General features: G+C 70.7%; 45 protein-coding genes, 1 tRNA gene, 1 rRNA gene and 1 pseudogene (1 of these 48 running past the window's edge). 14 read left to right on the top strand and 34 right to left on the bottom strand.

The features are described 5' to 3' along the window. On the top strand, nucleotides 1-76 hold the end of the coding sequence (locus ACO0E0_RS06035) for a GmrSD restriction endonuclease domain-containing protein (RefSeq protein WP_422870500.1). It extends 2,000 nt beyond the left edge of the window; the window shows 76 of its 2,076 coding nt (coding positions 2,001-2,076); its start codon lies beyond the left edge, outside the window; it ends in the stop codon at nucleotides 74-76. Between the two features lie 63 nt (nucleotides 77-139). Further along, the gene (locus ACO0E0_RS06030; RefSeq protein WP_422870499.1) at nucleotides 140-1,345 is read left to right on the top strand and encodes a GTPase; all 1,206 of its coding nucleotides are present in this window, start codon (nucleotides 140-142) and stop codon (nucleotides 1,343-1,345) included. Here ACO0E0_RS06030 and ACO0E0_RS06025 read toward each other — a convergent pair. Then, nucleotides 1,282-1,581 carry a hypothetical protein gene (locus ACO0E0_RS06025; RefSeq protein WP_422870498.1) on the bottom strand — a complete coding sequence of 100 codons (300 nt, stop codon included), beginning with the start codon at nucleotides 1,579-1,581 and terminating at the stop codon, nucleotides 1,282-1,284. The two genes, ACO0E0_RS06030 and ACO0E0_RS06025, sit on opposite strands and share 64 nt — an antisense overlap. A 397-nt stretch (nucleotides 1,582-1,978) precedes the next feature. Here ACO0E0_RS06025 and ACO0E0_RS06020 point away from each other — a divergent pair, with 397 nt between their 5' ends. Both ACO0E0_RS06020 and ACO0E0_RS06015 read left to right on the top strand, forming a co-directional pair. Next, nucleotides 1,979-4,075 (top strand): UvrD-helicase domain-containing protein, encoded by a 2,097-nt coding sequence (locus ACO0E0_RS06020; RefSeq protein ID WP_422870497.1) that lies wholly within the window; start codon nucleotides 1,979-1,981, stop codon nucleotides 4,073-4,075. Between the two features lie 97 nt (nucleotides 4,076-4,172). Next, nucleotides 4,173-4,694 (top strand): very short patch repair endonuclease, encoded by a 522-nt coding sequence (locus tag ACO0E0_RS06015; protein WP_422870496.1) that lies wholly within the window; start codon nucleotides 4,173-4,175, stop codon nucleotides 4,692-4,694. Between the two features lie 5 nt (nucleotides 4,695-4,699). Here the strand turns inward: ACO0E0_RS06015 and ACO0E0_RS06010 are convergent, their stop codons facing one another. Together ACO0E0_RS06010 and ACO0E0_RS06005 are read right to left on the bottom strand one after the other, a co-directional pair. Continuing rightward, nucleotides 4,700-5,428, bottom strand: a complete 729-nt coding sequence (locus ACO0E0_RS06010; protein WP_422870495.1) for an ABC transporter permease — start codon at nucleotides 5,426-5,428, stop codon at nucleotides 4,700-4,702. Further along, on the bottom strand, nucleotides 5,425-6,150 hold the full coding sequence (locus tag ACO0E0_RS06005; RefSeq protein WP_422870494.1) for an ABC transporter ATP-binding protein: 726 nt from the start codon (nucleotides 6,148-6,150) through the stop codon (nucleotides 5,425-5,427). Before ACO0E0_RS06005 ends, ACO0E0_RS06010 begins: the two co-directional genes overlap by 4 nt. 430 nt (nucleotides 6,151-6,580) lie before the next feature. Between ACO0E0_RS06005 and ACO0E0_RS06000 the strand changes: the two genes are divergently transcribed. Next, on the top strand, nucleotides 6,581-9,925 hold the full coding sequence (locus ACO0E0_RS06000; RefSeq protein WP_422870493.1) for a GH92 family glycosyl hydrolase: 3,345 nt from the start codon (nucleotides 6,581-6,583) through the stop codon (nucleotides 9,923-9,925). A gap of 98 nt (nucleotides 9,926-10,023) precedes the next feature. Here ACO0E0_RS06000 and ACO0E0_RS05995 read toward each other — a convergent pair whose 3' ends face one another. Then, entirely contained in the window at nucleotides 10,024-15,750 is a 5,727-nt protein-coding gene (locus ACO0E0_RS05995; RefSeq protein WP_422870492.1) for an Ig-like domain-containing protein, read from the bottom strand. Between the two features lie 276 nt (nucleotides 15,751-16,026). Continuing rightward, complete coding sequence (locus tag ACO0E0_RS05990) at nucleotides 16,027-16,899, bottom strand: C40 family peptidase (protein ID WP_422870491.1); 873 nt, start codon at nucleotides 16,897-16,899, stop codon at nucleotides 16,027-16,029. Between the two features lie 266 nt (nucleotides 16,900-17,165). Here ACO0E0_RS05990 and ACO0E0_RS05985 point away from each other — a divergent pair, with 266 nt between their 5' ends. Continuing rightward, a complete protein-coding gene (locus ACO0E0_RS05985; RefSeq protein ID WP_422870490.1) occupies nucleotides 17,166-18,866 on the top strand; it encodes a ParB/Srx family N-terminal domain-containing protein in 1,701 nt (566 codons plus the stop codon). 80 nt (nucleotides 18,867-18,946) lie between these two features. Here ACO0E0_RS05985 and ACO0E0_RS05980 read toward each other — a convergent pair whose 3' ends face one another. The 4 genes from ACO0E0_RS05980 to ACO0E0_RS05965 all read right to left on the bottom strand — a co-directional run bounded on the left by ACO0E0_RS05980 (nucleotide 18,947) and on the right by ACO0E0_RS05965 (nucleotide 24,126). Further along, entirely contained in the window at nucleotides 18,947-20,749 is a 1,803-nt protein-coding gene (locus tag ACO0E0_RS05980; protein ID WP_422870489.1) for a glycoside hydrolase family 35 protein, read from the bottom strand. Nucleotides 20,750-20,826: 77 nt separating this feature from the next. Beyond that, nucleotides 20,827-22,155, bottom strand: coding sequence for an ABC transporter substrate-binding protein (locus tag ACO0E0_RS05975; RefSeq protein WP_422870488.1), 1,329 nt, complete (start codon nucleotides 22,153-22,155; stop codon nucleotides 20,827-20,829). A 67-nt stretch (nucleotides 22,156-22,222) separates the two neighbouring features. Then, complete coding sequence (locus ACO0E0_RS05970) at nucleotides 22,223-23,200, bottom strand: carbohydrate ABC transporter permease (RefSeq protein WP_422870487.1); 978 nt, start codon at nucleotides 23,198-23,200, stop codon at nucleotides 22,223-22,225. After that, the gene (locus ACO0E0_RS05965; protein ID WP_422870486.1) at nucleotides 23,197-24,126 is read right to left on the bottom strand and encodes a carbohydrate ABC transporter permease; all 930 of its coding nucleotides are present in this window, start codon (nucleotides 24,124-24,126) and stop codon (nucleotides 23,197-23,199) included. Before ACO0E0_RS05965 ends, ACO0E0_RS05970 begins: the two co-directional genes overlap by 4 nt. Nucleotides 24,127-24,284: 158 nt before the next feature. Between ACO0E0_RS05965 and ACO0E0_RS05960 the strand changes: the two genes are divergently transcribed. After that, nucleotides 24,285-25,310: a LacI family DNA-binding transcriptional regulator gene (locus tag ACO0E0_RS05960; RefSeq protein WP_422870485.1), complete on the top strand. Its 1,026-nt coding sequence runs from the start codon at nucleotides 24,285-24,287 to the stop codon at nucleotides 25,308-25,310. A 1-nt stretch (nucleotide 25,311) separates the two neighbouring features. On the opposite strand, the gene ACO0E0_RS05955 is transcribed toward ACO0E0_RS05960, so the two are convergent. Next, entirely contained in the window at nucleotides 25,312-26,046 is a 735-nt protein-coding gene (locus tag ACO0E0_RS05955; RefSeq protein ID WP_422870484.1) for an SDR family oxidoreductase, read from the bottom strand. A gap of 92 nt (nucleotides 26,047-26,138) precedes the next feature. On the opposite strand from ACO0E0_RS05955, the gene ACO0E0_RS05950 reads away from it, so the two are divergent. Further along, nucleotides 26,139-27,023: a LysR family transcriptional regulator gene (locus tag ACO0E0_RS05950; protein WP_422870483.1), complete on the top strand. Its 885-nt coding sequence runs from the start codon at nucleotides 26,139-26,141 to the stop codon at nucleotides 27,021-27,023. A 13-nt stretch (nucleotides 27,024-27,036) separates the two neighbouring features. Here the strand turns inward: ACO0E0_RS05950 and ACO0E0_RS05945 are convergent, their stop codons facing one another. Next, a complete protein-coding gene (locus ACO0E0_RS05945) occupies nucleotides 27,037-28,029 on the bottom strand; it encodes an amidohydrolase family protein (protein ID WP_422870482.1) in 993 nt (330 codons plus the stop codon). Nucleotides 28,030-28,066: 37 nt separating this feature from the next. After that, complete coding sequence (locus tag ACO0E0_RS05940; protein WP_422870481.1) at nucleotides 28,067-28,858, bottom strand: NAD-dependent epimerase/dehydratase family protein; 792 nt, start codon at nucleotides 28,856-28,858, stop codon at nucleotides 28,067-28,069. Nucleotides 28,859-29,058: 200 nt separating this feature from the next. Between ACO0E0_RS05940 and ACO0E0_RS05935 the strand changes: the two genes are divergently transcribed. Further along, on the top strand, nucleotides 29,059-29,511 hold the full coding sequence (locus ACO0E0_RS05935; protein WP_422870480.1) for an anthrone oxygenase family protein: 453 nt from the start codon (nucleotides 29,059-29,061) through the stop codon (nucleotides 29,509-29,511). Nucleotides 29,512-29,678: 167 nt separating this feature from the next. Here ACO0E0_RS05935 and ACO0E0_RS05930 read toward each other — a convergent pair. Continuing rightward, nucleotides 29,679-29,752, bottom strand: a tRNA-Pro gene (locus ACO0E0_RS05930). 534 nt (nucleotides 29,753-30,286) lie between these two features. On the opposite strand from ACO0E0_RS05930, the gene ACO0E0_RS05925 reads away from it, so the two are divergent. After that, a complete protein-coding gene (locus ACO0E0_RS05925; RefSeq protein ID WP_422870479.1) occupies nucleotides 30,287-31,750 on the top strand; it encodes a hypothetical protein in 1,464 nt (487 codons plus the stop codon). 123 nt (nucleotides 31,751-31,873) lie between these two features. Continuing rightward, nucleotides 31,874-34,045, top strand: a complete 2,172-nt coding sequence (locus tag ACO0E0_RS05920; RefSeq protein WP_422870478.1) for a RecQ family ATP-dependent DNA helicase — start codon at nucleotides 31,874-31,876, stop codon at nucleotides 34,043-34,045. 131 nt (nucleotides 34,046-34,176) lie between these two features. Here the strand turns inward: ACO0E0_RS05920 and ACO0E0_RS05915 are convergent, their stop codons facing one another. The 6 genes from ACO0E0_RS05915 to ACO0E0_RS05890 form a co-directional block, all read right to left on the bottom strand. Continuing rightward, a complete protein-coding gene (locus ACO0E0_RS05915; protein WP_422870477.1) occupies nucleotides 34,177-34,740 on the bottom strand; it encodes a hypothetical protein in 564 nt (187 codons plus the stop codon). A gap of 62 nt (nucleotides 34,741-34,802) precedes the next feature. Next, nucleotides 34,803-35,654, bottom strand: a complete 852-nt coding sequence (locus tag ACO0E0_RS05910) for a hypothetical protein (protein ID WP_422870476.1) — start codon at nucleotides 35,652-35,654, stop codon at nucleotides 34,803-34,805. 85 nt (nucleotides 35,655-35,739) lie between these two features. Then, on the bottom strand, nucleotides 35,740-37,284 hold the full coding sequence (gene der, locus ACO0E0_RS05905; protein ID WP_422870475.1) for a ribosome biogenesis GTPase Der: 1,545 nt from the start codon (nucleotides 37,282-37,284) through the stop codon (nucleotides 35,740-35,742). 8 nt (nucleotides 37,285-37,292) lie between these two features. Then, nucleotides 37,293-38,006, bottom strand: coding sequence for a (d)CMP kinase (cmk, locus tag ACO0E0_RS05900; RefSeq protein ID WP_422870886.1), 714 nt, complete (start codon nucleotides 38,004-38,006; stop codon nucleotides 37,293-37,295). A gap of 215 nt (nucleotides 38,007-38,221) precedes the next feature. Next, nucleotides 38,222-39,343, bottom strand: coding sequence for a prephenate dehydrogenase (locus tag ACO0E0_RS05895; RefSeq protein ID WP_422870474.1), 1,122 nt, complete (start codon nucleotides 39,341-39,343; stop codon nucleotides 38,222-38,224). A 153-nt stretch (nucleotides 39,344-39,496) separates the two neighbouring features. Further along, the gene (locus tag ACO0E0_RS05890; RefSeq protein WP_422870473.1) at nucleotides 39,497-40,069 is read right to left on the bottom strand and encodes a TetR/AcrR family transcriptional regulator; all 573 of its coding nucleotides are present in this window, start codon (nucleotides 40,067-40,069) and stop codon (nucleotides 39,497-39,499) included. Between ACO0E0_RS05890 and ACO0E0_RS05885 the strand changes: the two are divergent. Together ACO0E0_RS05885 and ACO0E0_RS05880 are read left to right on the top strand one after the other, a co-directional pair. After that, nucleotides 39,954-40,757 (top strand): annotated as a pseudogene (locus ACO0E0_RS05885) (FAD-dependent oxidoreductase); the annotation flags it as partial. The gene ACO0E0_RS05890 and the pseudogene ACO0E0_RS05885 overlap by 116 nt on opposite strands. A gap of 26 nt (nucleotides 40,758-40,783) precedes the next feature. Then, complete coding sequence (locus ACO0E0_RS05880; protein ID WP_422870472.1) at nucleotides 40,784-41,425, top strand: FAD-dependent oxidoreductase; 642 nt, start codon at nucleotides 40,784-40,786, stop codon at nucleotides 41,423-41,425. Nucleotides 41,426-41,437: 12 nt separating this feature from the next. Here the strand turns inward: ACO0E0_RS05880 and ACO0E0_RS05875 are convergent, their stop codons facing one another. Further along, a complete protein-coding gene (locus tag ACO0E0_RS05875) occupies nucleotides 41,438-42,400 on the bottom strand; it encodes a pseudouridine synthase (protein ID WP_422870471.1) in 963 nt (320 codons plus the stop codon). On the opposite strand from ACO0E0_RS05875, the gene ACO0E0_RS05870 reads away from it, so the two are divergent. Continuing rightward, nucleotides 42,368-43,456: a hypothetical protein gene (locus tag ACO0E0_RS05870; RefSeq protein ID WP_422870470.1), complete on the top strand. Its 1,089-nt coding sequence runs from the start codon at nucleotides 42,368-42,370 to the stop codon at nucleotides 43,454-43,456. The two genes, ACO0E0_RS05875 and ACO0E0_RS05870, sit on opposite strands and share 33 nt — an antisense overlap. Here ACO0E0_RS05870 and scpB read toward each other — a convergent pair. From scpB to rrf, 14 genes are all read right to left on the bottom strand, one after another. Continuing rightward, nucleotides 43,401-44,072 (bottom strand): SMC-Scp complex subunit ScpB, encoded by a 672-nt coding sequence (scpB, locus tag ACO0E0_RS05865; RefSeq protein WP_422870885.1) that lies wholly within the window; start codon nucleotides 44,070-44,072, stop codon nucleotides 43,401-43,403. The two genes, ACO0E0_RS05870 and scpB, sit on opposite strands and share 56 nt — an antisense overlap. 124 nt (nucleotides 44,073-44,196) lie before the next feature. After that, nucleotides 44,197-45,018 (bottom strand): segregation and condensation protein A, encoded by an 822-nt coding sequence (locus tag ACO0E0_RS05860; RefSeq protein WP_422870469.1) that lies wholly within the window; start codon nucleotides 45,016-45,018, stop codon nucleotides 44,197-44,199. Further along, entirely contained in the window at nucleotides 45,002-45,892 is an 891-nt protein-coding gene (locus ACO0E0_RS05855) for a ParA family protein (RefSeq protein ID WP_422870884.1), read from the bottom strand. Before ACO0E0_RS05855 ends, ACO0E0_RS05860 begins: the two co-directional genes overlap by 17 nt. 61 nt (nucleotides 45,893-45,953) lie before the next feature. Continuing rightward, nucleotides 45,954-46,964: a site-specific tyrosine recombinase XerD gene (xerD, locus tag ACO0E0_RS05850; RefSeq protein ID WP_422870468.1), complete on the bottom strand. Its 1,011-nt coding sequence runs from the start codon at nucleotides 46,962-46,964 to the stop codon at nucleotides 45,954-45,956. 4 nt (nucleotides 46,965-46,968) lie between these two features. After that, the gene (locus ACO0E0_RS05845; RefSeq protein ID WP_422870467.1) at nucleotides 46,969-47,463 is read right to left on the bottom strand and encodes a hypothetical protein; all 495 of its coding nucleotides are present in this window, start codon (nucleotides 47,461-47,463) and stop codon (nucleotides 46,969-46,971) included. 60 nt (nucleotides 47,464-47,523) lie between these two features. Further along, nucleotides 47,524-48,090: an NUDIX domain-containing protein gene (locus tag ACO0E0_RS05840; RefSeq protein WP_422870466.1), complete on the bottom strand. Its 567-nt coding sequence runs from the start codon at nucleotides 48,088-48,090 to the stop codon at nucleotides 47,524-47,526. A gap of 75 nt (nucleotides 48,091-48,165) precedes the next feature. Then, the gene (locus tag ACO0E0_RS05835) at nucleotides 48,166-49,818 is read right to left on the bottom strand and encodes a CTP synthase (protein WP_422870883.1); all 1,653 of its coding nucleotides are present in this window, start codon (nucleotides 49,816-49,818) and stop codon (nucleotides 48,166-48,168) included. A gap of 181 nt (nucleotides 49,819-49,999) precedes the next feature. Continuing rightward, nucleotides 50,000-51,745, bottom strand: coding sequence for a DNA repair protein RecN (gene recN / locus ACO0E0_RS05830; protein WP_422870465.1), 1,746 nt, complete (start codon nucleotides 51,743-51,745; stop codon nucleotides 50,000-50,002). After that, on the bottom strand, nucleotides 51,742-52,665 hold the full coding sequence (locus tag ACO0E0_RS05825; protein ID WP_422870464.1) for an NAD kinase: 924 nt from the start codon (nucleotides 52,663-52,665) through the stop codon (nucleotides 51,742-51,744). Before ACO0E0_RS05825 ends, recN begins: the two co-directional genes overlap by 4 nt. After that, a complete protein-coding gene (locus tag ACO0E0_RS05820; protein WP_422870463.1) occupies nucleotides 52,665-53,531 on the bottom strand; it encodes a TlyA family RNA methyltransferase in 867 nt (288 codons plus the stop codon). Before ACO0E0_RS05820 ends, ACO0E0_RS05825 begins: the two co-directional genes overlap by 1 nt. Beyond that, nucleotides 53,524-53,688, bottom strand: a complete 165-nt coding sequence (locus tag ACO0E0_RS05815; RefSeq protein WP_422870462.1) for a hypothetical protein — start codon at nucleotides 53,686-53,688, stop codon at nucleotides 53,524-53,526. Before ACO0E0_RS05815 ends, ACO0E0_RS05820 begins: the two co-directional genes overlap by 8 nt. 10 nt (nucleotides 53,689-53,698) lie before the next feature. After that, on the bottom strand, nucleotides 53,699-54,721 hold the full coding sequence (locus ACO0E0_RS05810; protein ID WP_422870461.1) for an HAD-IIA family hydrolase: 1,023 nt from the start codon (nucleotides 54,719-54,721) through the stop codon (nucleotides 53,699-53,701). Nucleotide 54,722: 1 nt separating this feature from the next. Further along, entirely contained in the window at nucleotides 54,723-56,093 is a 1,371-nt protein-coding gene (locus ACO0E0_RS05805; protein ID WP_422870460.1) for a tetratricopeptide repeat protein, read from the bottom strand. Nucleotides 56,094-57,335: 1,242 nt separating this feature from the next. Then, nucleotides 57,336-57,452, bottom strand: a 5S ribosomal RNA gene (gene rrf, locus ACO0E0_RS05800). Nucleotides 57,453-57,671 lie beyond the last annotated feature (219 nt).

Raw genomic sequence — 57,671 nt, 5'->3', positions numbered from 1 at the left:
CGACGGCCGCAGGCTTGACGATCTTTGGCGTCTGCACGAGGGGCGTAGAACACTAGAGTCCGTCACCCACCACTAGATTCGCAATACACCGAAACTCCGGTCACGACCCCGCTGGCTCGATAGGACAGGACACACATTCATGCCCCCAAAGTCCTCAGACGATACCGAAAACGAGCGAGCGGTCGGTAGTCAACCCTTCCTGAAAGCAAATGCGAAGGCAAAGGATCGGTACGGACGCTTCAACCTCGCCGTCGTCGGCGGTACCGGTGTAGGGAAATCTTCCCTCGTCAATGCGATATTCGGCCGCGATATTGCGAAAGTCGGCAAAGGACTCCCAGTCACCGAGGGCGTCCACTACTACTCCGATGACGCGCTCGGGGTATGGGACTTCGAGGGATTCGAGATCGGCTCATCGAAGTCGCCGTCAGGCTTGTTGCGCGACCACCTTGATATTGTTGCCAGCAAGCCCACCAAGGAGCAGATCTCCGTAGTGTGGTTCTGCGTGAATTCAACCGCGGACCGTCTCACCCACGCGGACATCGAGATGATCCGTGAGCTGGACACCACTGGCCTCCCAGTCGTACTCGTACTCACGAAGGTCGACTGGGACAGAACGATTACTGGCGAGTTCAAGGCGCCGGAAGGTGTGCAGGAGTTCCAGGCGTGGCTTGAGGCGCCGACCGACGCGAACGGGCGAGAGGTTGATCTGCCCGTGAGGAGTGTCGTACTCACGTCCGTTGTCGGGAAGCACGGGAAGGGTGCGGGCCACGGGCTCGGTGATCTGCTTGTCGAGACGCTCGCACTCTCCCCCGATGACACCAAGGATGCATTTCGTGTCGCTCAGCGACTCAATCTTCCGTGGAAACGCCAGATGGCCCGACCTGTCATCGCTGCGTCTGCATCTGCGGCGGCGGCTGCGGCGGCGGTCCCGATCCCAGTAGCGGATGCGCTCACGCTCGCACCCATTCAGCTCACGATGATGGGCCGTATCGCCGCGATCTACGATCTTGATTTCAAGACGATGATGTCGGTTTCCACTGTGGCTCAGCTCAGCGCGCAGCTCGCCGGACGCGCGTTGGCGCGCAGCTTCATAAAGCTCCTCCCGGGCGCGGGCACCGCGATCAGCGCATCCGTTGCCGCAGCGCTCACGGCTGCGGCCGGGGAAGGATGGGTCCGGCTGTGCGAGGGCGTCCATACGGGCAAGGTCGACATCTCGAGAATCGACGACACATGGAAGGACTACAGCCCGACGCTCGTGAACGTCCTGCGCAACCTGATCGCTCAGCGTGCGTCGAAGGTTGAACCCGCCGTTGACCCCGACGCTGGTTCGTCGATGCGGTCGTAAGCGTCCTGCATCAGCTCCGTCACGTCCACGCCAACGCGCAACACGTCACGAACCGCCACCGAGGAGGAATTCGTGTGCTCCACTCTGCGCCCGATGCCGATGGTCTCGTCGCGACTCAATTCGCGCGCCCAGATCAAGTCATAGGTCGCGGCGTCGAAGAGCAGGAAGACCGCTTCATCGAACTCCCATGATCGAAACGCTGAGAATACTTGTGTTCGCTTGTCGAGCAGATCCACAACTCTCGCCTTCACTCGAACGCGGTGCTCATTCGGTCGTCTCAGGTCGTAACTTTTCTCCGAATTCGGCGCGAGCTCGCTCCCGTAGCACACAGCGCACATGACTCCGCCAGGTCCCCGAGCGGCAAATTGCGAGTCCGAACGAGCCCGCGGCGCCGGAGTTCGTCGAGCACTCCAACATATGAAGCGAGCAGCTGGCGGACAGTGAGCTCTGAGGGATCGAACGGTGGCTCCATTGCTGACATGCGCTCAGCCTATGCAGGGGCATCGCGGTCGCGATCAATAGCGACGACCTGATCCCCCAGAACGGGTGCTCGCACCAGGCCCGGCGTCACCACGAGGGTGGTTCAAGACTAGACGCCCGAAGGAGACGCCCGGCCGAGGGGGACCACACACGATGACGATCGCCGGCGACTCAGCACGAGTGGAAGCCCGCCGCCAACGAGGCCGGGCCCGCGAACTCCGCCTCCAGGCCGATGAAGCGGACGCCCGCGCCGGCCGCTTCGAGATTGCCCACCGCACCGAGGGCGAGACCGCGAAGATCCTCGCCCCACTCGCCGGCATCGGGTACCACCTCCTCGCCGACCGCCGCTGGCCCGGCAGCCGCACCGCCCAGGTCGACATGGTCGTCGTCGGCCGCGCCGGTGTGTTCATCGTCGACACGAAGGCCTGGCGCGAGGTCGCGGTCCACGGCGACCGCATCACCCGCGGCCAAGAGGACGTGACCGACGACGTCGCCCGCCTCGCTGACCTCGCCTACAGCGCCGAGTCAGCCCTTGCGGACATCGGGCTCCCGCCGGGCGAGGTGCACGCCGTCGTCGCCCTCGCCGGGCAGAAGAAGATGCACGCGCGAGTGGCCTCCGTCGACGTGGTCGGGGTGCACGACCTCATCGGGCACATCACGAAGCCGGGCGCACGACTCTCGGTAGCGCGCGTCGAGGAAGTCGTCAAAGCGGTCATGACGCACTTCCCGGTGATCGGCGACGGCCCGCTCCCACCGGCGCAGATCGTGGTGCCCGCGGCGATCCTCCCCCGCGACACGGAGACGACGCTGTTCACGCCCGAGCTCGAGGCGCAGCTCACCGCGGGTGTCCTCGACGCCCCAATCGAGGACTGGATGGCCTTCCTCGACCCGGCGCAGGCAAAGCTCGTCCGCCGCAGCTTCAACGGCCCGGCACGCATCCGCGGCGCCGCCGGCACCGGCAAGACCGTCGTCGGCCTCCACCGCGCCGCCTACCTCGCCCGCGCGACCGGCGGCCGCGTCCTCTTCGCCACCTACATCAGCACCCTCCCGAAGGTGCTCGGGTCGCTCTTCGAGCGCCTCGCACCCGACATGGCCGGCCGCGTCGAGTTCACCAGCGTCCACGCGCTGGCGTGTCGGGTGCTCAACGAGCGTGGGATCCCGTTCCGCATTCCCGGACGGGAGGCCCAGCTTGCGTTCGACGACGCGTGGAACGCGATCCGGGCCTCCAGTCCGCTGCGCTCCGAGCGCTTCACGCGCCGGTACTGGGAAGACGAGATCAAGCACGTCATCAAGGGGCGCGGTCTGACGCGGTTCGACCAGTACGCGGACCTGGCGCGCGTCGGGCGGAAGTACGCGCTCCCGGTGGAGGCGCGGCAGGCAGTGTGGGACCTGTACGAGGCGTACTCGCGCGGGCTTCGAGAGCGGCGCGTGACGGACTGGGAGGACATGGTCCTGCTCGCACGCGATGCCGTGGCCGAGGTGCCGCTCGACGGCTTCCACGCGGTGATCGTCGACGAGGCTCAGGACCTGTCGTGTGCGATGGTGTCACTTCTGCACTCGATCGTCGGTGACCGGCCGGACGGGCTGACCCTGATCGGTGACGGGCAGCAGACGATCTACCCGGGCGGCTACACGCTCGGCGAGGTCGGCATCAGCCTCGCCGGACGCGGTGTCGTCCTCGACGTGAATCACCGGAACACGGCCGAGATCCTCGACTTCGCGAAGGGCATGGTCGCCGAGGACCAGTTCGTCGACATCGAGGGGGTCGACGGCGTCGGGGACACCGTCGCCGACATCACGAGGTCCGGGCCGGCACCGGTCATCTGCCGGAGCAGGTGGAAGTCGGAGCACGACGTGGCCATGCTCGCCCGGCTGACCGAGGTCCTTCGGTTGGTCGGGGTCGGCCACGGCGACGTCGGGATCCTGACCGCGACGAACCCGCAGGCAGCAAAGGTCGCGGAAGCGCTGGCGAAGGCTGGTGTCCCTGTCGTCACGCTCGAGAACTACAGGGGCAGGACGGTCGATGCGGTGAAGGTCGGCACGATCAAGCGCGCGAGGGGCCTCGAGTTCAAGCAGGTGTTGCTCGCACACGTCCCGTGCAAGCTGCTCGACACGGTGCCAGGCGATCCCTCAGAGGTCGAACGGGAGCGCAGGGAGCTCGACCGTCGGGAGCTCTACGTCGGGATGACCCGGGCGCGGGACGGGTTGTGGGTCGGTGTGACGGGCGGTGCGAAGGGCGGATCGACGTAGCCGTGCAGGACACAGGCCCGCGCGGCTCCAGACCGAACTCTCCACAGCCGCGCCGTCCTCGCCGGTGAGTCCTCGTCCGCCCGGCTACCGTCGCCGCATGCAGCTTTGGGACGCCGACGAGGCCCGCCGGGAGCACATGGCGCGCTTCCGACGGCGCGACACCGCGCCCGAGCTCGCACTCCGCCGTGTACTGCACGCGCGAGGACGGCGGTTCTTCGTCGACCGGAGGGTGAGCAGCCGGAACCGCTCCCGCGCGGACATCGTGTTCCCGCGAGCACGGATCGCCGTGTTCGTCGACGGGTGCTTCTGGCACTGGTGCGAGGAGCACGCGCACCTGCCGAAGGCGAACGCCGCGTTGTGGCAGGCCAAGCTCCTCGCGAACCGACAGCGTGACGCGCGCCACGACGACGAGCTCCGCCGGGACGGCTGGAAGGTCATCCGCATCTGGGAGCACGAGCATCCCGAGGCTGCCGCCGACAGGGTCGAACGCGAACTCGAGCGGTGGCGATGGATCGCGGGGAGCCGGGAGCGCGACCAAGCCGCCTGGTGGTCTGCTCCCTCGGGTCGCTCGTCGGAGGAGGACGATCCCGGTGCAGCCGCCTGGTCACGATCCGGCTGAAGCAGCTACCGCTCCCGGCTGACCCGCTCAGCGCGCCTCAGTGAGACCACTGCAACGGCGACGCCGAAGCACGTCCAGAGCACCGTGGCTCCTGCGACGAGCCAACTCGCCTCGCGGAGCACCCCGACCTGGTAGGTGAGCGGGTTCACGGCCGCCACCCACCGGAGCCACCCGTCATCGATCGGGTAGAACAGGGGCGCCGCCAGGATGACCGGCAGGGTGGTCACGGTCACCAGCAGGTCGCGTGTCGAGTACGAGTCGACCCGGCCGCCGACCGAGGCGCCGAGGCCGCACCAGCCGACGACGAGCAGCAACCCGAGCCCGGCCTCGGCGAACAGGGTGTGCGCCTCGGGGACCGCATCGCCGAAAGCGGCAAACGCGCATGCGACGAGCACGACGAACTGGCCGAGGAACACACTGCAGGCGAACACGACGACACTCGCGACGTACCCGAGCACCGAACCGCCCTGGAGCGTGTAGATCGCGAACACGCCCCACTTCCGGTCGTTCGCGACGTCACTCATGCTCGCCGTCGCTGCACGGAACGCGAGCAGACACACCATCCCGGTGAGGACGAAGAGTCCGTACTGGCCAGTTGTCCGTTCGAGGGAGCTTCGGAGGCCGGTCGCGAGGAACAGGAGGTACGCGACCGGTTCGATGAAGCGTCCGAGGTACGACGACCGCCAGTTCCAGAGCGAGGCGAAGTGGTACTTCACGAGGATGAGTGGCCTCACCGTGAGGCCTCCTGGCGGATCTGGGCGTAGGCGTCCCACAGGTCATCGGTGGGTGAGGGCGCGCGCGCGAGGAAATCGGCGACCGGGAGGTCGGCGAGGAGACGACCGTCGGCCATCGCGATGACACGCGTGCAGTGACTGCTGAACCGGGACGTCTCGTGGGTGCTGATCAACGCAGATGCGCCCGCCCGCCGGCGCCTGTCGAGCAGGTCGAAGACGACACCGATCCCCTCCGGGTCGAGACCCGTGGTGGGCTCGTCCAGGATCATCAGCGTGGGCTCGCCTGCCATCGCCCGACCGATCTGCGTCCTGCGGAGTTCACCGCCAGACAGCGTCTCGGCGGTCCGGTCGAGATGGCTCGCGAGGCCCAGGGCATCTCCGATGTCCTGCACCGCGTCACGTGCTTCTCGGCGTCGGTCCGGACGTCGCAGTTCAAGACCCAACGCCATGTTCTGGCGGACGGTCAATGACCAATCGACGATCTCCCGCTGTGGGCACCACCCGATGTCAGCCCGATCGATGGACACGGCGATACGCCCCGAGGTGGGACGACCCAGTCCGCCGATCAGGTCGAACAGCGAGGACTTGCCCGCCCCGTTGTGGCCGACGACGGCGATGATCTCTCCTGCGTGCACCTGGAGGCTGACGTTGTCAACGGCGGGCGCTTCCCGGCGGGGGTACCGGCGCACGAGGTCGGTCGCGACGATCATCGGGTCGTTCATGGTTCTCCTCGTCCAAGGGATCATCGACGGCGACGTCGCGACGTGGCGATCACCGTACCGGCGTGGCGTATCAGACACAAATACTGCGTGTCCGGCACTCGAGCTGGGTCTGCTGCCGGCGCCGCGGCGGCCATGACCGACGGAGGCGGCCACATCTGCGCACGACGGGGACGCGACCGACCTGCGGGACCGCAACGTTCGGTGTGACCCGGCCCGCGCCTCCCGTCCGGATCTGAACAGCCCCACAGATCCCGGTCCGCCGTTCGGCGGACCACCCCCTGTTCGAGGGGTACGAATTCGTCCATTCGCTTTACTTGTCCGATCCACAGGGCCAACATCGCCATCGTCCAGTTGAGAGCGACGTCACTGCGATCCGAGACCCGATCAGACCGTGGCGAGCGCCGCTGGTTCGTTCGGAAGGAACACTTCATTGTCGAAGTTCCATCGCCCACCAGGGATCCTCCTCGGGATCTCGGTCGCGGCCCTCGCCGCCGCCGGCATCATGCCGGCGACCGCCGCCAACGCGGCCACCTCCCCCACCTACGTCTCCGACCCCGCGAGCCACGTCGACCCGATCATCGGGACGTCCGGCGCCGTCGACGACTTCCCCGGGACCGACGTGCCGTTCGGCATGGTCCAGTGGAGCCCCGACACCCCGAGTCGCCCCGCGGGCGGCGGCTACGAGTACAACGACAAGTCGATCACCGGGTTCAGCCTCACCCACATCTCGGGCCCGGGCTGCGCGGCGTCGGGTGACATCCCGATCCTGCCGACCTCGGGTGCGATCGGCGCCGACCCCGGCAACGCGACGACCCCGCTCGACCACAGCCAGGAGACAGCACAGGCGGGCTACTACAAGGTCACGTCGGGCGGCATCACGAGCGAGCTCACGAGCACGCAGCGCACCGGTTCCGGGAGCTTCACGTTCCCGAAGAACCAGCAGGCGAACCTCCTGCTGAAGCTGTCCGACAGTGCGGCCGGGTCGTCGAACACCCGGTTCCAGGTGGTCGGCCCGAAGGAGATCACCGGCTCGGTGACGAGCGGGAACTTCTGCGGTGCGGACGACACGTACACGCTGTACTTCGACATGGTGTTCGACCACACCATCACCGGGTACGGCACCTACCAGGACTCGTCGGTGCAGGCGAACGCCAAGCAGTCCGACGTGACGCGGAACATCGCGCCGAGGACGGCGGAGCCGGGTACCCGGCAGGCGACCTCGTCGAACGGTGTCCGCCGCACGAGCCCGGACGTCACCGGCAAGACGCCGGCGGCCTCGACCCCGGGTGCGCGGTCCGCGGTGCCGAACGCGCAGTCCAAGGTCGCCGACCCGCCCGTGGTGGGCAGCGACGGCGCGTACGTCAGCTTCGACACGAGCACGAACGCGGCGGTGCAGACGAACGTCGGCATCTCGTACGTGAGCACGGCGAACGCCAAGTCGAACCGGACGACGGAGAACCCGACGTTCGCGTTCCACAAGGTGCACACGGCCGCCACGGCGGCGTGGAACTCCACCCTGTCGAAGATCCAGGTCGGCGGCGGTGACACGTCGGCGCAGAAGACCTTCTACACGGCGCTCTACCACGCACTGCTGCACCCGAACGTGTTCAGCGACGCGAACGGGCAGTACGCCGGGTTCGACGGGCAGGTGCACTCCGCCGCGAAGGGGCACGTCGAGTACGCGAACTACTCGGGCTGGGACATCTACCGCAGCCAGGTGCAGCTCGCCGCGATGGTCGCACCGCAGCAGACGAGCGACTCGATCCGGTCGATGTTGAACCAGTACGACCAGACGGGCCAGCTCCCGAAGTGGGCGCTGAACAACGGTGAGTCGTACGTCATGGTCGGCGACCCGGCGGACCCGATCATCGCGGACGCGTACGCGTTCGGTGCGCGGGACTTCGACACCAGCGCGGCCCTCGCCGCCATGGAGCGCGAGGCGAACCAGCCGAACAACGTCCGTCCGGCGCTCTCGGCGTACGAGAACGACGGCTACATCCCGCTCGACGGCACCTACGGCTGCTGCAACTTCTACGGCGCCGTGTCGACGCAGCAGGAGTACAACACGGCCGACCACGCGATCGCCTCGTTCGCGACGGCACTCGGGGACACCAGCACCGCGAACACCTTCGCGGCGCGGGCGAACAACTGGCAGAACGTGTTCAACCCGGCGACGGGGTACATGCAGCCGAAGGACTCCGACGGGGTCTTCTCGGCCGGGTTCAGCCCGACGTCGTCCCAGGGCTTCGTCGAGGGCTCGAGCGCGCAGTACACGCCGATGGAGCCGTTCGACATCAAGGGCCTGATCGCCGCCGACGGTGGGAACGCCGCCTGGAACGCCAAGCTCGACGCCCTGACCGCGAAGATCAAGGACCCGACGGCTGCGAACGCGGACTTCGGGAACGAGCCGAGCATCGAGATCCCGTGGGAGTACGACTACACCGGCGCTCCGTGGCAGACGCAGCAGACGGTCCGCTCCATCCAGCAGCAGATCTTCACGAACCAGCCCGCCGGCATCGCGGGGAACGACGACCTCGGCACGATGAGCGCCTGGTACGTCTGGTCGGCGCTCGGGTTCTACCCCGAGACGCCCGGGACGACGGACCTGGCGCTCGGGAGCCCGGTCTTCGCGAACACCGCGATCCACCTGCCGTCGGGCAAGGTCCTGACGACGAGTGCGCCGAACGCGGCGGTCGGGAACCCGTACGTGCAGGGCATGACGTCGAACGGCGCATCCTGGTCGCACGCGTACGTCCAGGAGGGACTGATCACGGGCGGCGGCAACCTCACGTTCACGCTCGGGTCGACACCGGACAAGCAGTTCGCGGCGGCCGCCGCGGACGCGCCGCCGTCGGACTCGAACGGGCTCGCGAGCGCGCTCGGGTACACCGACCAGAGCGTCGTCGTGGCGGCGCCCGGCAGTCCGGCGACGGTCAAGCTCGGTGTGCGGGACCTCTCCGGCAAGCGCCAGTCGGTCTCGTGGTCGGCCGGGTCCGCATCCGCGGGCACGTCCGCCGGACCCGCTTCCGGCACGCTCGTCGTGCCGGCCGGCGGGACGAGCGCGACCTCGGTCGCGATCACGGCACCGACGACCGAGGGGCGGTACGAACAGACGTTCACGTTCCGCGACGCCGCCGGCCGGTCCCTGCCGAGCGTGACCGTCGAGGTCGACGTCGCGAAGCCGGGTGAGCTGTGGCCGTTCTACAACAACACCGGCATCAGCTCGGACGGTCAGTCGACGTCCGCGACCTTCGACGGGGAGGGCTGGTCGTACTCGGCCCAGGCCCTCGCGGCCGCCGGGGTGCAGCCGGGGACGACGATCACGTCGAACGGTCTGGCGTACGTGTTCCCGGACACGAAGCCCGGTGAGCCCGACAACATCCAGACCGGCGGACAGACGATCCCGCTGACGGGGACGGCGGGTGCCACGCGCATCGGCATCCTCGGCAGCGCGACGAACGGCGACCCGGACTCGGTGGGCGACTTCACGGTCACCTACACGGACGGGACGACGTCGACGGTGTCGCTCGGCTTCAGCGACTGGACCCTGAACGCCGGGTCGTCGAAGCCGACCGCGACGGAGAAGGTCGTCGCGGACACGCCCTACCGGGACACGTCGAGCGGTGGCCGTGACACGGTCGACGCCTACCTGTTCTCGACGGACGCGGCGCTGACGGCGGGCAAGACCGTCGCGAGCGTCACGCTGCCGAGCATGACGTCGGCCGGACCGATCCACGTGTTCGCGTTCGCGGTGGGGACACCCGCCGCGGGCTGACGAGCGGCGCCGGGTCTCCCGACACACGACATCGGCCGCTCCTCACAGGGGGAACCCTGCGAGGAGCGGCCGATCCGTCGTCCTCCCGACCGGACGGATCAGCTCCGTCGCGGCCCCGGTTCCGGCTCTCCGTCGTTCCGGCGACGCCGGAGCACGACCCCGAGCCCGATCACACCGAGTGCCACGAACGCCAGCCAGAGGAGCGACACCCCGCCGGTGAAGGCGAGCACTCCGCCGACGTGCGCTGCCGCGGTCGGGTAGGTGACGGTGATCGTCGCGGACACCGTCATCCCGGCGCCGTCGGTGACCCGGTAGTCGATGGAGGCGGCCCCGGTGAACCCGGTGACCGGCACGAAGCGGACCTTGCCGTCGACGACCGTCCACGTGCCCTGCCCGGGGACGGTCACGCTCGTCGCGATCCCGCCGCCGTTCGGGTCGACCAGGACGATCGATCCCGGCAGGAACAGCGACTGCTGCGTCGGCACGTCGTTCGCGAGCACGTCGATGGTGGCCGGCTGACCGAACACCCCGTCGACCGAGTCGTCCGCCGCGGTCGCGGCCGCTGCCACGACGAGGTTCACGGTGGCCGTGGTGGTCTGGCCGTCGGCGTCGGTCGCGGTGTACTCGAACGAGTCGGGACCGGAGTAGCCCTTCTCCGGCACGTAGGTGAACGAACCGTCGGCGGAGAGCGTCACGATGCCGTGCTTCGCCTGCGTCTTCAGCGTGACCCGGAGGTCGGTGCCGTCGTCGTCACCCGTCACGCCGCGTCCGACCGGCACCGAGAGCGACTGGCCACCGATCGCGGTGTAGGTGTCGTTCGTCGCGACGGGCGTCACGCCGACGTACACGGTCGCGGTCGCCGTGCCCCCGGTGATGTCGATCACCTGGTAGGTGAACTGGTCGTTGCCGGAGTAGCCCTTGGCCGGCGTGTAGACGAGCGCGCCGTTCGCGGTGATCGTCGCCGTGCCGTGCGCGGGCGTCCCGACGAGCGAGACCTTGAGCGTCCGACCGATGTCGTTCGCGAGCGGTCCCGGCGCCGCGACCGTGACCGGCTTACCGGCGGAGGTCCCGATGCGGTCGTCGACGGCCTTCGGCAGCACGGTGATCGTCACGATGCCGGTGCTGGTGTTCCCGTTCGGGTCCGTCGCCGTGTACGTGAACCGGTCGTGCCCGGAGAACCCGTCGGCGGGCGTGTACCGGTAGGAGCCGTCACCGTTCATGACGAGCGTGCCGTGCGTCGGCAGCAGGTCGGCCGTCGCGGTGAGCGCCGTGCCCTCGTCGTTCCGGAGCACCGAGTCCGCGGGACCCACGATCAGCGGCGTGTTCGCCGTGGTCGTCGCCGAGTCCGGTGTCGCCGCGGTGCCCACGACGACGATCACGGTCGTGGTCGACGTGTGACCGGCGACGTCGGTGATCGTGTACGTGAACGTGTCCGTCCCCGAGAACCCGTCGTTCGGCGTGTAGGTGTACGAGCCGTCGGGCTGGATGCTCAGCGTCCCGTCGGTCGGCGCGGTGTGCCCGGTGACCGAGAGCCCGGAACCGAGGTCGTTCCGGAGGACGCCCGACGCCGCCGTCGTGGTGAGCACGGAGCCCGCCGGGACGGTGACCTCGTCGTGCACGGCACGCGGGGTCACGGTGATCGTGACGGTCGCGGTGGCGGTTCCGCCGGACGAGTCGGTGATCGTGTAGGTGAACGGGTCGATGCCGGAGAAGCCGGCGACGGGCGTGTACTGCAGCGTGCCGTCCGGTGCGATGGTGGCGTCACCGTTCGCGGGCTTCGAGACGCTCGTCACCGTGATGCCCACGCCGTCGTCGTTGCCGAGGACCGCAGGTGCGTCGATGTCGAGCGTGTGCCCGGTCACGACGGTGGCGACGTCGTCGACCGCCTTCGGGAGCACGGTGATGGTCACGGTCTCGGTCTTCGTCGCGGTGCCGTCGGTCGCCCGGTAGGTGAACGAGTCGGGCCCGGAGTACCCGGCGGCCGGCGTGTAGGTGTACGAGCCGTCCTTCGCCAGCGCCAGGTCGCCGTGGGTCGGACCGGTCGCGACGGTCGCGGTGAGCCCGGTGCCACGGTCGTTCGCGAGCACGCCGTGGGCAGCCGGTACGACCGAGGTCGTGTCGGTCGTCGCGGTCAGGGTGTCGGGGGTGGTGACGATGCCGACCGTGATCGTGACGGTCGCGGTGGTCTGCTGCCCGGTGCGGTCCGTGACGCGGTAGTCGAACGTGTCTGTCCCGGAGAACCCGTCGACCGGCGTGTACGTGAACGAGCCGTCGGGTGCGGTCGACACGGTCCCGTGGCCGGGCTTCGTCAAGCCGCTCACGGCGACGGTGTCACCGTGGGCGTCGGTCAGGAGGCCCGGGGCCGGGACCGTCAGGACCGTTCCGGACATCGTGGCGTACGCGTGCGGCGCCGCGGCGGGCGTCACGGTCGCGGACACCGTGATGGTCGTGGTCTGGCCGGTGCGGTCGGTCACCGTGACGGTGGCCGTGTCCGGGCCGGAGTACCCGTCGGTCGGCGTGTAGGTGTACGTGCCGTCGGTGCCGAGCTGGAGGGTGCCGTGCGCCGGCGCGGTGGCGACCTTCGTGGTCAGGCCGTCACCGGCGGAGCCGTCGAGCAGGTTGCCGCTCCGCGACGACCCGTCCGCGACGCTGATGCTCGGGCTCTTCGCCGTCGGGGTCACGGACAGCGAGACCGTCGCGGTGGCCGTCACGCCGTCGGGGTCGGTCGCCGAGTAGGTGAACGAGTCCGGGCCGGACCAGCCGTCGATCGGCGTGTAGACGTAGGAGCCGTCGCCGGCGAGCCGCACGTTGCCGTGCTCCGGACCGGTGACGACCGCCGCGGTCAGGGTCGAGCCCTGGTCGTTCGCGAGGACGCCGTGGGTCGCGTCGACCGTCAGCGGGGTGTTCGCGGGCGTCGTACCGGAGTCCGGGTTCGCGACGACCCCGACGACGATCCGCACGGTGGCGGTGGCCGTCTGCCCGGTGGTGTCCTGCACGGTGTAGGTGAAAGAGGTCTTGCCGGAGTACCCGGCATCCGGGGTGAACGTCGCCGTGCCGTCCGCTGCGATCGTCAGGGTGCCGTGCCCCGGCACCGTGTGGTCGGTGACCGTCAGCGACGAACCGTGGTCGTTCGCGAGGAGGTTCGTGCTCCCGGCGGTGCCGACGGCGGTCATGATCGTGTCGTCGCCGGCGGCGGGCGTCACGGCGATCGTGACGGTCGCGGTCGCGGTGTGCCCGGGGGTGTCGGTGATCGTGTACGTGAACTGGTCGGGACCGGAGTACCCGTCGTCCGGCGTGTACGTGTAGCTGCCGTTGCCCTGCAGGACGAGCGTGCCGTGCGACGGGCCGGTGGTCGCGCCGTTCGTCGATCCCTGCGGCGGCGTCACGAGGATGCCGGTGCCGTGGTCGTTGCCCAGCACGTTCCCGGTCGCCTTCGAGCCGTCGGCGACGGTCGCGGTGTCACCCACGGCGTTCGGCAGCACGGTGATCGTGACGGTCGCGGTGTCGGTCTGCCCGGTCGAGTCGGTCGCGGTGTACGTGAACGAGTCGGGGCCGGAGTACTGCGGGTCGGTCGGGGTGTACGTGTACGAGCCGTCGGGGGCGAGGTCGAGCGTCCCGTGCCCCGGCTTCTGCGGGACGGTGGCGGTCAGGCCCTGCCCCTGGTCGTTCGCGAGCACGCCGTGGTCGCGGTCGACGGTGGTCGTCGTGCCGGCGAGCGCGTCGGCGGTGTCGGGCTGTGCGATGACGCCGACGGTGATGGTGACGGTCGTCGGGGTCGTCGACTGGCCGCTGGAGTCCGTCGCCGTGTACGTGAACGAGTCCTTGCCCGCGAACCCGGCGGTCGGCGTGTAGGTGTACCCGCCGTTCGGGTCCAGGGTCAGGGTGCCGTGCGACGGCCCCGCGGTGACGGCCGCGGTGAGGCCCGTGCCGGTGTCGTTCGCGAGGACGCCGGCGGCCGGGACGGTGATGCTCTGGCCGGGCGTGGTCTTCGCGACGTCGGCGGCGGCGGTCGGGGTGACGTGGAGGTCGACCTGACCGGTCGCGGTCTGGCCGCTGCCGTCCTTCGCGACGTACGTGAACGAGTCCGGTCCGGAGTAGCCGGTCTCGGGGACGTAGGTGTAGGTGCCGTCGGTCGCGAGCGTCACGGAGCCGTGTCCGGCCTGCTGCCCGAGCGTGGCGGTGGTGTTCGAGCCGTGGTCGTTCGCGAGCACCGACGTGGTCTGCGTCAGGGTCGTGTTCGCCGGCGTCGTGCCGGTGTCGTCCGTCGTGGTGGGCGTGACGGTGATCGTGACGGTCGCGGTGGTCGACTGGCTCGGCTGGTCGGACGAGTCCGTCGCGGTGTAGACGAACGAGTCGGTGCCGGAGAAGTCCTTGTTCGGCACGTAGGCGTACGAGCCGTCGCTGTTCAGCGTGACCGTGCCGTTCGTCGGCGGCGTCTTCAGCGCGGCCGTGAGCTCCGTGCCCTGGTCGTTCGCGAGCACACCGGGTGCGGCGACGTCGAGCTCGGTGTTCGCGGCGGTCGTCCCGGTGTCGTCCTTCGCGCCGGAGTGCACGGCGACGAGGGCGTTCGAGAAGGTGCAGACGACGTCGGTGCCGGCGTTCTGCCCGGTCGCGGTCGACGGGAACGTGAAGGCGCCGGAGTTCCCCGTGCCGGACGCGATCACCGCCTTGTCCTTGTCGTTGGCGTTGGTGCAGGACCAGGTCGTCGAGTAGTGGTTGAGCTTCGTGGTGCTGTTCCCGGCGCCCTGCGTGATGGCGTACTGGCGCCCGGGGAGCGCGAGGAGCGAACCCGCACGCTCACGCTGCAGACCGGCGGTGTTGCCCGTCGTCGTGTTCGAGGCGTTCTGGGTGGTGTCGGGGGCGGTCGACGCGAGCGAGACCTGGAACTGGTCGGTGGTCGACCAGCGCTGTGCGACGTCCACCTGCGCCGCAGCGGTGTCGGGGTAGTTGCAGGTCGCGAGGTCGAGCGGTGCGTACGCGGTGTCGCTGAGCGCGGTCGTCGCGACCTGCGCCCCGGTCGACGGGTTGATCTTGATGATCGACACGGGTGCGGTCGCGCGGTTGGTGACGTAGAGGTACCCGTCGGTCGTGAACGCGATGCCGGGGCTGTTCACCGCGGTGCCGCTCGCGTCCGGGCTGAGGCTCGCGACGAGCGTCGACGGGAGCGACGTGGTGCCGGACGAGGCGGGGACGTCGTCGACGCGTCGGACCTGGTTGCCGAACGCGACGAACATGGTGCCGCTCGTGCTGAACGCGAGGTCGCCGTTCGCGGTGGTGTTCGACCCGGTGGGCAGACCGGTGATCGTGCCGACCTGGCCGTACTTCGTGCCGGTCGCCGGGTCGTACGCGCCGAGCCGGACGGTCGACGTGGTGCCGGTGTTGGTGTACGTGGACGCGTAGTAGTAGAAGCCGTTGACCGGGTTCACGGCGCCGCGGATGACGGACTGGTTGCCGGCCGGGTCGGCACCGGTCACGGTGGAGGAGGTACCGGTCGTCGCGTTGTAGACCGCGATCTGGTTGGAGCCGTTCTGGAAGCCGTAGGCGAAGCCGCCGTCGGCGCTGATGCCGAGGCCGTTCGTTGCCGGGCTCATGGAGCCGACCTTGACGACGGTGCCGTTCGTCGCGTCGATCGACTCGAGGTTCCCGCCCGAGTCCACACCGTAGAGGGTGTTCTGGTCGCACAGGAGGGCGGAGGCGGCGCGCGCGGTCGAGGTCGCGACGAACTGGATCGCGAACGTCGCGCCGAGGAGGACCACGAGTGCGAACGCGATGGCGACGACGAGACGGCGAGTGGCGAGGGACCGCCATCCGGTGAGGGCATGCATGTGGGTGGGGACTCCAGGAGGTCGAACGACGACTGCCCGCAGTTCCGGGCACGGATTGATCGTCCGACAAGTGTCTCGACCGTCGAGGTATCGACGCGCCCCCCAGTCCGGGCAGCCCCCGAACGGGGTGGGAACGCATCTCCACCCCCGAACGGGGGTGCCGAACGGGGGCGCCGGACAGGCGCGCCGCACGGAACGACGAACGCCCGCGGAGCACCGCGGGCGTTCGGGGTCGGAGCCCTCCGGGGCTCCGTTCGGGTCTGAGGCCTCCGGGGCTCAGGACGCGGGCAGCAACCTCGCGAAGTGGTGCGCCGCCGGGTACATCGGGACGATGTCGACCGTCGCGCCAGGGTGCGGAGCCTGCAGCACGAGACCGTTCCCGAGGAAGATGCCGACGTGGTCCTGGTTGTCGTACACCACGAGGTCGCCGGGCAGCGCCTCGGACTCCGGGATCGTCGTCGCGGCGGCGTCCTGCGTCGGGACGTAGTGCGCGAGCGGGATCCCGACGGCGGCGTACGCGACCATCGTGAGGCCCGAGCAGTCGATCGACTGGTGGCTCGCACCCCCCTCGGCGTAGGGCGTCCCGAGGTAGGCCAGCGCCGTCTGCAGCACCGTCGCGCGCTCGCCACCGGCGGAGAGCGCGGCGCCGATCGTGCTCTGCGCGTCGGCCACCGACGCTCCCCCGCTGACGACGACGGACGGGTACGACACCACCGTCACGACGCCGTTGTCGATCTCCGGGACCTCGATGGTCCGGGAGACGGAGTAGGACTGCGACGCCACCGAGGTCGACGTCGACACGGGCTCGACGGTCGCGGCGTTCGCCGGCATCGCGCACGAGAGCGCCGACGTCATCGCGATCACCGGTGCGACGAGGAGGGCGAGCCGCTGGGCCTTCATGGTGCGGCGGACGTGCGGCGCCGGGCGGACGTCCGCAGCGCGGGTCACGGCGGCGGTGCGGGCGACGACGACCGGACGGGAGGCGCGGCGCACCCGCTCGACGGCGGGTCGCCGGACGACGTGGAGCGCCGCACGCTCCGCGGCCCGGGCCTCGGCGCGGGTGCGGTACTGGGGGGCGACCTCGGTGGGACGGGCGACGACGACGCTGTCCTCCGGGACGGGTCCAGCGGGCAGTGCGTGACGTCCCACGATCGTTCCTCTCCGTCCCGCGTGGAGCAGCGGCACGGAAAGATAACGTATTGGTCACGGTCTGGCAGCGCCCTGGCGAAGCCGTACCACCGGCTGCGTGGCTGCTCAGACACGCCGACCCCGGGGTACACGACATCCGCACCACCACGACCTCCCGGGCGAGCCGGGAGCCGACCTGGCGACGACACCCGTCGTTCACCGGCCGTTCGTCTCCGCACAGCAACCTGGGTGGTCCTCCCATCCCCCGCTCAGGAAGCCCCTCCGCCATGCCCTCCAACACGCCCCGTCGGCGTCGTCCTGTCGCGACGCGCCACGCCGTCGCGACGCTCCTCGCCAGCGCGACGCTCCTCACCGCGGTCGGCGGCTCCGCGCTCGCCGCGACCGGTGCGGCCGCCGCGGCCGGTACCGCCGCCGCGACCACTCCGGTCACCGACGTCCCCGCTGCGTCCTGCTCGGCGACGTCGGCCCCGACCGATCCGTACCTCTGCGCCACCCCGGACGACCTGGTCGACGTCCGGATCGGCGACGTGCACCCGACGCAGCCGTCCCTCGGCTACGACGAGGTGTACTACAAGCTCGGCCGGTACTCCGCTGCGATCAGCAAGGACGCGGTGGACAAGGAGTTCGGGGACTGGTGCGAGGCGAACGGCCAGCACGACGCGGTCAGCGCACAGCCCGGTGCGACCCTCCGGGACCCGAGCACGTTCACCTGCGACACCGCGATCGGCGCGGAGACGGCGGACGACGTCGCGGCGATGAAGACCGTCGTGATCGGCCCGGGCGGCACGCTCTGGTTGACCGACGGTCACCACACGCTCACGTCGTTCGACGAGACGCCGGACGGTGGCCCGGACACCCACGTCCGGGTCCGCGTCCTCGGCAACCTGAGCGGCCTCGGCGAGGCGGACTTCTGGTCCACGATGCGGACGAACGGGTGGGTGTGGCTCCGGGACCTGGACGGGAACGCGATCACCCCGTCCCAGCTACCGACGAACGTCGGCCTCGAGCACTTCGAGGACGACCGGGCGCGCAGCATCATGTACTTCGCCCGTGACGTCGGCTACTCCGCGGACGGTGCGGTGCCGTTCCAGGAGTTCTACTGGGGCGCGTGGCTCCGCGCCCACCCGGAGCTCGGGCTCGCGGACTGGGACCAGGACGACTGGGCCGAGTCGCTCGCCCTCGTCCGGACGATCACCGAGGCGCAGGTCGCACTCCCCCGAGACTCGGTCGTCGACCCCGAGTCCGGCTCCACCGCCGCGGACCTCAGCACGTTCACCGCGTGGAACGACGGCAAGAAGGAGACGAAGGGCGAGTGGGACAAGCTCGCCAAGCCCTACTCGGACGCCAAGCCGGGCAAGCTCGCCTACATGGTCGAGTACCGGAGGACGCTGAGCACCGGGCCGACCGAGCCCACCGACCCGGGGACCACCCCGACCGATCCCGGGACGACCGCACCGGGCCCCGGGACGACCCCGACCGACCCGGGCACCACGCCGCCGACCGCCGGCACCGGGCCGACGACCCCGGGCACCACACCGCCGACCGACCCGGGCACCACACCGTCCACGGCGCGCGGCGCGGTGCAGGTCACCGGCACGCTCCGTCCCGGTGGCACGGTGGTCGTCACCGGGACCGGGTTCGCCCCGTCCACGTCCGGCATCCGCGTCGAACTGCGTCCCGACCAGGTCCTGCTCGGCACCGTCATGACGGATGCGAGCGGCGCGTTCCGCCTCACCGCGACCATTCCGCGGTCGGTGGCGACGGGCGCGCACACCGTCGTCGTGCTCGTGGACGGCACCCCGGTCGCGGTCGATCCGGTCACCATCTCGGCGGGCAGCTCCGCCGACCGGTCCTCGCTCGCGTTCACCGGGTCCCGGGACGCCGTGCCCGCGGCGGTCGTCGCCGGGCTGCTGCTCCTGGCGGGCACCTCGGCGGCCGTGGTCGCGACGCGACGGAAGCGCGCCTAGCCCGACGGACGGACGGGAGGCACGACGCCAGCCGGCATCGCGCCTCCCGTCAGTCCGTCAGTCCGTCTGTCTGTCTGTCGTCAGCCCTCGGTGTGGCCGAGGTCGGGCTCCGCGTGGAACGCCACCGTGCGTCCGGTCGACGCGTGCAGTTCGAGGACGACGACCTCGTTGGCGCCGGCTCGGAGCACCGGGGCCGGGACGAACAGCGTGTGCTGCGGACCGCGGGACCAGTACCGCCCGAGGCAGAAGCCGTTCACCCACGCGACGCCCTTCCGGAACCCGTCGAGTGCCAGGTGCAGGTCAACCGGTCCGTCGAGGTGCAGGGTGCCGGACGCCACCGCGGGGCCGGCCAGCGCCTCCCGGACGGCCGTCGTCGCCGCGAGCACCGTCGCGACGTCGGCCCCTGCGAGTGCGTCGAGGTCGAGGACGGCCACCGTCCACCGGCCGACACCGGTCCCGTCGATGCGGACCGGCCCGATGAGCCCCTTCGCCTCGCCGATGCGGGGCCCGTAGTCCACGCGACCCTGGTCCTCGACGAGCACCTCGAGGACAGCGCGGCGGGCGGCGGGCAGGACGATCGCCCGGTCGTGGTGCTCCCGCTCGAGCACCCCGACGGACCGACCGTCGAGGAACACCTGTGCGCGGTCGCGGACCTCGCCGACCGTCAGGACCGCGCCGTCCGGCACGTCGACCTCGGTGCGGAGGAGGACGAACCCGCTCGCGACGCCGAGGTCGTCCATGGTCGGCACCGTGTCGTGTGCGGACCAGGTCGCGATGTGCGGGAGCAGGTCCGAGAGCGGGGACTCGTGGTCGAGCACGACGTGACGCGGTGCGGCGGGGGCGGGTCGTGCCTCCAGGCCGTCCCCCGGCGTGCGGGGTGCGAGCTCCGGAGGCAGGGGCGGTACCGGCAGGTACCGCTCGATCACGGCACGGAACGCGTGGAACTTGGCGGTCGGGCGACCGGCCTCGTCGAGCGGTGCGTCGTAGTCGTAGCTCGTGGTGATAGGCCGGTAGACGCCCTTGTCGTTCGCGCCGTTCGTCAGCCCGAAGTTGGTCCCGCCGTGGAACATGTAGACGTTCACCGACGCACCGGCGGCGAGCAGCGTGTCGAGCTCCTCCGCACTCTCGGAGGCGGGAGTGGTGTGGTGGTGCTCGCCCCAGCTGTCGAACCAGCCGTCCCAGAACTCGGAGCACATCAGCGGGCCCGTCGGCTGCGCCTGTCGCAGGCGGGCGAGTCGCTCCGTGACGCGGGACCCGAACGAGCCGGTGTGGTGGAGCTCCGGCAGCGAACCGTCCTCGAGCATCGTGCCCATCGGCTGATCGACGCTCGTGAACGGCACGGTGAGGCCGATCCCGCGGTGCAGGTCGAGGAGCGCGCGGAGGTACGCGGCGTCGGAGCCGTAGGCGCCGTACTCGTTCTCGACCTGCACGAGCACGATCGGTCCGCCGTGCTCGATCTGCCGGGGGACGAGGATCGGGGCGAGCGCCTCGAGGTAGCGCTGCACCGCGCCGATGAACCGGGGCTCGTTCCGCCGGACCCCGACCGCGTCGTCGGCGAACAACCACGACGGGAGGCCGCCGTTCGTCCACTCCGCGCAGATGTAGGGACCGGGGCGGACGATGGCGTGCATGCCCTCGGCGGCGACCAGGTCGAGGAACCGTCCGAGGTCGAGCCCCTCGGTGAAGTCGAACTCGCCGGCACGCTGCTCGTGCGCGTTCCAGGCGACGTAGGTCTCGATGGTGTTGAGCCCCATCAGCCGCGCCTTCCGGATGCGGTCCGCCCAGAGGCCCGGGTGCACGCGGAAGTAGTGGAGCGCACCGGACACGATCCGGTGCGGGTGGCCGTCGAGCAGGAAGTCGTCGGCGCCGATGGCGAAGCGCATGTGTGTCTCTCTCGTGACGAAGGCGGTGCCGGGCCGACGTGACGTCGACCCGGCACCGGATGGCGGAACGGGCGTGGCTACTTGGTCGAGACCGTGAAGCCCTGCTCCTTGCCGTACTTCACGAGCGCGGACTGCCATGCCATGAGCCCGGGCTCGAGCGCCGAGCTGTTCTGGTACGACTGACCGACGGTGTCAGCGTAGATGCTGTTGCCGTAGACCTGGAACGGCAGGTAGGTGAAGCTGTTCGCGCTCTTGGACGCATCCACGAGCACCTTGTTGATCTCCTGGCCGCCGAAGTACTCCGGCTTGTCGTTCAGGAACGCCGCGGACGACAGGTCGGCGGTGGTCGACGGGAATCCGCCGGACTTCGCGAAGATCGACGTGCTCTCCTTCGACGAGTTGAGCCACTTCAGGAACCCTGCGGCGAGCGCCGGGTTCTTGGACTGCTTCAGCACGACCTGCGAGCTGCCGCCGTTGTTCGCGGTGACCGCGGAGCCGCTGCCGTAGGTCGGCATCGGCGCGACGCGCCAGTCGCCCTTGGCCTCGGGCGCGCTCGCCTCGAGGTTGCCGGGCATCCACGCACCGGTCAGGAGCGTCGCGATCTGGCCGTTGCCGAGCTGCTTGAACCAGTCGTCGGTCCACCCGGCGGTCTGGGCGAGGAGCTTGTTCTCGACGAGCTCGTTCCAGGTCGAGGTCCACTTCTTGGTCCCGGCGTCGGCGAGGTCGATCGACACCTTGGTGCCGTCGGTGGCGAACGGCTTGCCACCGGCCTGCGCGATCATGCTCGTGGTGAAGCCGGCGTCGCCGGAGTCCGAGGTGATGTACTCGTCGGGGTTCGCCTCGTGGAGCTTCTTGGCGGCCGCGATGTACTCGTCCCAGGTCGTCGGGACGCTGAGGCCGTACTGGTCGAAGATCTTCTTGTTGTAGAACATCGCCATGGGGCCGGAGTCCTGCGGGAGGCCGTAGAGCTTGCCGTCGAGGTCGACGGACTTCCAGGTGCTCTCCGAGTACTTGCTCTCCAGATCGCCGAGACCGTAGCCACTGAGGTCGGTCAGCGAGTCGGACAGGGCGAACTGCGGGACCGCGAAGTACTCGACCTGCGCGACGTCCGGTGCGCCGGAGCCGGCCTTGATCGTGTTCTGCAGCTTGGTGTACTCGTCGTTGCCGGTGCCGGCGTTGACGAGCTTGACGGTGACCTTCGGGTAGGCCTTCTCGAACGCGGCGACCTGGGCCTTGGCGGACGGGGTCCACGACCAGTAGGTGATCGTCCCGCCCTTCGAGAGGGCGGACGCGATGTCGTCGGAGCTGCCGGATGCGGTGCTGCCGCTGGAGCAGGCCGCGAGGGCCACTGCGGCGGTGACGCCGATGGCGACGGCGGCGATGCCGCGCCGGAGACGCTTCTGCATGGTGGTGCCTTTCACTTCTTCGTGTGGGGGTTCTTCGTGCGGAGGGTGGTGCTGTGTGGGGCGGCGGCTACTGCTTGACGGACCCGGCTGCGAGGCCGGACTGCCAGAACCGCTGCAGGAAGAGGAACGCGACCACGATCGGGATGATCGTGAGGAGCGATCCCGTGACGACGAGGTTGTAGATCGGTTGGGCTGCGGCGCCGGTGGCCTGGGCGTTCCACTGGTTGAGCCCGACCGTGAGTGGGTACAGCTTCGGATCGCTCAACATGATGAGTGGCAGGAAGTAGTTGTTCCAGGTGGCGACCACCGCGAACAGGAGCACCGTGACGACGCCCGGCATCAGCAGCCGGAGCGCGATGGTGAAGAAGATCCGGAACTCCCCCGCGCCGTCCATCCGCGCCGCCTCGATGAGCTCCATCGGGATGGCGTCGACCGCGTAGGTCCAGATCAGGTACAGCCCGAACGGGCTGATGAGGGACGGCAGGATGATCGCCCACGGGGTGTTCGTCAGGCCGACCTTGGAGAACAGCAGGAACGTCGGCACGGCGAGGGCGGTGCCGGGGATCGCGACGGCGCCGAGGACGATCGCGAACACGGCCTTCCGACCGGGGAACGAGAACTTCGCCATGCCGTAGCCCGCGATCGTCGCGAGCAGGGTCGCGCCGCCGGCACCGACGACCACGTACAGCAGCGTGTTGCCGAGCCACTGCATGAAGATGCCGTCGTTGTAGGTCAGCGTCTCGGTGATGTTCTGCCACAGGTTGAACTTGCCGCCGAACCACAGTCCGAAGGTCGACAGGAGCGAGGCCTGCGTCTTCGAGCTGTTCACGATCAGGTAGAACAGCGGCGCGAACGAGTAGACGATGAAGACGACCATCAGGGCGGTCAGGAGCCCGGAGCGACGGGGGCGCGGCGATCCGGCGCGTCGCGTCGGTCCCGCGGACCGCATCGGCCTGGAGGCGCGGGCCGAGCGGGCGCGCCCGTCGCGTCCTCGGGTCGCCTCGGCCGCGATCGTCGCGGGGGGCGGGGTCTGGACGGCGCTCATCGGTTCTCCGCTCGGGTCCCGCGCACCTGGACGACGTAGGCGATCACGGCGGTGATCACACCCATCACGATCGCCACGGTGGCGGAGTAGTTGAACTGCTGCCCGCTGAACGACAGCGAGTAGGCGTACATGTTCGGGGTGAAGGCGCTGCCGATGACGTTCGGCGCGAGGGTCTTCAGCAGGTTCGGCTCGTTGAAGAGCTGGAAGCTGCCGATGATCGAGAACACGGTCGCGATGACGATCGAGCCGCGGAGCGCCGGGATCTTGATCGAGAAGATCGTCCGGATCGGGCCGGCGCCGTCGATCTCGGCGGCCTCGTACAGGTCGGCCGGCACGACGCGGAGTGCCGAATAGAAGATGAGCATGTTGTAGCCGAGGAACTCCCACGTGACGACGTTGCCGATCGACGCGAGGACCCAGTGCGGGTTGAAGGGCTGGAACAGGTCGATCCCGAGGGCGTCGTTCGCGGTGCCGGTGAGACCGAACTGGTTGCCGTAGATGAAGCCCCAGATCAGGGCCGCGACGACACCGGGCACGGCGTAGGGCAGGAACACGCCGATGCGGAAGAACGATCCGCCGTACAACCGGCCGCTGTCGAGCGCGAGGGCCGCGACGAGGGCGAGGACCAGCATGATCGGGACCTGGACGACGAGGAACAGGATGACCCGGAGGAACCCGGCCCAGAACTTGCCGTCCTGCAGCAGCTGGGCGTAGTTGGCGAACCAGACGAACTGGTTCCCGCCGATGAGCTGGTCGCGGAACAGGCTCAGCCAGAGCGCGTAGCCGATCGGGACGACGAGCATGGCGATGAGGACGACGACGAACGGGCCGACGAACATCCAGCCGGTGTACCGACCGCGGGGCTTCGGTCCTCGCCGCCGGGGCGCAGCGGGGGTCGCGCTCCTGCGCGCTGCGATCGTGGTCATGTGACTCCTTCGTCCCGAGGTGCTCTGTCGCGTCGACGCCGTTCATGTTGACGTCAACATCACGACCTCGGAAAGATAGCATGGCAACGTCAACATCCGCTAACCTGACCACGATCTCGCGGTTGCGGGACAGGTCATCGACGACGGGAGGCACGGCCATGACCACCGCCCCACCCGTCCGCCGGGCCCCCTCGATGGCCGCCGTGGCCGACGCCGCCGGCGTGTCGATGCAGACCGTGTCGCGCGTGGCACGGGGGTTCGACAACGTCAGCGAGGAGACCCGCGTCCGGGTCCGTCAGGTGATGGACGAGCTCGGCTACCGCCCGAACCGAGCCGCGCGGGCCCTCCGCTCCGGGCGCTTCCGCACCATCGGCGTCATCATGTTCACCCTCGCGTCCTTCGGCAACATGAAGACGCTCGAGTCCATCGTCGAGGCCGCCGGTGCCGCCGACTTCACGATCACCCTGCTGCCGATGGCGAGTCGGACCGAGGCCGGCGTCCGGTCGGCGTTCTCACGGCTCACCGAGCAGGCGGTCGACGCAGTCGTCATCGTCATCGAGTCGCACGTGATGGACGCCGCCGAGGTCGAGCTCCCCGACGGCGTGCCGATCGTCGTGATCGACTCGACGGACACCACCGCGCACCCCGCGATCGACATCGACCAGGCCGAGGGTGCGCGTCTCGCGACGCAGCACCTCCTCGACCTCGGACACGCGACCGTCGCCCACGTCAGCGGTCCCACCGGCTCGTTCTCGGCGATGCGCCGCGAGGCCTCATGGCGCGCGACGCTCGAGCACGCGGGCCGGGTGGTGCCTCCGGTGCTCCGCGGCGACTGGAACACGTCGTCCGGGTACCGGGCCGGGCTCGAGATCCTCGATCGGCCGGAGATCACCGCCGTGTTCGCGGCGAACGACGAGACCGCGCTCGGCATCCTCCGCGCCGCCCACGAGTCGGGCCGCCGCGTCCCCGAGGACCTGAGCGTCGTGGGGTTCGACGACTCCCCCGCGTCGGACTCCTACTGGCCGCCCCTGACCACCGTGCACCAGTCGTTCGACGACGTCGGACGTCGGGCCATCGCCAACCTCATCGCCCAGATGGAGGACGAGCCCGTGCCGTCCACCGGGCTCGTGCCGGTGTCGCTCGTCGTCCGCGCGAGCACCGCCCCGCCGCCGACCGGGGGCTGACTCACCACGGGACGACGCCGTCGTCCTCGAAGAACCCGCCGCGCGGCCCGTCGTCCGGCAGCGTCGCCAGCCGGATGGCGGTCGCAGCGCCCTGCTCCGGCGTCCGCTCCCCCGCGAACCCGTTGAAGTCCGTCGCGACGAGCCCCGGGCAGGCCGCGTTGACGATGACCGGCGTGTCCACGAACGCTCGCGCGTACTGGGTCGTGATGCCGTTCAGGAACGTCTTCGACGGTGCGTAGGCCGCCATCACCGGGCCCGGCTGCCGTCCGAGCGACCCCATGCTGCTCGACGTGTTCACGATGCGCGGCGCACTCGACCGCCGCAGGAGCGGGAGCATCGCGTTCGTGACCCGGATCACCCCGTAGACGTTGGTGTCGACCACGGTCCGCAGCATGTCGAGGTCGAGTGTGGTGGGGTCCTGGTCCCACGTCACCGGGTCGAACGGTCCGGAGATCCCCGCGTTGTTCATGAGGACGTCGATCGTCCCGAACCGCTCGTCGAGCTCCTGGGCCGCGGCCGTGACGCTGTCGTCGCTCGTCACGTCGAGTCGGACGCCGTGCGCGTCGACGCCGTCCGCGACGAGACGGTCGACCGCGTCCTGCCGGGACACGTCGTTCCGCGCGCCGACGACGACCCGGTACCCGAGCCTCCCGAGCCCCGTCGCGATCGCGAAGCCGATGCCCTTGTTCGCGCCGGTGACGAGTGCCGTGCGCGAGCTGTTCCCTGTGTCTGCCATGCCTCCATGCTCGCGCCGGTGGTGCTCGGCCGTCCAAGACCGATCAGGTCCGGCCTGATACCCGTGCGGTATCACGGGCCTACACTCGACGCGTGGACGATCTCGAGACACGTGAGCTCCGGTACTTCCTCGCCGTCGCCGACGAGCTGCACTTCGGGCGGGCGGCGGAACGCATCGGCATCGCGCAGCCACCGCTCTCCCGCGCGATCCGTCGTCTGGAGGAACGGCTCGGGACGCCGCTGTTCGTCCGGGACCGTCGCGGTGCGGCCCTGACCGAGGCCGGGGAGGTGCTCCAGCGCGAAGGACGCATCGCCCTGACCGCGGTCGCCGCCGCCGCACGACGGACCCGACGTGCGGGGGCCCGGGCGCAGCGTGTGGTGCTCGTCACGAAGGCCGGTGCCTCCCACGAGCTGCTCGAGGCGATCCTCGACACCCACGCCGCGGACGCCGGCGCAGTGCCGATCGAGGTCCTCCTCTGCGAGATCGGCGAGCAGGAGACGCACCTCCGCGACGGGTCAGCCGACGTCGCCCTGATGCACCGGCCGTTCGACGTGCTCGACGGGTTCGCGACCGAGGACCTGCACACCGAGCAGCAGGTGGCGATCCTGCCGCGGTCGCACGCGCTCGCGGCCCGCGCGTCGGTGACGCTCGCCGACGTCGAGTCGATCCCGGGCCTCCCGGCCGCCCGTTGGCCACGCCGTGACGGGTCCTACGCCGACGGCCCCGGACCCGAGGTGCACACGCAGTCCCAGCTCGCGCAACTCGTCGCCCTCGGTCGGACCGTGATCGTCATCCCCCGCTCGAGCCGTTCGTGGCAGTGGCCGGAGCACGTCGCCGTCCCGGTGCTCGACGCGCCGCTCGCGACCACCACGATCGCCTGGCGGCCCGAGACCGCGTCGCCGGCCGTCGCCCGCGTCGTGGCGAACGCGCTGCGTGCGAGCACGGCGTTCGCGGCCGCGGAGCGCCGGTCGGCCTGACCGGGCCGGGCGCTCAGGCGTCGATGCGGAACAGCCGCCGCGCGTTCCCGGCGGCGAAGGCGTGGCGCGCGTCGTCGTCGTCGAACTCCGCGAGGAACGCCGCGATCGCCGCGGCCGTCGGCTGCTGGAACGGGTAGTCGGTCGAGAACAGCACCCGGTCCGGTGTCGTCACGGCGAGCGCGTGGTGGAGCATCGCCGGGTCGAGCATCCCCGACGCGGTCATCCAGACGTTGTCCCGCAGGTACTCGGTGACCGATCGCTGCAGTCCCGCGGCCCTGGCCAGGCCGTCGGCACGGTCGTGCCAGAACAGGAGCAGCTCTCCCCAGTGTCCGAGGACGAGCTGGAGGGTCGGATGGCGATCGAGCGTCCCCGCGGCCATCAGACGGAGCGCCGCTGTCCCCGCCTCGAGGTGCCACCCCCACGCGAACGTCGCCATCGCGAGGTCCGCGACGTCGCCGATCCCGGCGTAGGAGGCCCGGCGGACCGACCGCGGCGGGATCTGCGGGTGCACGAAGACCGGCTGCGCGAGGTCCGCGGCAACCGCCCACAGGTCGTCGAACCGGGGATCGTCGAGCAGGACGTCACCGGTCCGGCCGTGCACCATCGTGCCGACCAGACCGAGTCCCGCCGCCCGTTCGAGCTCCGCCGCCGCGGCCGCCGGGTCCGCGAGCGGGAGCGTCGCCATCGCACGCAGTCGATCCGGGGCGGCGGCGACGGCAGCCGCTGCCACGTCGTTCGCCGCGCGCGCGAGGGACACCGCGTCGGACGCGTCGAGACCCTGCGTGGCCGGCGGCGCGAGGGACAGCACCTGCATGGTGACACCCTGCTCGTCCATCGCCGCGAGACGCCCCATCCCGACGTCGGTGAGCCGGGCGGACGCGTCGCCGTGGTCGTTGAGCACCATGCTGTCGTCGCGGCGATCCGGTGGCAGGCGTAGCTGCGCCGCCGTGATCCCCTCGTGCAGCCAGTGCTCCTCGATGCCGATCAGTCCGGTCTGCGCGTCCATGCGCCGAGGCTACGGGACGACCCCGGGCACTGCTCGTCTACCGACGCATCCGGTCGGAGGAGTACGCGGGGGACGCGTACTCGCCGCCCTGTGGCACCGATGGGTCGAGCGGCTCCGGTGCCGTGCGTGCCGACGCGTCGTCCTGTGGGACGAAGCCGACGGCCTCCCCTGCGCGGAGGTCCCACCACCCGTCGGTGTTCGCTGAGGACGCGTAGAAGACCGCCGTGTGCTCGGTCGTGGTCATCGCCGCGACGAACGCGCGGACGGCGTCCGCGGGGCTCAACCAGGTCCGCTGCTGACGACCGGGGGCCGGCTGCTCCTCGTAGCTGCCGATGCGCAGCGAGATGGTGCTGACCCCGAACTTGTCCGCGTACAGCCGACACAGCGCCTCCCCCGCGACCTTCGAAACGCCGTAGAACCCGTCCGGGCGCGGCGGCATGTCCGGCGTCACGTGGATGCCTGCGGGGTACGACCCGGTCAGGCGGTTGCTGCTGGCGTACACCACTCGGGGCACACCGGCCCGCCTGGCAGCCTCGAGCACGTGGTAGGTCCCGACGACGTTGGCCTCCGCCAGGTCGTGGAAGTCGGCCTCGTCCGGGATCCCGCCGAGGTGGACCACGCCGTCCGCGCCGGCGAACAGATCGACCAGTCCTTCGAGGTCGGCGAGGTCGAGCTGGGCGACGGACTCGTCCGGACCGACCGGGGTCACCGCACGCAGGTCGGTGGACACGAGCAGCACCTGCTCGGCCGCCAGCGCGCCGCGGAGGGCCGACCCGATCGTGCCCGCGGCGCCGGTGATCACCCAGCGGCTCCCCGCGATGCTCGACATCATGCGATCGTACCCGGCGAGCCGGATCGACCGTGCGCGTCAGGGTCGCGTCAGCGCGGTGTGAGCGGTCCGGTCGACCATGGTGTCCTCGACCGAGGAGCGACCGTGACCCGCAACCCCATCCCCATCCCGATCCCGATCCCGATCTTCATCCCGATCGCGCAGCATGCCGCGCTGCTCAGCGACGTGGGCGTCGTCCGATGAACGTGCTGCTCGTGGTCCAGCTCGTCCTCGTCGGGCTGCTCGCCGGGGAGGAGCTGATCGTCCGGTGGGGAGTCCAGCCGGCGATCGCCGCCCTCCCCGACGAAGCCCACGTGCGGGTGCGGATCACGTTGGTGCGGTCGCTCAAGGTCGTCGTACCGGTCGTGATGGTCCCCGCCGTGCTGGCCTCCGTGGCCGTGCTCGTCCTGACCGGGACCGACGACGGCCTCGGGTGGCGCGTCGCGGGCACGGCGGCGCTGGTGGTGTTCGTCCTGGCGTCGTTCCTCGGGACCGTTCCCATCAACATGGGTGTCAACGACTGGGACCCAACAGACCCACCGGCGGACTGGAAGCGCGTGGTGGCGCGGTGGGAGCGCATCGACGTGGTCCGCTCGAGCGCGGCGGGGGTCGCGTTCGTGCTGTCCGCGATCGCCCTGGTGACGAGTCCGTGACGTGAGGAACGCGGACAGCCCCGAGCGAACCGGAGTTCGATCGGGGCTGTGCGGGTCGGTTCTGCTCGAGCGACCCGTTCGGTCGACCGCCCCGTTCGGTCGACCGCCCCGTTCAGTCGAGCGCCCCATTCGGTCGACGGCCCCGTTCGGTCGGGAGACCCGTTCGGTCGGGCTGACAGGATTTGAACCTGCGACCCCTTGACCCCCAGTCAAGTGCGCTACCAAGCTGCGCCACAGCCCGAGATCCGCGAGGGATCCGGCGTTGCCCCGACCGGAGCAACCCGACCAGCATAGCGGACCCCGGGACCGGCCCGGACCCGTGCTCGGGCCGCCCCGTCTGGCCCAGCCGCCCCTGCCCGGGCGCCCCCCCCCAGCCGGCCCGAGGTCGCCGAGACTGCACAAAGCAGGAGTCCGGCACGCTCGGACCCCTAGTTCGTGCGTTCTCGTCCGACCGGCCCGCACCCAAACCGGCGGGTCGGCGGCTCCGAAGAATGCACAGGGCGTCGGATCCGTCGCGCCGTGGGGGCACCACGGGTTCGACCCCGTCCTGCTTACCGGGCGGCGCGCGTCGTCGTCCGGAGTACATCCGCATCGGGCGTTCCGAGCGTCGAGCCGGGTGCCGACGTCGAGCGTGTAGTTCCGCCGCGTCGAACGGCACTGGACGCGGCACAACTGCACGCTCGGCGGCCCCGGCGGCCCGGCGGCCCGGCGGCCGGCAGCCCCGCCGCCCCCCCCCCCCCCGACCGGCCACACGCGGGTCTCGTAGGGTGGACCGATGTCCTCCCGCACCACGAGGTCCCTGCTCGCCACGATCGCCGTCCTCGCACTCGCCGCGACCGCCGGCTGCACCGCGCAGCACGACGAGGTCGGCCCGCGGCTCACCCGGCCGGACCCGAGCGCGGTGACCGTCGCCGACCAGGACTCCGCCGCGGACCGCGCCGCGACCCTCAGCCGCGCCCTGTTCCGCTCGGCACCGGGGTTCGTCCTCGCGCCCGCCGACGGGTCCGCGGCGAGCGCCGCCGTCTCCGCCGCCCGGCACCTGCACGTCCCCGTGCTCGTCGCCGACGCCGGGCACCGCACCGAACGCGAGGCCCACCGCCTCGGGGCCGACTGGTACGTCGCGGTCGGACACGCCACCGACGACGTCGACGCACGACGTGACCGCCTGTCGGACGCGCCGTCCGTGTCGGCGCCGCCCCGCGCCTCCCGTCCGGCGGTCGTCGTGACGACCGGCGACCCTCGGGACGCTGCCGCGCGCGGGACCATCGAGGCCGCCGGGGCGACCGAGAGCGCACTGCCGGGAGGCACGACCCCGCTCGCCGACGCACCGCACGTGATCGACGACCTCCGCTCCGCACGGCACAGCACGACCGTGCTGCTCGGGCGGGCGTTCGCCGCGGACCCCGACCCGGGCTACAGCGTCCGGGCCGCCCGGACCGGATGGCAGTTGCCGGGCGGCGGACAGCGGCCGTTCGACGGGCACCGGTTCGTCGCCCTGTACGGCGCGCCGGGTGCGCCGTCGCTCGGGGCGCTCGGCGAGCAGGACCCGGCGTCGACGATCCGGCGGGTCCGCGCGCTCGCCGACCAGTACACCTCGCTGTCGGACGTGCCCGTGGTCCCGTCCATCGAGGTGATCGCGACGGTGGCCGCGGGTGCTCCGGGAGACAACGGGGACTACTCCAACGAGCTCCCGGTGGACCGGTTGACGCCGTACCTCGACGCGGCCCGGGACGCTCACATGTCCGTGATCCTCGACCTGCAGCCCGGTCGTTCCGACTTCCTGACGCAGGCACGACGGTACGAGACGCTCCTGGAGCGGCCGGACGTCGGTCTCGCGCTCGACCCCGAGTGGCGGCTCGGACCGGACCAGGTGCCGCTACGGCAGATCGGCAGCGTGTCCGCGGACGAGGTGAACCGAACGGCCTCGTGGCTCGCGCGCCTGGTGGACCGGCACGACCTGCCACCGAAGATGTTCGTGCTCCACGAGTTCCGGCAGTCGATGATCACCGACCGCGGCGCACTCGACACCTCCCACCCGCAACTCGACGTCCTCGTGCACGTGGACGGACAGGGCAGCCAGCCGGACAAGCAGGCGACCTGGAACGCGTTGCACGAGGGTGCGCCGGCCGGTGTGTCGTGGGGGTGGAAGAACTTCATCGACGAGGACCACCCGATGCTGACCCCGGAGCAGACGATGCAGCAGGTGCTCCCCACACCGGCGTTGGTCACCTACCAGTGACACCGGCTGGACGGCCGACGGCCGGGAGGCACGACCCCCCTCCGCCTCGAGCGCTCGGTCCGGTTCTCCACAGGTCGGGCGATCGCGGCGTGGCTGTCATCGGCAGCTGACACGATGGGGCGCATGACCACCTCCGCGGCCTCCGCCTCCGACACCTCCGCTGCCCCGCCGTCGGATGCGCTCCGTGCCGAGGCCACCGCGGCGCTCCAGACCCTGACGGGCCGGATCGATGCGGTGTTCCACGACGGCCAACTCGAGGCGATCAGCGCCCTCGTCGAACACCATCGGCGTGCGCTCGTGGTCCAGCGGACCGGGTGGGGCAAGTCGGCCGTGTACTTCCTCGCGACACTCCTGCTGCGTCGGCGCGGTGCCGGTCCGACGGTGCTCGTGTCCCCCCTCCTCGCGCTCATGCGCGACCAGGTTGCCGCAGCCGCCCGTGCCGGCGTGCGCGCCGTGGCCATCAACTCGGCCAACGCACACGAGTGGGGGGACATCACCGCGGGACTCCGCGCGGACGAGATCGACGTCCTCCTCGTGTCGCCCGAGCGGCTCAACAACCCGACGTTCCGCGACGAACAACTGCCGACCCTCGTCGCCCGGATGGGACTGCTCGTGGTCGACGAAGCCCACTGCATCTCGGACTGGGGCCACGACTTCCGCCCGGACTACCGGCGGCTCGCCGAGCTGATCCGAGCCCTCCCGGACGGTGTCCCGGTCCTCGCGACGACCGCGACCGCGAACGCCCGGGTGGTGGCCGACGTCGAAGAACAGCTCACCGTCTCGACCGACACGCCGGTGTTCACGATCCGGGGGTCGCTCGCCCGGGCGTCGCTCCGCCTCGGCGTCCTCGACCTGCCCGACTCGCGGGCGCGGCTCGGGTGGCTGCTCAACCACCTCGGCGACCTGCCGGGCAGCGGCATCATCTACACGCTCACCGTCTCGGCGGCCGAGGACACCGCGCGGCTCCTCCGCGACGCCGGACACACCGTGCGGGCCTACACGGGCCGGACGGACACGCAGGAGCGGGAACAGCTCGAGCAGCAGCTCAAGGGCAACGAGCTCAAGGCGCTGGTCGCGACGAGTGCGCTCGGCATGGGCTTCGACAAACCCGACCTCGGGTTCGTCGTGCACCTCGGCGCGCCGTCCTCCCCCGTCGCCTACTACCAGCAGATCGGTCGTGCCGGCCGCGCGACCGACAACGCCGACGTCCTCCTGCTCCCCGGGCACGAAGACCGCGAGATCTGGCAGTACTTCGCGAACGCGTCCATGCCGTCCGATGCCCGGGCCGCCGCGGTGCTCGGGAACCTCGAACGGGACCGGGCGTTGTCGACGGTGGCGCTCGAAGGACTCGTCGACATCAAGCGGTCGACGCTCGAACTGCTGCTCAAGGTGCTCGACGTCGACGGTGCCGTCCGCCGCGTCGCCGGTGGGTGGGTGTCGACGGGTACCCCCTGGACCTACGACGCCGATCGGTACGCCAGGGTCGCCGCGGCCCGCCGTGCCGAGCAGGACTCCATGGTCCGGTACGAGCACGCCACGACCTGCCGGATGCAGATGCTGCAGCAGGACCTCGACGACCCGACGGCCGAACCCTGCGGGCGGTGCGACGTCTGCGTCGGGACCTGGTTCCCGACCGACGTGTCCGCCGATGCAGCGTCCGGCGCGGCGACCGCACTCGACCAGGTCGGGGTCGAGATCGCCCCGCGCGCGCAGTGGCCGTCCGGCATGGACAAGCTCGGGGTCGCCGTGAAGGGCAAGATCGGCCCGGCGGAGCAGGTCGAGACCGGTCGTGTCGTCGCGCGGCTCACCGACCTCGGGTGGGGCGGCACCCTCCGGAACCTCTTCGCCGCGACCGATGAGCAGGGCGGTCCCGCAGATGGCCCGGTGCCGACGAACATCATGCAGGGCTGCATCCGGGCGCTCCGGGACTGGCCGTGGGAGGAGCGACCGACCGGTGTCGTCGCGATGTCCTCGCGGTCGCGACCCGAGCTGGTCACGTCGGTCGCGACGGAGCTCGGGCGGATCGGCAAGCTGACCTTCCTCGGCAACCTCGACCGCACAGGCGGTCAGCCCCGCGGGGACGGCTCGATGAACAGCGCGTACCGCCTCGCCGGCCTGTGGGACACGTTCCGCGTCGGGCCGGAACTCGCTGCTGCGCTCAGTGCCCACCACGGGCCGGTGCTGCTCGTCGACGACCTGGTGGACAGCCGGTGGACGATGACGGTCGCGGGGCGCGAACTCCGGCGCGCGGGGGCTCAGGCGGTCCTCCCGTTCGCACTGGCGGTGGTCGCCTAGCTGTCGTTTCCCCGGTGTCGCACTTCGCGTCGTGCTGGAGTGCGGTCCTCGTGGGCCGTTCTCGTGCGTCGTGGGCGGTGCTTCTGCGCCGTGCGCCGTGCGCCGTGCTCGAGCGCCGTGCCCGTGTCGGCTCAGACCTGCTGGTCGGGCTGCCGCACCGCCGGTTTCGGGAACGCCGCCCGCATGTGATCGCTCGTGAGGAAGTCCCCGATGCCGATCATGAGCACTGAGAACACGATCTGCTCGATCACCATCCACAGCGAGTAGAGCCCGGGGATCGCGGCGATGACGAGCGTGACGATCGGGAAGACCCTGCTGAACAGCCGCATCCGCGAGTACGCCCAGTAGTAGCCGAGCTGCGCGCGCCACGCGAACACGTAGAGCGTCAGGGTGATCAGGAGCACGACGGTCGCCCGGAACCACACTGCCCATGCGACCGTCTCCCCCGAGTGCGTGAGGGCGACGGCGATGACGACGGCAGTGAGGCCGACCACCGTCTCGGCGACGAGGAGCCATCGGATCCAGCCGAAGGTGCGGACGGTGCGGGGATGTCGGCGCATGTCCTCGCGGATGACGTACCCGCCCTGCCTCCCGCCGGCGATCCGATCCAGCCGGAGACGGCACCACAGCGCATCCGCGACACCAGCGACTCCGCCCGGGGTGGTCGGTCCGTCGTGCTCGGACGACTGCGTCATGGTCGGATGGCCTCTCGTGGGTGTGCATGACCATCGTGCCCCATCGGACTGCACTGCCAGGCTCACCGCTCTGCAGGGATGAGTTCCGCCCCCGCGAGCACCGTGCCGCTGCTGTAGTCGACGATCAGGAGTGCATGCACGTCCGGGAGGATCCGGGGGCTCGAGAACTCGACGACCGCGTCGGGCACCACGGTCCGGAGCACTCCGACCTCCACCGGGTCCGAACCGAGCAGACCGCCGGACGAGCCCTCGCCGCGGCCCGTCCGGAAGGTCGTCGAACCGTCCGGACCGGGTGTGAGGTCGCCGTTCGTCAGTTGCACTCGGAGGTCACCATGCACCACGGTCGGCAGGCGGAGCCCCTGGAACGTGATGCGGAGCGCTGAGCCGTCCCGCGTCACTCGCACGGAACCGTCGACGTCGTCCGCGCCATCGTCTCGGCCGGTACCCGTGGTGGTGCCGGCGTCCGCGCCCGTGTCCGTACTCGTGCTCGTGTCTGCGCCTGTGCCTGAGCCCATCCCCGCGCTCGTGCCGTCGCCCGCGCTCGTGCCGTCGCCCGCGCTCGTGCCGTCGCCGGCGCTCGTGGTCACGATCGCGACCATCTGCCCGTCCACCGGGAGTGCGTCCGGGAACCAGGTCTCGCGGAGTCCGGGTCGGCCCGTGAGCGGGTTCCTCGTCGCCGTCGGAGGCGGTGCTCCTGAACCCTGCGGTGTCGGGCTGACCGCGCGCGTCGGGCCCGACCGATCAACCAAGGCAGTGCAGCCGGTCACACCGATCCCCATGAGGACAGCGGCCCCGATGCCGATCACCACGAGGACCCCGACGCCGAGCCCGCCGACAGGTCGGAGGCCGAGCAGCCTGACCGCTCCGCCGCCGAACACGTCGGCAAGTCGAACGCGGTGCCGCGGACAGCTCATGCCCGAACAGTAGCGCCACGCCCATCCCCGCACCCACTGACGGCCACCTCCGCGCCCATCGACACGGATGTGGGTCAGTGCGAGATCAGGTGCGCTTCCGGCGCTCGCGAACGCGCATGTTGACCGTGATCGGGGTGCCGTCGAAGCCCCAGACCTCGCGCAGGCGCCGCGTGATGAAGCGACGGTACTGCGGGTCCAGGAAGCCGGTGGTGAACAGCACGAACGTCGGCGGCCGGCTCGAGACCTGGGTCCCGAAGAGGATCCGGGGCTGCTTGCCACCACGGACAGGATGCGGGTGTTCCTGCGTGAGCTCCGCGATGAACGCGTTGACCTTGCCGGTGGGGATCCGGGTGTCCCACGACTCGAGCGCGGTCTCGAGCGCCGGTACGAGCTTCTCGAGGTGTCGTCCGGTCCGGGCCGAGATGTTCACGCGCGGCGCCCACGTGACGTGCGCGAGGTCCTGCTCGATCTCGCGCTCCAGGTAGCGGCGACGGTCGTCGTCCAGCAGGTCCCACTTGTTGTACGCGATGACGAGCGCGCGCCCTGACTCGAGCACGAGGTCGATGATGCGGAGGTCCTGCGTCGAGATGGGCTCGGTGACGTCGAGGATCACGACCGCGACCTCGGCCTTCTCGAGTGCGGCAGTCGTCCGGAGCGATGCGTAGAAGTCCGCGCCCTGCTGCAGGTGCACGCGCTTGCGGATGCCGGCGGTGTCGACGAACCGCCAGATCTTGCCACCGAGCTCGACCTGCTCGTCGACAGGGTCGCGGGTCGTGCCGGAGAGCTCGTTGACGACGACGCGTTCCTCACCCGCCGCCTTGTTGAGCAACGAGGACTTGCCGACGTTCGGCCGACCGAGGATCGCCACGCGTCGGGGACCACCGATCTCCTGCTTCGCGACGGCGGACGTGTCCGGGAGGGTCGTGATGATGAGGTCGAGCAGATCGGCGACCCCGCGGCCGTGCAGGGCCGAGACGGGATGGGGCTCGCCGAGTCCGAGGTTCCAGAGCTCGTACACGTCGAGCTCACGGCGTTCGTCGTCGACCTTGTTCGCCGCGACGATGACCGGCTTGTCCGTCCCTCGGAGCATCTTGACGACGTGCTCGTCCGTGGCCGTCGCACCGACCGTGGCGTCGACGACGAACAGGACGGCATCCGCGAGGTCCACCGCGACCTCGGCCTGCGCGGCGACCGAGGCGTTGATGCCCTGGGCGTCCGGCTCCCATCCGCCGGTGTCGACGAGGGTGAAGCGCTTCTCGTTCCACTCCGCCTTGTACGACACTCGGTCGCGGGTGACGCCGGGGACGTCCTGGACGACGGCTTCGCGGCGACCGAGGATCCGGTTGACCAGCGCGGACTTGCCGACGTTCGGTCGGCCGACGATCGCGAGGACCGGGAGGGCCGGGAGGTAGGTGAGCCCGTCCGCCCCGATCTCGGCACCGTCGAGCAGGTCGAGGTCTTCGGCGTCGAGGTCGTACTCCGCGAGGCCCGCTCGGAGTGCGGCCGCCCGCTGCTCGGCGGCCGCGTCGTCGAGGTCGTCGAGACGTGACGCCAGTCCGTCGTCGTACTCCGGGAACGTGTCGCCCGCGGACTCGGTCCGGTCGTCGTCGTGCTCGTCGAGATGAGCCATGGTGTGTCCTAGTCAGTGGAGGCCGCGCGGGCCAGATCGACCACCGCCTGCACGGTCTGGTCGAAGTTGAGATCGGTGGAGTCGACGGTGATCACACCGTCGGCGGCGTTCATGAAGTCCACGACCCTGGAGTCCGCCTGGTCACGATGTGCCAGTGCGCGAGCTGTCTCCTCTGCCGACTGGGTCGTGACCTCTGCCGAACGCCGAGCCATTCTAACCGACTCGTCCGCCGTCAGGAGGATCCGGACCTCCGCGTCGGGCGCGACGACCGTGGTGATGTCGCGGCCCTCGGTGATGATCCCCGGGGCGGCGGCCTTGCGCATGACGGAGCGGAAGAGCTGCACGAGCCGTTCGCGGACCTCCGGGAGCTTCGCGATGTGCGCGACCGCGGCGGTGACCTCCGGCGAGCGGATCGGCTCGGTGACGTCGTCGGTGCCGACGCGCACGAAGTAGTCGTCCGGGTCGGTGCCGATGGCGTAGTCGAACGAGTCCCACGCGCCGAGGACCTCGGCGGGGTCGTCGAGGTCGACTCCCGAGCGCAGCGCATGCCAGGCGAGCGCCCGGTACGCCGCACCGGTGTCCTGGTAGTCGAACCCCAGAGCGCGCGCTGCGGCACGGGACACGCTCGACTTGCCGCTCCCGGCCGGGCCGTCGACCGCGATCACGAACTTGGCGACGAACGCACCGGCCGCGAGACCTGCCGGCAGTGGATCCCGGGTCATCCCGGGTTCACCCGAGTCCGAACCGTCCGGACCGCCGTGCACACCACCTGCGTCGGCGCCCGCACCACCGCCGGGGACGTTCGGGCCGGGGGCCCCGGTCGGCCCGGGCAGACCGCTGTCCGGTGCGTCCGGTCCGCCGGTGACGCCCGATGCAGCGATCCCGGGCGTGGTGATGCCGCGCCCCGCGGCGTTGTCGATCCTGGTCGTACCGTCGTTCACGCCCATGCCGCTGCAATCCTCCATCCGCGCCGCTCGAGCTCGCCGAGCAGTCGCTGTTCCTGTTCCGGGACGACCGACACCTCGACGATGCCGATGGGTGCCCCCGGTGAGTGTTCGAGGCGCAGGTCCTCGAGGTTGACGCCGATCTCGCCGATCTCGGTGAGGAGTCGCGCGATCTGTCCGGGGGTGTCGTCGACGAGCACGACGATGTCGCTGAAGCGTTTCCGCGTGCCGTGCTTGCCGGGAAGCCTCGCCACGCCGAGGTTGCCGGCGGCCATGACCTCGGCGACGGCGCGGGGCGAACCCTGCGCGACCGGGTCGGCGAGCGCGTCGATGAGCCCGCCGAGCTCGTCCCGGAAGGCTTCGAGCACCGGCAGCACCCGCGCAGCGTTGGCACCGAGTATCTGTACCCAGAGCCCGGGGTCGCTCGCGGCGACCCTCGTGACGTCGCGCACCCCGCCACCGGCGAGCTCGAGCGACTCGTCCGGCGCGCTCCGCAGTCGCGCCGCCATGAGTGAGGAGATGACCTGCGGCGCGTGGGACACGAGCGCGACGGCTTCGTCGTGGGAGTCCGCGTCCATCTCGACGACGGTCGCGCCGACGTCGAGGGCGAGCTGTTCGACGAGGGCGGCTCGCTGGTAGCCGATGTCGTCGTGCCCTGCGATCACCCACGGTCGACCGATGAACAGGTCGGCCCGGGCGGCGACCGGGCCGCTGCGTTCACGACCGGCCATGGGATGCGAACCGACGTACCGCGAGACGTCCGCACCGGCGGCCCGGAGCGCGGCGAGTGGTCCGGACTTGACACTTGACACGTCCGTCACGAGCGCGTCCGGGTACCTCGCCAGCTCGACCGCGACGACCGCCGCGGTCACGTCGGGCGGTACCGCGACGACGACGAGGTCGGGGGCGTCGTCCGAGGTGGCCCGGCGGCCTGCGCCGTAGTCCACCGCGAGTGCGAGTGATGCCGGTGATGCGTCGTCGAGGACGACGTCGACCCCCTGCTGACGCAGTGCGAGTCCGATCGAGGCGCCGAGCAGACCCGCACCGACGACGCGCACCTGGCGGCCGGCGAGGCGTCGCGCCCCGTCGGGCCCCGTTGCTCCGTCGTCGTTCATCGCTCGGTCCCCTCGGCTTCGCCCACCGGGTCCGGTCGACGTCGCGTCGAGCCTACCGAGATCGGATGGACGATCGGGGCGGAGGGGCGGGGCCTGTGGACGGCACCGGGTCCGGTCCGCACAGGGTCGCGCTCGCGGCCGGCCTGGTCCGGGTCAGGGCCGGGTGAGCGCGATGGTGGCGTCCTTGGCGGCAGCGAGCACGTCGTCCGTCGAGGCGTCGGTCCCCTGCGCGGCGAAGAGCGCCGCACTGACGGTGTCGAAGGCCATCCGGGCGCGGAGGCGCTGCTCGACCGGGGACTCCTCCGGGACGACGCGCTCGACGATCATGTCGAAGAGCCCCCGGAAGTCCCCGCCGGTCTGCGCCAGTCGATGCATCACGGGTCGGTTGGCCTGCGCGAACCGCAGCCCCTGGATGCGCTGCGGAGTCGTCGACTCGACCCACCGCAGCGCGGATCGCTGCAGCAGTCCTTGGTCGCGAGGTTGGTCGTCGATCCAGGCGAGCAGGTCGTCGAGTTCGTCGCGGCGCGTCTCGACGAGCGCCTGGACGATCGCGTCCTTGTTCTCGAAGTGGTAGTAGAGCGAGGACTTCGTGACGCCGAGGGCCGCTGCGATGTCCCGGATGGAGGTGCCCTCGAAGCCCTGCCGGGTGAAGAGGTCGAGCGCCACGCGCAGGATCTCCGTACGGGTCTCGCTCCCGGGCCGACGCGTCCGCGCGGTGGTTGCCATGGTCACACCCTACTTGCAGAACGATCGTTCGGCAGGTATGGTCGGACTGCTTACCGAACGATCGTTCATCACACCCGACGAACGATCCCGATCATTTGGAGACCCCATGAACGACATCACCCACGGCCCCACTCCCAGGATCGCGATCGTCGGTGCGGGCCCCGGCGGGCTCCTCGCCGCACGTGTCCTTCAGCGCCACGGCATCCCTGCCGTCGTGTACGACGCCGACCCCTCGGCGACTGCGCGCCAGCAGGGCGGGACGCTCGACCTCCATGCGGACACCGGGCAGATCGCGATCGAAGACGCCGACCTCGTGGACGAGTTCGCGGCTCTGGCCCGACCGGAGGGCCAGTCCAAGCGACTCATGGCCCCCGACGGCACCGTCCTGATCGAGCACATCGTCGGGGCCGACGAGTTCGCCGCACCCGAGATCGATCGCGAACAACTCCGGACCATGCTGGTCGATTCGCTCCCCACCGGCACGATCCGCTGGGGCGCCAAGCTCGTCGGGACGGACCCGCAGTCGGACGGCACCACGGTCCTGCACTTCGCGGACGGCTCCTCGACCGTGGCCGACCTCGTCGTCGGTGCCGATGGCGCCTGGTCGCGGGTCCGGCCCCTCCTGACGGACGCACGCCCGATCTACACCGGTGTGAGCTTCGTCGAACTCCTGTTCACGGACGTCTCGATCCGGCACCCGACATCGCTACGCTCGTGGGCGACGGCCACCTCTGGGCGAACGGGGACGGGCGGACCATCATCCTGCAACGCAACAGCGACGACGTCGTCCGGGGGTACCTCGGGATGCGGATCGAACTCGGGTGGTTGCGTGCCGCCGGTCTCGGCCCGGACGACGGTCGCGGTGGGCTCGTCGACGCCAATGGCACGCAATCGCTCGACACCGAGAAGGTGCGGTCGATCCTGCTCGAACGGTTCGAAGCCTTCGCGCCAGAGCTCCGTCGAATCATCGCCGAGTCGGACGGCTCCCTGCGCAACCGGCCGATCTTCGCGCTCCCCGCCCCGCTCGTCTGGACGCACCGACCCGGTGTCACCCTCCTCGGCGACGCTGCGCACCTCATGGCCCCGTTCGGTGGCCAGGGGGTGAACCTCGCCATGCTCGATGCCGCCGAACTCGCCCGGTCCATCGCCCGAGAGCCATCACTCGACGCCGCTGTCCTGCAGTACGAATCCATGCTGTTCGAACGGTCCGGCCCGATCGCAGCGGACGCGAACGACGCGATCGTGCAGCACTTCGCCCCGGGCGGGGTCGCGGTCGACTCGGTACCGGACTTCGTGGCCGAGGCCGAGTCGTGGAAGGCCGGAGCGGCGGCGTACCGCGCGGCTCAGGAGGCCTGAACCGCGCGGGTTTCAGTCGTCGATGGGCTCGGTCCGGGCGGACGGCTCGGACTTGGAGCCGGACTCCGATCCGGAGCCGGGGTTGGATTCATCATCGGCGAGCAGCGGCAACGTGGAACCGTGCTGCCGAGCGATCGTCAGGATCTGGCCCAGCTCGACGCTCGTCAAGTCACGCATGCGGCCCGCTGGCAGGGTGCCGAGATTGATCGGACCGAACGAGCGTCGGACCAGCTCTTGAACGGGGTGCCCGACCGCGTCCAGCAGACGTCGGACGATCCGGTTGCGGCCGGAGTGCAGCGTGATCTCGACCATCGACGAACCCTGTGACGTCTCCATCAGGCGTGCGCGGTCGGCGACGATCGGACCGTCCTCCAGCTCCACGCCCTGTTGCAGTTCCTGGATCGTGGCCGGCATCACCGTGCCGGCCACCTTCGCGATGTAGGTCTTCGAGACTCCGAACGAAGGGTGTGCGAGCACATGGGCGAGTGCGCCGTCGTTCGTCAGCACGAGCAACCCGGATGTCTCGGCGTCGAGCCGCCCGACGTTGAAGAGGCGGGTGTCGTACCGATCCGCGAACTGCGACAGGTCGGGTCGTCCGCGTTCGTCGAGCATGCTGGACACGACGCCGGTCGGCTTGTTCAGGACGATGTACCGCTTCGACGAGTCCGCCTGCACGGCGACGCCGTCCACGGCGATCTCGTCCACGTCCGGGTCGACCCGGCGACCGAGTTCGTCGGCGACGACGCCGTTGACCGTGACGCGGCCTTCGGCGATCAGGTTCTCCGCGACCCGTCGGCTGGCGACACCGGCCGCGGAGATGACCTTCTGCAGGCGCTCACCGGTGTGGAGGTGTCCATCGCTGACGGCTGGTGCCGTTCCGGCGACGGCATCGTTCCACTCGGGGATGAACGGGCGCTCCGGGGTTCCTTCCACCGGAACGCCGTGCTCGTCGACCTCGCCCGGCGGGAGCGGCATGACGCGCGCCTCTTCGGCGGCCCGCTCGGCATGGCGTCGTTCAGCGGCCTGACGTGCGATCGGGTTGCGCGGGTTCGCGTTGCGAGGACTCGCGGTGCCGCCGACGTACCGGCGGCCGTTGTGCCAGACGCGGGACTCGGCATGGTCGTCCGCGTCCTCGCGACGGGTGTCGAAGCGGTCGCGACGGCCGCGGGAGGCCTCGCCCACATGAGAGCCGTCGTCGCGACGTGCGGCGGACCGGGGGCCACCTGCACGTCGGTCGCCATCCTGGTCTCGGTACCCGCGCGCCGCGGGACGTTCGTCTCGGCCTCGTGGGCTGTCAGCGGAACGTCTGTCCCGCTCGCGGTAGCCAGCCCCGGAGGATCGGTCATCTCCCTCGCGGGTGCCGCCGTCGGTGCGACGGCCGTCCTGCGCACGACGGTGATCCCCAGGAGAACGTTCCTCACGTCCACGATGTCCGCCACTGCTGGCCGGACGGTCGTCTCGGCCCCGATACGCGCCGGGCCCGGTCGGACGCTCGTCGCGCGCTCGATGTCCACCACCGCCGGGAGACCGATCGTCGCGTCCGCGGTCGTTGCCACCCGTGAAGCGGTCATCGCGCACGGAGCGGTCATCGCGCACAGAGCGGTCATCGCGCACAGAGCGGTCATCGCGCACGGAGCGGTCATCGCGCCAACGGTCACCACCACCCGTCGGCCGAGCTTGGCGCGCGCCGGGAGCGCCACCACCAGCCGGACGCTCATCCCGACCCCGATACCCGCCACCACCAGCCGGACGCTCATCCCGACCCCGATACCCGCCACCACCGGGGCGCTCTTCGTCGCGCCCTCGGTACCCACCGTCCGACGGACGGCTGTTCCGCTCCCCGCGAGCTGCGCCTCCAGTCCGGCCACGATCGCGATCGCGATCGCCGGAGCGGTTCAGCCCACCGAACCGCCCGTCACGACCGTTCCCGTTCCGGTCAGACTGTCCGCCACCGGAGGGGCGACCTCTCGAATCATCATGTGCGGCCATCGTCGAATCCTTCCGCGCCGTCCTCGAGGAGCGGCGAGATGAGCGGCAGCTCGCTGAGCGAGTTGATGCCGAGTTGCACGAGGAGCAAGTCCGTCGTCACGTAGTTGATCGCGCCGGTCTCACTGTCGGTGAACGACTCCGCGATGAGCCCCCGGGCGACGAGCGTCCGCACCACACCGTCCACGTTGACCGCACGGATGGCGGCGATCTGCGAGCGCGTGACGGGTTGCTTGTAGGCGACCACCGCCAGCGTCTCCAGCGCGGCCTGGGACAGCCGCGACGGGTTCTCCGTGAGCACGAACTGGTCGACGACCGCGTCGAGGTCGGCCCGGACGTAGAACCGCCAGCCACCACCCACCTCGCGGAGTTCGAATCCGCGCCGGATGCCACCGTCGACACCGTCGAAGTCGGCCACGAGGCGGTCGATGGCCCGTCGGACGACCGCGACAGGCGACCCGACCGCGGTGGCAAGTGCGACGAGCGACTGTGGCGCATCCGCGACCATGAGGATCGCTTCGAGCTGGCGTTCGACCGGGACGTGCTGGACGGGAGCGGTCCCGGCACCCGAACGGGATGCGTTCGGGACGCCGTCTGGGTCGGCGGAACCGCCAGCGGGAACCGCATCATCGGCCGAGTGGAGCGACTCCTCCGCGGGCAGCCCGGCGGACCGCGCCCCCGCGGACTGCGCCTCGACGAACCTCGCCTCGGAGAACCGCGCCTCCGAGATCTCGTCCGCTCCCCCGGGTTCGCTCCAGCCGTTGGCGTCGGCCGCGTGCGCGGTGTCATCCGTCATAGTCGGCTCCCAGATCGGCGAGGCTCTCGTCGGACCAGTGTTCGGCGGTCCACCGCAGCGTCAGGTCCCCGAGCGGCTCGAGCTGTTCGAAGCCGATGGACGCGTTCCGGTACAGCTCCAGGACCGCGAGGAACCGAGCCACAACGATACCCGTCTGGTCGACGCCGGCGATCAGCTCGCGGAACGAGACGTCCGGGGCGTCGGTTGCGGCGCGGGTGCGCAGGATCGACACGACGATCGCGGCTTGTTCGCGGATGCTGACGAGCGGCGCGTGCAGATGGTCGAGCCCGACGGTGGGGACCGTGCGGGGGGCGAGCGTCATCGCGGCGAGCGCGGCGAAGTCCTGCACGGACAACGTCCAGACGAGTTCCGGGGTCCGCGCGCGGAACCGCTCCTCGAGCCGCACGCTGCGGACGTGACGACGGACCTCGGTGTCCCACTGCGCAGCGAACCAGGACGCGGCCTGCTTGAACGCCCGGTACTGCAGCAGGCGTGCGAACAAGAGGTCGCGCGCCTCGAGGAGCGCGACGTCCTCGGCGTCGACGAGCTCCCCCTGCGGCAGCAGCCCCACGATCTTCAGGTCGAGGAGCGTCGCGGCGACGACGAGGAACTCACTCGCCTCGTCGAGTTCGTCCGACGACTCCGCAGCCCGGACATGGGCGATGAACTCGGTGGTGACAGCGCTCAGCGCCACCTCGGTGATGTCGAGTTCGCGCTTCGTGATGAGCGACAGGAGCAGATCGAACGGACCGTCGAAGTTCCGCAGCCGGACCCGGAAGCCGGACGCGACGGGCTCAGGCGACGGCGCCACGCGCGACGAGCTCCCGCGCCAGCGCGCGGTACGCCGCCGCAGCGGCATGCTCCGGCGCGGTCTGCGTGATCGGGCGAGCGGACACGGTGGCGTCCGGGAACTTGACAGTGCGTCCGATGACGGTGTCGAGCACACTGTCGCCGAATGCGTCGACGACGCGCTCCATGACCTCGCGGCTGTGCAGCGTCCTCGAGTCGTACATCGTCGCGAGGATGCCGTCGAGCGTCAGGGCGGGGTTGAGCCGGTCGCGGACCTTCTCGATGGTCTCGACGAGCAGCGCGACCCCGCGGAGCGCGAAGTACTCGCATTCGAGCGGGATGAGGACACCGTGCGCGGCGGTGAGCGCGTTGACGGTGAGGAGTCCGAGCGACGGCTGGCAGTCGATGAGGATGACGTCGTAGTCCGAGGAGACCTTGCGGAGCACGCTGGCGAGGATCTGTTCGCGGGCGACCTCGGTGACCAGGTGGACCTCGGCTGCGGACAGGTCGATGTTCGCCGGGATGACGTCGAGGTTCGGGACGCCGCTCGCCTGGATGACCTCGTGCGGGTCCTTGATGCTGCCGATGAGCAGGTCGTAGACGTTCGGCGCGTCGTGGGTGCGGATGCCGAGTCCGGCGGAGAGCGCACCCTGCGGGTCGAAGTCGACCGCGAGCACCCGGCGGCCGTACTCGGCGAGCGTCGCGCCCAGGTTGATCGTGGTCGTCGTCTTGCCGACCCCGCCCTTCTGGTTGCAGAGCGTGATGATGCGCGCGGGTCCGTGGCCGTCGAGCGGGGCGGGCACGGCGAAGTCCTGAACGGGTCGCCCGGTCGGACCGATCACAGGCTGGGTCGTCGGGTTCGTGCTCACACCGTCATGGTACCGGCGCCCGCGCATCCACCCGGCAGGCGCACGGGACCGCGCGGACGGGAGGCTCGGCACGCGCCCGCCCCGCCGGTCACCGCCCCGCGGTCTCCTGCCGCGCGGTCTCCTGCCGCGCGGTCTCCCGCCGGGCGCGTGGGTGCGACGTCTGGTAGACGTCCCGCAGCATGTCCGCGGTGACGAGCGTGTAGATCTGCGTCGTCGCGACCGACGCGTGCCCGAGGAGCTCCTGCACCACCCGGACGTCCGCACCGCCTTCGAGCAGGTGCGTCGCGAACGAGTGTCGGAACGTGTGCGGCGACACGTGCGCGCCGAGATGGGCCCGCTCGGCTGCTGCCTGGATCACGAGCCAGGCGCTCTGTCGGGAGAGCGGCGCGCCCCGGGCGCCGAGGAACAGCGCGGGTGTGGCGCTCCCCCGGGCGGCGAACACCGGTCGCGCACGCACGAGGTACGCGTCGATCGCGGCGAGCGCGTAGGACCCGAGCGGGACGATCCGCTGCTTGTTGCCCTTGCCGGTGACGCGGACCACGGTGACGTCGGGCTCGTCGTCGTCGGTGACGTCGTCGACGGTGAGCGCGCTGATGTCGTCGACCGCCAGTCCGACCGCCTCCGAGACGCGGGTGCCGGTCGCGTAGAGGAGTTCGAGCAGGGCGCGATCGCGGAGCTGGACCGGGTCGTCGCCGTCGACCGCCGCGAGGAGCGTCGACATCTGCTCGACGCTGATCGCCTTCGGGAGGCGCATCGGCGCCTTCGGTGGGGACACGGACGCACCTGGATCGGCCGGCAGGAGCCCCTCGGCGGTGGTGAACGCCGTGAACGACCGGACCGACGACAGCATCCGGGCGATGCTCCGCGGCGCGAGGGGTCCCTCTGGGCGGGTGGCGAGGTGTGCCACGAACCCGGACACGTCCCCGCGGGAGAGCCGCCCCACGTCGTCGAGCACCGGTCGGGCATCCGACGCGGACGCGATCCAGTCCGCGAACGTGCCGAGGTCGCGGCGGTACGCGGCGAGGGTGTGCTGCGACAGCCCACGCTCGATCGCGACGTGGCGGAGGAACGTCTCCGTCGCCTGCTCGAGCGTCGTCACCCGATCAGCGTACGGCTGACTGCCGGTACCGCTCGACGACGGTCTCCGGGACGATCGACCGCGGGACGACACTCGTGTGCTTCGTCGCGCGCACCCGGAAGAACGCGACCGCACCGACGACCCACGCCCGGTCGTAGTGCTCGTACGAGCGAGTGGCGGCCTCGGTGGAGGTGACGACGGTGAGCGTGTCCGCGCCGTAGGTCACCGCCACGGACGACCCGACGGGCAGTGTCGCGTCGACCATTCGTCGCAGCGCCGATCGGACCGCCATCCACACGCCGACGACGACGACCGCGGCGACGAACGACACGATCCAGAGGAGCCACGAGCCCTCCAGGAACGCGGCTCCGCAGACAGTGAGGACGACGACCACACCGATCCACGGCCATGGGGTCCGCCAGGCACGCACACCGGTCACGACGCGGACGACCTCGCCGGACCATCCGGGCTGGATCGTCGTGGTCAGGGTGTCGCCGGTCTCCGGCCGTTCGGTCTCCATGTGTCGGAGCGTACCGAGCCGCGCCCCGTCGGCCGAGCCCCGACGACCGGGGACAGAGGCTCAGCGTCGGTCCGCGGCCTCCGCGGCGAGCGCCGCCAGTGCGAGGATCGAGTTCGAGAGACGCCCCGCGAGCACGCCGTCGACGATCTCCGAACGCGGCACCCAACGCTTCACGATGTCGGCCTCCTCGTCGGTCCGGTCGAATGCGTCGACCGTGCTGAGTCCTCGCGCGCGGAACACGTGCAGCATCTCGTTGCTCCCACCGGGGGTGGTGTGGAACCGTACGAGCGGCGACCAGTCCGACGCCTCCAGGTCGGCCTCCTCGGCGAGCTCGCGCTTGGCGGCCTCGAGCGGCGCCTCCCCCGGGACGTCGAGCAGACCCGCGGGCAGCTCCCAGTCGCGCGTGCGGATCGGATGGCGGTACTGCTGGATGACGAGCACCCGGCCGTCGTCGTCCTCGGCGTAGATCGCGGTCGCACCGGTGTGGTCGACGTACTCGCGGACCATGTCGCGCCCGTTGTAGTCGACGGTGTCGCGGCGCACGTCCCAGACGGCGCCCTCGTACACGGTGGACGAGTCCTGCAGTGTCGGTCCGAACGGTTCGTCGGCGATGGGCGAGTCGGTCACCAGCCCATCAAACACCGGACGGGAGGCGCGGTGCCAGCTGGCTGCGCGCCTCCCGTCCGGGACGGGGCTCGGCGGTCAGGCCGACTGCTCCTGGACCTCGAACAGGCGGGAGGCCTCCTGGCGGTCGATCGCTGCGGCGACGAGCCCGGCGAACAGCGGGTGCGCGTGGTTCGGGCGCGACCGGAGCTCGGGGTGCGCCTGCGTGCCGATGTAGAACGGGTGGACCGCACGGTCGAGCTCGACGTACTCCACGAGCGTGCCGTCCGGTGAGGTGCCGGAGAACACCAGGCCCGCGTCGGCGATCTGCTGACGGTACTTGTTGTTCACCTCGTAGCGGTGGCGGTGCCGCTCGGACGCCTGGTCGGCACCGTAGAGGTCCCGGGCGAGCGTGCCCTCGCCGAGCGCCGCGGGGTACAGGCCGAGACGCATGGTGCCGCCGAGGTCACCCCCGGCGATGATGTCCACCTGCTCGGCCATCGTCGCGATCACCGGGAACGGGGTCTCCGGGTCGAACTCGGACGACGACGCGTCGGGCAGCGCGGCCTCGTTCCGGGCGTACTCGATGACCATGCACTGCAGCCCTAGGCACAGCCCGAGCGTCGGGATGCCCTGCTCACGGGCGAACCGGAGCGCGCCGAGCTTGCCCTCGATGCCACGGACGCCGAACCCACCGGGCACGCAGATGCCGTCCACGTCGCCGAGGTGCTTCGCCGCGCCCTCGGGGGTGTCGCAGTCGTCCGACACGACCCACTTCAGCAGGACCTTGGTGTTGTGTGCGAACCCGCCGGCACGGAGCGCCTCGGTCACGGACAGGTACGCGTCCGGCAGGTCGATGTACTTCCCGACCAGCCCGATCGTGACCTCACGCTTCGGCTCGTGCACCGCGGTGAGGACCTCGTTCCAGCTCGTCCAGTCGACGTCGCCCGCGATGTCGGTCAGGCCGAGCGCGTCCACGATGTAGGCGTCGAGACCCTGGTTGTTGAGCATCGTCGGGATGTCGTAGATCGAGGGGACGTCGACCGCGTTCACGACGGCCTGCTCGTCGACGTCGCACATCAGCGCGATCTTGCGCTTGTTCGACTCGGAGACGGGTCGGTCGGAACGGAGCACGAGGGCGTCCGGCTGGATGCCGATGGAGCGGAGCGCGGCGACGCTGTGCTGGGTCGGCTTCGTCTTCTGCTCGCCGGATGCGTTCATGAACGGCACGAGCGACACGTGCACGAAGAACACGTTCCCGCGACCAAGTTCGTGCCGCACCTGTCGGGCGGACTCGATGAACGGCTGCGACTCGATGTCGCCGACGGTCCCGCCGACCTCGGTGATGATGACGTCCGGCTGCGGGTCGTTCTCGGCCTGCTCGCGCATCCGCCGTTTGATCTCGTCGGTGATGTGCGGGATGACCTGCACGGTGTCGCCGAGGTACTCGCCGCGGCGCTCCTTGGCGATGACGGTCGAGTAGACCTGGCCCGTCGTGACGTTCGCCGACTGGGCGAGGTTGATGTCGAGGAACCGCTCGTAGTGGCCGATGTCCAGGTCGGTCTCGGCGCCGTCGTCGGTGACGAAGACCTCACCGTGCTGGAACGGGTTCATGGTGCCGGGGTCGACGTTCAGGTACGGGTCGAGCTTCTGCATCACGACCTTCACGCCACGCGCCGTGAGCAGGTTGCCGAGGCTGGCCGCCGTCAGTCCCTTGCCCAACGACGAAACGACCCCGCCGGTGACGAAGATGTGCTTCGTGACCTTGGGGGTCGTCGTGTGCGCCTGCGGGCTCTGTACCTGCGTGCTCTGTACCTGAGTGCTGTGTGCCCGGGTGCTGTCTGCCTGCCCGTGAAAAGTGTCCGCCACGGGCTTCCATCATATGGCACGACGGCCCGCTCGCCCAGACCGGTCGCGCACCGCGCGTGTTGCGTCAGACGGACGCCGCCGCCACGTCGAGCAGCTCACGAGCGTGCTCGATGCCGCTGGAGCTGTCCCCGAGTCCGGACAGGAGCCGTGCCATCTCCTGCAGCCGGTCGTCGCCCTCGAGCCGTTGCACGCTCGACGACGTCACCGCGCCGTCGGCGTCCTTGACGACCCGCAGGTGGTTCGTCGCGAACGCCGCGACCTGCGCGAGGTGCGTGACGACGATGACCTGCGTGGTCTGCGCGAGCCGGGCGAGGCGACGGCCGATCTCGATCGCCGCGGCTCCGCCCACGCCGGCGTCGACCTCGTCGAACACGAACGTCGGGACCGTCGTCGTGCCGGCCATCACCACCTCGATCGCGAGCATCACCCGGGAGAGCTCGCCGCCGGACGCACCCTTGCTGATCGGTCGGGGATCGGATCCGGCGTGCGGCTGCAGCAGGATCGCGACCTGGTCACGACCGGAGGGGCGGTGTCCGCCGGCGTCGGATACCTCGACCACCAGTCGTGCGCCGGTCATCGCGAGGCTCGAGAGCTCGTCGGTCACCCGTTCGCCGAGCAACGCGGCCGCATCGGTGCGCGCCGCGGTCAGGACCGCACCGGCCGACTCGAGCGCGTCGAGGTCGTCCGCGACCGAGCGCTCCAGCACGAGGACACGGTCGTCGTCGCCGTCGAGTTCGAGCAGCCGGTCGGACGCGCGTCGGCCGTACTCGACGACCCGGGCGACGCCGTCGAGGGCATCGTCGGCATCGTGGTCGCCGCCGACGGACCCGTCGAGGGCCCCGCCGTACTTGCGCGTGAGGCCCGCGAGCACGGCCCGGCGTTCGTTGACGAGCTCCAGGTCCTGCCCGACGTCGGCGTCGAGCGATCCGACGTAGCTCGACAGCGACGCCGAGGCCTCGCCGACCTGGAAGCCGATCTCGGTGAGCTGCGCGAGGATCGGTTCGAGCGCAGTGTCCACCCCGGCGACGCGCTCGACGGCGCGTCGTGCCGCCTCGACGAGCCCGAGGACGTCCGGGGAGCCGTCGAGCGACTCGCTCGAGAGCGCCTCGTGGGCCAGGCCCGCGGCGAGCCGCAGCTCTTCGAGGTTCCCGAGACGCTCGGCACGTTCGGCGAGCTCGACGTCCTCGCCGGGTTGCGGGTCGGCAGCTTCGATCTCGGCCGACGCGGCGCGGAGGAGGTCGGCCTCGCGCACACGCTCGTCGCGGTCGCGGGTGATCGTCTCGAGCTCGGCGGTGTGCTGCTGCCACGTCTCGAACACGGCGGTGTACGCGGCGAGCGCGTCCCGGACCGGTGCCCCGCCGAACGCGTCGAGCGCTGCACGCTGCGCCGTCGCGGACGTCAGACGGATCTGGTCGGACTGCCCGTGCACGGTGACGAGCTGGTCGGCGAGTTCGCCGAGCACGGCCACCGGGGCACCCCGTCCGCCGACGGTGGCTCGGCTGCGCCCCTCGGCCGAGACGGTCCGGGTCAGGATGAGCTCCCCGTCCTCCACCGCACCGCCGGCGTCCTCGACGCGTTCGGTGACGTCGGAGTCGTCGGCGATGCGCCACCGGCCCTCGACACTCGCGGCGGGACTGCCCCGTCGGACGCTCGATGCATCGGCTCTGGCGCCGAGCAGGAGGCCGAGCGCGGTCACGATCATGGTCTTGCCGGCACCGGTCTCCCCGGTCACGACGGTGAACCCGGGTCCGAGCTCGAGCGTGGCCTCGCCGATCACACCGAGGTCGCGGATGCCGATCTCGTCGATCACGCGTCGTCCTCGTCGTGCTGCGGGCCGCGCCACCCGGTGACCGGCAGGCGGAACTTCGCGACGAGACGGTCGGTGAACGGCGCGTCCTTGAGCCGCGCGACCCGGACCGGCTTCGGCGACCGACGGACCTCGACACGCGCGCCGGGTGGGAGGTCGTGGGTCCGTCGGCCGTCACACCAGAGGACGCCGACCCCGGAGGTGCGCCGCAGGACCTCGACCGCGAGCACGCAGTCCGGACCGACGACGATCGGCCGGGAGAACAGGGCGTGGGCGCTCAGAGGGACGAGAACCAGCGCGTCGACGTCCGGCCAGACGATCGGGCCGCCGCCGGAGAAGTTGTAGGCGGTCGAGCCGGTGGGCGTGGAGACGACGACCCCGTCGCACCCGTACGACGACAGCGGGCGTCCGTCGACCTCGGTGACGACCTCGAGCATGCGCTCCCGGGCCGCCTTCTCGATCGTCGCCTCGTTGAGGGCCCACGACGAGTAGACGATCTCGTTGCCGACGACGACGTCGACCTGCAGGGTGACCCGCTCCTCCACGTGGTAGGCGCCACGGAGCGCGCGTTCGACCGTGTCCGCGAGACCGTCGCGCTCGCTCTCGGCCAGGAACCCGACGTGGCCGAGGTTCACCCCGACCAGCGGGACGTTGACGTCGCGCACGAGTTCCGCGGCGCGGAGGATCGTGCCGTCCCCGCCGAGGACGATGACGATCTCGAGCTCGTCGAGCTGGACGTCGACGCCGAGGATGTCTACGCGTCCGACCCCGGCCTCGGCACGGCGGATGTCGGCGTACTCGTCGAAGGGCATCACCGGCGTGAGGCCGGCGACGCGCAGGATGTCGCAGACCTCGAGCGCGGCGTCGATCGAGTCGCGCCGACCCGTGTGCGACACGAGCAGGATGTGTCGGTCCTCGCCCATCACGTCCCTTCCGTCATCCTCGTCACCCGGTCGATCCATTCTGTCGGATTCGGTCCGGGACGCCCTGTCGACGCACCCTCGTGTTCGCCGTGGGCGTGTCCGTCGACCGGCTGCAGGTGCACCAGGAACTCGCGGTTGCCGTGCGTCCCGACGATCGGGGACGGGACCACGCCGACCGTGCCGAGGCCGCGGTCCCACGCCGTCCAGAGCACGTTCATCACGGCGTCGTTCCGCAGGTCGGCGTCGTGCACGATGCCCTCGCGGACGCCGGTCCGACCGACCTCGAACTGCGGCTTCACGAGCAGCACGAGATCCCGTGCCCGGAACGGGTCGACCACCGCGTCGACGAGTGCGGGCAGGACGAGTCGCAGGCTGATGAACGACAGGTCGCCGACGACCATGTCGATGCGCGCCGCGGCCGGGTCCATGGCGCGGACGTCGTCTGCCGTGATGCTCCGCGCGTTCGTGCCCTCGACGGAGACCACCCGTGGGTCCATCGCGACACGGGGGTCGAGTTGCCCGTGACCGACGTCGAGCGCGATCACCCGCTCGGCGCCGCGGTCCAGGAGCACCTGGGTGAACCCGCCGGTCGAGGCGCCGACGTCGAGTGCGATCCGGCCCGCGGGGTCGACGCCGAACGCGTCGAGGGCGCCGACGAGCTTGTGGGCGGCACGCGACACCCAGTCGTCCTCGGGGTCGACGGCGAGCAGGGCGTCCCCGGCGACCGGGGCCGACGCCTTGATCGCGGTGACGCCGTCGACCGACACGCGGCCGGCCTGGATGAGCTTCACCGCGGCGGTCCGTGACTTCACGAGCCCGCGGGCGGCGAGGAGCGCGTCGAGGCGTGCCGGTGCGCCCTCAGGCACCCGCACCTCCGTCGCGCTCCAGGCGCGTCCGGAGTTCGTCGTGCAGGGCCGCGAACGCCGCGGCACGTTCCTCGAGGGGCTGCGCCTCGACGGACCGGACGCGGTCTCCGAGGTCGTCCGCCGAGTGGTCGGGCTGCTCGGCGTCCGGTGCTGTCATGGCGGTCAACCTACTCGCCGCCGTAGAGCGCCGGGTCGACGTCCAGGCCGTAGATCGCGAGTCCGGAGTCCCAGATCGCCGCAGCACCGGCCCGCAGCAGGTCGAGCGCGTCGTTGCCCCGTTCCTCGACGCGCACCACGTGGCGGTCCATCCGGACCCGCGCACGACCGACGGTCACCGTGCGGGAGCCGTCACGGGCCTCCCGTCGGTCGACCACCGGGTAGGGCTCGGCGAGCCCGCGGAGGTCGGCGAGCACGTACGTGGGTCGCGACCGCTGGTCCGCGGCCAGCACCTGCTTGGCCTGGTCGATGCCGGTGAGCACGAGCACGCTCGGGATCCCGGCGTCGTTCGCGCCCTTGATGTCGGTGTCGAGACGATCGCCGATGAACAGCCGGGACTCGCCGCCGAACCGCTCCACGGCGGTGTCGAAGATCGGGCGTTCCGGTTTGCCCGCGACCACCGGCATACGGCCGACGGCGTTGTGCACGGCTGCGACGAGCGTCCCGTTGCCCGGCGCGATCCCGCGCTCCACCGGGATCGACCAGTCCATGTTCGTGGCCACCCAGGGGATGTCCTTCGCGAGCGCGAAGGAGGCCTCCGCGAGCTGCTTCCACCCGAGGTCCGGCGAGAACCCCTGGATGACGGCCGCCGGGTCGTCGTCCGCCGAGTCGGTCACGACGAACCCGGCGCCGTCGACGATGCTCGTCAGCCCGAGGCCACCGATCACCAGGATCGTCGACCCCGCCGGCACGAGCCCGCGCAGCATGTGCACCCCGGCCTGCGAACTCGTCACGACGTCGTCCGGCCCGACCTGGAGGCCGAAGCCGGCCAGGTGGTCCGCGACGTCCTGGGGGCGGCGCGACGCATTGTTCGTGATGTACCCGATGCGCGCCGTGCCCGCGGCAGCCGTCAGCGCGTCGACCGCGTGCGGGATCGCGTGCGCACCGCGGTAGACGACCCCGTCGAGGTCGGTGAGCACCACGTCGACGCCGTCGAGGGGTGCGTGGGGCGTCTGGTCCGTCGCGGTCGCCACGTCAGTGGTCTGCGCCGGAGCCGTCGACGTCGGTCGGGTTCTCCTCGTCGATCTCGAACTCGCCGTCGTCGATGTCGTCGTCGTCGATGCCGCCGGCGACGTCCGGTCCCTCGTCGAGGCCGTCGTCCCCCGTGACGCCGTCCCCGGGTTCGACGAGGTCGTCGGACTCGACTCCCCCGACGACGGGCTCGCCGCCGTGTTCTCCGGGCTCGCCGTGTTCCCTGGACTCGCCGTGCTCTCCGGGTTCGCCGTGTTCCGTGGGCTCGCCGTGTTCTCCGGCCGTGTCGTGCGTTCCTTCGATCGTCTCCTCGACCACATCGATCGTCTCCCAAGCATCCTCGTCGGCGGCCTCGGCGAGCGCCTCGGCCGCACGGTCGACACGGGCCCACCACTCGTCGGCCTCGTCCTGACGGCCGAGCTCCTCGAGCGTCGCCGCGTATGCACTGTAGAGCCCGGGTGACCACGAGTACGCCGTCGTCGGGTCGAGCTGCGGGATCTCGAGCTCGGCGAGCGCGGCCGCGGGGTTCCCGAGGTCGAGTCGTGCGCCGGACATCGCGATGGCGAGCTCGACCTGCACCGGTGCGTCCAGCGCGGCCTTGTCCACCGATCGTCCGAGTTCGAGCGCGCGCTCCGGACGGCCGAGACCGCGCTCGCAGTCGACCATCATCGGCAGTTGGTCGTTGCGGCCCGAGATCCGACGGTAGGTGCGGAGCTCGCGCAGCGCGGTGGCGAAGTCCTCGAGCCGGTACGACGTGATCGCGAGGGTCTCCCGGACCACCGCCACACGACCGGCGCGCCGTCCGGCGCTCAGCGCGTGCTGGTGCGCCAGTTCCGGGTCGTCGTCGATGAGGAGCGACGCCGCCACGAGGTGCTTCGCCACCCAGTCGGAGTTGTCCTTGCTGAGGGTCTTGAGCTCGCTCCGCGCGACCTTGTCGAGGTCGCGGGCGTCGATCCCCTCGGGGATGTCCGGGTCTTCGTGCCGTGGACGGATCGAACGTGTTCCGAACGGGTCGCGGTCCTCCCAGTCGTCGCGGGAGGCCTCGCCGAACCGTGCACCGGCGGAGCGGGAGCCGTCGCCGAAGCGGCGGCGGTCCCCTCCGTCGCTGCCGCCACGGTCGTCGCGCGGGCCGCGCTGGGCGCGGTCGCCGAAAGTACGCCCGCGGTCGTCCGGCCGGGAGGCGCGGTCCGAGTACCGGGGCCGGTCCCCGTCTCGACGCTGGTCGCCACCGCGCGCGTCGTCGCCACCGCGGGGACGGTCGTCGCTGCGGGACCGGTCGTCGGACCGGAACCGGTCGTCGCTCCGGGGCCTCTCGTCACCCCGGAAGCCGCCCTGACGAGGTGCGCCGTCGCGAGGGCGGTCACCGCGGGGCACATCGGTCCGGCGCCCGTCGGCCCGGGGACGGTCGCTCCAGGGGCGGTCACCGCCCGGACGGTCACTCCGCGCGCGGTCCGGACGCTGTCCGTCGTTCCGGTCGCTGCGCCATCCCGGGCGGTCGTTGCGCGAGGTCGCGGCTCGGAAGTCCCGTCCGCCGCGGTCGCCCGATCGGTCACCGTCGCGGCCGGTGTCCGCCGAACGGCCGCGCGGGCCACTCCCGCGACGCTCGTCGTCCGAGCTGCGGTACCCACCCTCACGCCGCTCGAACTCACGGGGGCCGCGGGCGTACCCACCCTGGCCGGTGCCGGCGTCACGAGGCCTGCCGCCACCGCGAGAGTCGTCCCGCGGGGCGTTGCGGCTTCGGTCGGGACGGTCGTCGCCACGGTACGGGCGATCCCCCGAACCGCCGGACCGCCCGGCCCCGGACCGATCGTCGCGGTACGGGCGCCCCTGCTCCGGACGGTCGTCTCGGGGGCGATCACTCCGTGCGCGCCAGCCCTCGGACCGGTCCCCTGAAGGTCGGTCACGCTGCGGACGTTCACCGTACGATCGGTCGCCGTACGGTCGGTCGCCGCGAGGTCGGTCGCCGTACGGTCGGTCGCGCTGCGGACGCTCACCGTAGGAACGACCGCCGTCGGACCGGTCGCCGCCGGGACGGTCGCCGGCGGATCGATCACGCTGCGGACGATCGCCGTACGACCCGCCACGCTGCGGACGATCCCCGGAGGACCCACCACGTTGCTGAGGATCGCCGTACGACCCGCCACGCTGCGGACGATCCCCGTCTCGACGGTCGCCGGCACCCCGGCCCGGACCGCCCCGGTCGTCACGATCTCGTGCCGGTCGGCCCTGACCGTCGAACGTCCGGCCCCCTGACCGCGAGCTGTCGTCTCCGCGCCGCGCTCCCCGGTCGCCCCCGGAGCCGCCGCCACGGCGTCCCTGGTCGTCCGGCCGGTCTTGATCGGGGCTGTCCGCCACCATCGCTCCTCGAGGTTGCTGCGGGCATCCGCCCACGTGTCGTTCCGCTGTGTCGTTGTCGGTCCCAGTCCATCACGGTGTCGCGCTCACGTCGACCCCGACCGGCCCGGGCTTGCGCTCCGTCGGCAGTCCGTCGACGAAGCGCGGTTAAACACACATGGCCACCGGACCTCCGACGACATCGCAGGATGAATCCCTTGATGTCGACAGAGGGCCAGTGGCCATGTCTTCGATCCCAGCCGAAGCCGGATCGGACGTGAAGTCCGGCGGTGTCCTACTCTCCCACAAGGTCCCCCTTGCAGTACCATCGGCGCTGTGAGGCTTAGCTTCCGGGTTCGGAATGTGACCGGGCGTTTCCCTCGCGCTATGACCACCGGAACAGTGTGTGATGTTCCGATCGTCCACACCGTCCCGGGTCCCGCCGTGCTGGCCGGGGGTGGGTGGTGGTGTGGTGTTCAGTTGTGTATGTTTGGGTTCCGATCGTCTATCGGGAACCACAGAGTGGACGCGAGCCCCACCTTTGGGTCTCCCCGGGTGGGTGGTGTAATCAAGTCATCGGCGTATTAGTACCGGTCAGCTCCACGGGTCGTTGGTCCC

It is taken from the genome of Curtobacterium phyllosphaerae (genome assembly GCF_049341865.1).
Lineage (GTDB): Bacteria > Actinomycetota > Actinomycetes > Actinomycetales > Microbacteriaceae > Curtobacterium > Curtobacterium phyllosphaerae.
The sequence above is the reverse complement of the archived record's forward strand: the minus strand, read 5'-3'. Positions and strand labels throughout refer to the sequence as shown.

What these genes read in the sequence shown, in the direction of transcription:
- ACO0E0_RS05970 (WP_422870487.1), bottom strand. Translation starts at nt 23,200, where the DNA reads ATGAGCGCCGTCCAGACCCCGCCCCCCGCGACGATCGCGGCCGAGGCG.
- ACO0E0_RS05875 (WP_422870471.1), bottom strand. Translation starts at nt 42,400, where the DNA reads ATGCCGCTCCCGCCGGGCGAGGTCGACGAGCACGGCGTTCCGGTGGAA.
- ACO0E0_RS05825 (WP_422870464.1), bottom strand. Translation starts at nt 52,665, where the DNA reads ATGGGCGAGGACCGACACATCCTGCTCGTGTCGCACACGGGTCGGCGC.
- ACO0E0_RS05925 (WP_422870479.1), top strand. Translation starts at nt 30,287, where the DNA reads ATGTCCTCCCGCACCACGAGGTCCCTGCTCGCCACGATCGCCGTCCTC.
- ACO0E0_RS06015 (WP_422870496.1), top strand. Translation starts at nt 4,173, where the DNA reads ATGCAGCTTTGGGACGCCGACGAGGCCCGCCGGGAGCACATGGCGCGC.
- der (WP_422870475.1), bottom strand. Translation starts at nt 37,284, where the DNA reads ATGGCTCATCTCGACGAGCACGACGACGACCGGACCGAGTCCGCGGGC.
- ACO0E0_RS06030 (WP_422870499.1), top strand. Translation starts at nt 140, where the DNA reads ATGCCCCCAAAGTCCTCAGACGATACCGAAAACGAGCGAGCGGTCGGT.
- ACO0E0_RS05975 (WP_422870488.1), bottom strand. Translation starts at nt 22,155, where the DNA reads ATGCAGAAGCGTCTCCGGCGCGGCATCGCCGCCGTCGCCATCGGCGTC.
- ACO0E0_RS05815 (WP_422870462.1), bottom strand. Translation starts at nt 53,688, where the DNA reads ATGACAGCACCGGACGCCGAGCAGCCCGACCACTCGGCGGACGACCTC.
- ACO0E0_RS05915 (WP_422870477.1), bottom strand. Translation starts at nt 34,740, where the DNA reads ATGACGCAGTCGTCCGAGCACGACGGACCGACCACCCCGGGCGGAGTC.
- ACO0E0_RS05980 (WP_422870489.1), bottom strand. Translation starts at nt 20,749, where the DNA reads ATGCGCTTCGCCATCGGCGCCGACGACTTCCTGCTCGACGGCCACCCG.
- ACO0E0_RS05890 (WP_422870473.1), bottom strand. Translation starts at nt 40,069, where the DNA reads ATGGCAACCACCGCGCGGACGCGTCGGCCCGGGAGCGAGACCCGTACG.
- ACO0E0_RS05895 (WP_422870474.1), bottom strand. Translation starts at nt 39,343, where the DNA reads ATGAACGACGACGGAGCAACGGGGCCCGACGGGGCGCGACGCCTCGCC.
- ACO0E0_RS05920 (WP_422870478.1), top strand. Translation starts at nt 31,874, where the DNA reads ATGACCACCTCCGCGGCCTCCGCCTCCGACACCTCCGCTGCCCCGCCG.
- ACO0E0_RS05995 (WP_422870492.1), bottom strand. Translation starts at nt 15,750, where the DNA reads ATGCATGCCCTCACCGGATGGCGGTCCCTCGCCACTCGCCGTCTCGTC.
- ACO0E0_RS06005 (WP_422870494.1), bottom strand. Translation starts at nt 6,150, where the DNA reads ATGAACGACCCGATGATCGTCGCGACCGACCTCGTGCGCCGGTACCCC.
- ACO0E0_RS05855 (WP_422870884.1), bottom strand. Translation starts at nt 45,892, where the DNA reads ATGCGCGGGCGCCGGTACCATGACGGTGTGAGCACGAACCCGACGACC.
- cmk (WP_422870886.1), bottom strand. Translation starts at nt 38,006, where the DNA reads ATGACCCGGGATCCACTGCCGGCAGGTCTCGCGGCCGGTGCGTTCGTC.
- ACO0E0_RS05940 (WP_422870481.1), bottom strand. Translation starts at nt 28,858, where the DNA reads ATGTCGAGCATCGCGGGGAGCCGCTGGGTGATCACCGGCGCCGCGGGC.
- ACO0E0_RS05965 (WP_422870486.1), bottom strand. Translation starts at nt 24,126, where the DNA reads ATGACCACGATCGCAGCGCGCAGGAGCGCGACCCCCGCTGCGCCCCGG.
- ACO0E0_RS05960 (WP_422870485.1), top strand. Translation starts at nt 24,285, where the DNA reads ATGACCACCGCCCCACCCGTCCGCCGGGCCCCCTCGATGGCCGCCGTG.
- ACO0E0_RS05985 (WP_422870490.1), top strand. Translation starts at nt 17,166, where the DNA reads ATGCCCTCCAACACGCCCCGTCGGCGTCGTCCTGTCGCGACGCGCCAC.
- ACO0E0_RS06020 (WP_422870497.1), top strand. Translation starts at nt 1,979, where the DNA reads ATGACGATCGCCGGCGACTCAGCACGAGTGGAAGCCCGCCGCCAACGA.
- ACO0E0_RS05955 (WP_422870484.1), bottom strand. Translation starts at nt 26,046, where the DNA reads ATGGCAGACACAGGGAACAGCTCGCGCACGGCACTCGTCACCGGCGCG.
- ACO0E0_RS05845 (WP_422870467.1), bottom strand. Translation starts at nt 47,463, where the DNA reads ATGGAGACCGAACGGCCGGAGACCGGCGACACCCTGACCACGACGATC.
- ACO0E0_RS05935 (WP_422870480.1), top strand. Translation starts at nt 29,059, where the DNA reads ATGAACGTGCTGCTCGTGGTCCAGCTCGTCCTCGTCGGGCTGCTCGCC.
- ACO0E0_RS05910 (WP_422870476.1), bottom strand. Translation starts at nt 35,654, where the DNA reads ATGAGCTGTCCGCGGCACCGCGTTCGACTTGCCGACGTGTTCGGCGGC.
- ACO0E0_RS05945 (WP_422870482.1), bottom strand. Translation starts at nt 28,029, where the DNA reads ATGGACGCGCAGACCGGACTGATCGGCATCGAGGAGCACTGGCTGCAC.